Source organism: Subtercola sp. PAMC28395 (genome assembly GCF_018889995.1).
Taxonomy (GTDB): domain Bacteria; phylum Actinomycetota; class Actinomycetes; order Actinomycetales; family Microbacteriaceae; genus Subtercola.
The window spans coordinates 2,059,340-2,117,010 of record NZ_CP076547.1 but is presented as its reverse complement, the minus strand read 5'-3'; the positions used below and the strand labels follow the sequence as shown (position 1 = coordinate 2,117,010).

Annotated in this window: 55 protein-coding genes (2 of these 55 running past the window's edge); 12 read left to right on the top strand and 43 right to left on the bottom strand. The window is 64.8% G+C overall.

All coding sequences use genetic code 11. The annotated features are described in order from the left end of the window. From recA to hrcA, 16 genes are all read right to left on the bottom strand, one after another. Positions 1–111, bottom strand: the beginning of a protein-coding gene (gene recA / locus KPL76_RS09765; protein ID WP_216332814.1) for a recombinase RecA. The gene continues 969 nt to the left of window position 1, outside the view; 111 of the gene's 1,080 nt are visible here — the first part of the coding sequence; its start codon is at positions 109–111; its stop codon lies beyond the left edge, outside the window. A 372-nt stretch (positions 112–483) separates the two neighbouring features. After that, entirely contained in the window at positions 484–708 is a 225-nt protein-coding gene (locus KPL76_RS09760; protein ID WP_216332812.1) for a DUF3046 domain-containing protein, read from the bottom strand. 3 nt (positions 709–711) lie between these two features. Continuing rightward, positions 712–1,020 carry a helix-turn-helix domain-containing protein gene (locus KPL76_RS09755; protein ID WP_205109481.1) on the bottom strand — a complete coding sequence of 103 codons (309 nt, stop codon included), beginning with the start codon at positions 1,018–1,020 and terminating at the stop codon, positions 712–714. Between the two features lie 175 nt (positions 1,021–1,195). Further along, positions 1,196–1,690, bottom strand: a complete 495-nt coding sequence (locus KPL76_RS09750) for a CinA family protein (protein ID WP_216332809.1) — start codon at positions 1,688–1,690, stop codon at positions 1,196–1,198. Further along, positions 1,687–2,280, bottom strand: a complete 594-nt coding sequence (gene pgsA, locus KPL76_RS09745; protein ID WP_216332806.1) for a CDP-diacylglycerol--glycerol-3-phosphate 3-phosphatidyltransferase — start codon at positions 2,278–2,280, stop codon at positions 1,687–1,689. The genes KPL76_RS09750 and pgsA overlap by 4 nt, the downstream gene beginning before the upstream one ends. Before the next feature lie 4 nt (positions 2,281–2,284). After that, on the bottom strand, positions 2,285–5,167 hold the full coding sequence (locus KPL76_RS09740; RefSeq protein WP_216332802.1) for a DNA translocase FtsK: 2,883 nt from the start codon (positions 5,165–5,167) through the stop codon (positions 2,285–2,287). A gap of 83 nt (positions 5,168–5,250) precedes the next feature. Beyond that, a complete protein-coding gene (locus tag KPL76_RS09735; protein ID WP_216332800.1) occupies positions 5,251–6,927 on the bottom strand; it encodes a ribonuclease J in 1,677 nt (558 codons plus the stop codon). A gap of 71 nt (positions 6,928–6,998) precedes the next feature. Continuing rightward, positions 6,999–8,006 (bottom strand): 4-hydroxy-tetrahydrodipicolinate synthase, encoded by a 1,008-nt coding sequence (gene dapA / locus KPL76_RS09730; RefSeq protein ID WP_253201984.1) that lies wholly within the window; start codon positions 8,004–8,006, stop codon positions 6,999–7,001. Between the two features lie 20 nt (positions 8,007–8,026). Next, complete coding sequence (gene era / locus KPL76_RS09725; protein ID WP_216332798.1) at positions 8,027–8,941, bottom strand: GTPase Era; 915 nt, start codon at positions 8,939–8,941, stop codon at positions 8,027–8,029. Next, a complete protein-coding gene (locus tag KPL76_RS09720; RefSeq protein WP_216332795.1) occupies positions 8,938–10,293 on the bottom strand; it encodes a hemolysin family protein in 1,356 nt (451 codons plus the stop codon). The genes era and KPL76_RS09720 overlap by 4 nt, the downstream gene beginning before the upstream one ends. Continuing rightward, a complete protein-coding gene (ybeY, locus tag KPL76_RS09715) occupies positions 10,290–10,757 on the bottom strand; it encodes an rRNA maturation RNase YbeY (RefSeq protein WP_216332793.1) in 468 nt (155 codons plus the stop codon). The genes KPL76_RS09720 and ybeY overlap by 4 nt, the downstream gene beginning before the upstream one ends. After that, complete coding sequence (locus tag KPL76_RS09710) at positions 10,754–11,872, bottom strand: PhoH family protein (protein WP_371733889.1); 1,119 nt, start codon at positions 11,870–11,872, stop codon at positions 10,754–10,756. Before KPL76_RS09710 ends, ybeY begins: the two co-directional genes overlap by 4 nt. Continuing rightward, the gene (locus KPL76_RS09705; RefSeq protein WP_216332778.1) at positions 11,859–12,218 is read right to left on the bottom strand and encodes an HIT domain-containing protein; all 360 of its coding nucleotides are present in this window, start codon (positions 12,216–12,218) and stop codon (positions 11,859–11,861) included. Before KPL76_RS09705 ends, KPL76_RS09710 begins: the two co-directional genes overlap by 14 nt. Before the next feature lie 73 nt (positions 12,219–12,291). Then, a complete protein-coding gene (locus KPL76_RS09700) occupies positions 12,292–13,038 on the bottom strand; it encodes a 16S rRNA (uracil(1498)-N(3))-methyltransferase (protein ID WP_216332776.1) in 747 nt (248 codons plus the stop codon). A 160-nt stretch (positions 13,039–13,198) separates the two neighbouring features. Next, positions 13,199–14,314 (bottom strand): molecular chaperone DnaJ, encoded by a 1,116-nt coding sequence (dnaJ, locus tag KPL76_RS09695; protein ID WP_216332774.1) that lies wholly within the window; start codon positions 14,312–14,314, stop codon positions 13,199–13,201. Positions 14,315–14,421: 107 nt separating this feature from the next. Beyond that, the gene (gene hrcA / locus KPL76_RS09690) at positions 14,422–15,444 is read right to left on the bottom strand and encodes a heat-inducible transcriptional repressor HrcA (protein ID WP_216332773.1); all 1,023 of its coding nucleotides are present in this window, start codon (positions 15,442–15,444) and stop codon (positions 14,422–14,424) included. A 241-nt stretch (positions 15,445–15,685) separates the two neighbouring features. On the opposite strand from hrcA, the gene KPL76_RS09685 reads away from it, so the two are divergent. After that, positions 15,686–16,117, top strand: coding sequence for a DUF4870 domain-containing protein (locus tag KPL76_RS09685; RefSeq protein WP_216332771.1), 432 nt, complete (start codon positions 15,686–15,688; stop codon positions 16,115–16,117). A gap of 97 nt (positions 16,118–16,214) precedes the next feature. Then, positions 16,215–16,658 (top strand): DUF4870 domain-containing protein, encoded by a 444-nt coding sequence (locus KPL76_RS09680; RefSeq protein ID WP_371733888.1) that lies wholly within the window; start codon positions 16,215–16,217, stop codon positions 16,656–16,658. A 78-nt stretch (positions 16,659–16,736) separates the two neighbouring features. Here KPL76_RS09680 and KPL76_RS09675 read toward each other — a convergent pair whose 3' ends face one another. After that, on the bottom strand, positions 16,737–18,029 hold the full coding sequence (locus tag KPL76_RS09675) for a coproporphyrinogen-III oxidase family protein (protein ID WP_216332763.1): 1,293 nt from the start codon (positions 18,027–18,029) through the stop codon (positions 16,737–16,739). 33 nt (positions 18,030–18,062) lie between these two features. Next, positions 18,063–18,728, bottom strand: a complete 666-nt coding sequence (locus KPL76_RS09670; protein ID WP_253201983.1) for a DUF1990 family protein — start codon at positions 18,726–18,728, stop codon at positions 18,063–18,065. An 88-nt stretch (positions 18,729–18,816) separates the two neighbouring features. Between KPL76_RS09670 and KPL76_RS09665 the strand changes: the two genes are divergently transcribed. After that, positions 18,817–19,629 (top strand): DUF4214 domain-containing protein, encoded by an 813-nt coding sequence (locus tag KPL76_RS09665; RefSeq protein WP_216332759.1) that lies wholly within the window; start codon positions 18,817–18,819, stop codon positions 19,627–19,629. Positions 19,630–19,730: 101 nt separating this feature from the next. Here KPL76_RS09665 and KPL76_RS09660 read toward each other — a convergent pair whose 3' ends face one another. The 3 genes from KPL76_RS09660 to KPL76_RS09650 form a co-directional block, all read right to left on the bottom strand. Then, the gene (locus KPL76_RS09660; RefSeq protein WP_216332757.1) at positions 19,731–20,396 is read right to left on the bottom strand and encodes an SIMPL domain-containing protein; all 666 of its coding nucleotides are present in this window, start codon (positions 20,394–20,396) and stop codon (positions 19,731–19,733) included. A gap of 21 nt (positions 20,397–20,417) precedes the next feature. Further along, positions 20,418–22,268, bottom strand: coding sequence for a translation elongation factor 4 (gene lepA, locus KPL76_RS09655; protein WP_216332755.1), 1,851 nt, complete (start codon positions 22,266–22,268; stop codon positions 20,418–20,420). A gap of 195 nt (positions 22,269–22,463) precedes the next feature. Beyond that, entirely contained in the window at positions 22,464–23,621 is a 1,158-nt protein-coding gene (locus KPL76_RS09650; RefSeq protein WP_216332753.1) for a pyridoxal phosphate-dependent aminotransferase, read from the bottom strand. Positions 23,622–23,785: 164 nt separating this feature from the next. Between KPL76_RS09650 and rpsT the strand changes: the two genes are divergently transcribed. Continuing rightward, positions 23,786–24,046 carry a 30S ribosomal protein S20 gene (rpsT, locus tag KPL76_RS09645; RefSeq protein WP_216332750.1) on the top strand — a complete coding sequence of 87 codons (261 nt, stop codon included), beginning with the start codon at positions 23,786–23,788 and terminating at the stop codon, positions 24,044–24,046. A 198-nt stretch (positions 24,047–24,244) separates the two neighbouring features. Here the strand turns inward: rpsT and holA are convergent, their stop codons facing one another. From holA to KPL76_RS09615, 6 genes are all read right to left on the bottom strand, one after another. Further along, positions 24,245–25,315, bottom strand: a complete 1,071-nt coding sequence (gene holA, locus KPL76_RS09640; RefSeq protein WP_253201982.1) for a DNA polymerase III subunit delta — start codon at positions 25,313–25,315, stop codon at positions 24,245–24,247. 9 nt (positions 25,316–25,324) lie between these two features. Further along, on the bottom strand, positions 25,325–26,110 hold the full coding sequence (locus tag KPL76_RS09635) for a ComEC/Rec2 family competence protein (RefSeq protein ID WP_216332749.1): 786 nt from the start codon (positions 26,108–26,110) through the stop codon (positions 25,325–25,327). A 137-nt stretch (positions 26,111–26,247) separates the two neighbouring features. After that, positions 26,248–27,807: a ComEC/Rec2 family competence protein gene (locus tag KPL76_RS09630; protein WP_216332746.1), complete on the bottom strand. Its 1,560-nt coding sequence runs from the start codon at positions 27,805–27,807 to the stop codon at positions 26,248–26,250. Between the two features lie 3 nt (positions 27,808–27,810). Then, positions 27,811–28,602, bottom strand: coding sequence for a helix-hairpin-helix domain-containing protein (locus KPL76_RS09625; protein ID WP_216332744.1), 792 nt, complete (start codon positions 28,600–28,602; stop codon positions 27,811–27,813). Positions 28,603–28,809: 207 nt separating this feature from the next. Continuing rightward, positions 28,810–31,365: a leucine--tRNA ligase gene (leuS, locus tag KPL76_RS09620; protein WP_253202233.1), complete on the bottom strand. Its 2,556-nt coding sequence runs from the start codon at positions 31,363–31,365 to the stop codon at positions 28,810–28,812. Positions 31,366–31,487: 122 nt separating this feature from the next. Next, on the bottom strand, positions 31,488–32,933 hold the full coding sequence (locus KPL76_RS09615) for an anthranilate synthase component I family protein (protein ID WP_216332742.1): 1,446 nt from the start codon (positions 32,931–32,933) through the stop codon (positions 31,488–31,490). Positions 32,934–33,025: 92 nt separating this feature from the next. Here KPL76_RS09615 and KPL76_RS09610 point away from each other — a divergent pair, with 92 nt between their 5' ends. Then, positions 33,026–33,889 (top strand): aminotransferase class IV, encoded by an 864-nt coding sequence (locus tag KPL76_RS09610; RefSeq protein ID WP_216332741.1) that lies wholly within the window; start codon positions 33,026–33,028, stop codon positions 33,887–33,889. Between the two features lie 73 nt (positions 33,890–33,962). Here the strand turns inward: KPL76_RS09610 and KPL76_RS09605 are convergent, their stop codons facing one another. The 6 genes from KPL76_RS09605 to KPL76_RS09580 all read right to left on the bottom strand — a co-directional run bounded on the left by KPL76_RS09605 (position 33,963) and on the right by KPL76_RS09580 (position 42,309). Continuing rightward, on the bottom strand, positions 33,963–35,390 hold the full coding sequence (locus KPL76_RS09605) for a diguanylate cyclase domain-containing protein (RefSeq protein WP_216332739.1): 1,428 nt from the start codon (positions 35,388–35,390) through the stop codon (positions 33,963–33,965). Between the two features lie 10 nt (positions 35,391–35,400). Further along, positions 35,401–36,222, bottom strand: a complete 822-nt coding sequence (locus KPL76_RS09600) for an alpha/beta fold hydrolase (RefSeq protein WP_253201981.1) — start codon at positions 36,220–36,222, stop codon at positions 35,401–35,403. Between the two features lie 103 nt (positions 36,223–36,325). Continuing rightward, a complete protein-coding gene (gene cydC / locus KPL76_RS09595) occupies positions 36,326–38,032 on the bottom strand; it encodes a thiol reductant ABC exporter subunit CydC (protein WP_253201980.1) in 1,707 nt (568 codons plus the stop codon). Then, on the bottom strand, positions 38,022–39,809 hold the full coding sequence (gene cydD, locus KPL76_RS09590; RefSeq protein WP_216332731.1) for a thiol reductant ABC exporter subunit CydD: 1,788 nt from the start codon (positions 39,807–39,809) through the stop codon (positions 38,022–38,024). Before cydD ends, cydC begins: the two co-directional genes overlap by 11 nt. Continuing rightward, the gene (gene cydB, locus KPL76_RS09585) at positions 39,806–40,882 is read right to left on the bottom strand and encodes a cytochrome d ubiquinol oxidase subunit II (RefSeq protein WP_216332729.1); all 1,077 of its coding nucleotides are present in this window, start codon (positions 40,880–40,882) and stop codon (positions 39,806–39,808) included. The genes cydD and cydB overlap by 4 nt, the downstream gene beginning before the upstream one ends. 14 nt (positions 40,883–40,896) lie before the next feature. Further along, positions 40,897–42,309: a cytochrome ubiquinol oxidase subunit I gene (locus KPL76_RS09580; RefSeq protein WP_216332727.1), complete on the bottom strand. Its 1,413-nt coding sequence runs from the start codon at positions 42,307–42,309 to the stop codon at positions 40,897–40,899. 146 nt (positions 42,310–42,455) lie between these two features. Between KPL76_RS09580 and KPL76_RS09575 the strand changes: the two genes are divergently transcribed. After that, complete coding sequence (locus KPL76_RS09575) at positions 42,456–42,854, top strand: BlaI/MecI/CopY family transcriptional regulator (RefSeq protein ID WP_216332725.1); 399 nt, start codon at positions 42,456–42,458, stop codon at positions 42,852–42,854. Between the two features lie 72 nt (positions 42,855–42,926). Continuing rightward, complete coding sequence (locus KPL76_RS09570) at positions 42,927–43,877, top strand: M56 family metallopeptidase (RefSeq protein WP_216332723.1); 951 nt, start codon at positions 42,927–42,929, stop codon at positions 43,875–43,877. Positions 43,878–43,978: 101 nt separating this feature from the next. Here the strand turns inward: KPL76_RS09570 and KPL76_RS09565 are convergent, their stop codons facing one another. The 5 genes from KPL76_RS09565 to KPL76_RS09545 all read right to left on the bottom strand — a co-directional run bounded on the left by KPL76_RS09565 (position 43,979) and on the right by KPL76_RS09545 (position 48,077). After that, the gene (locus tag KPL76_RS09565; RefSeq protein ID WP_216332721.1) at positions 43,979–44,911 is read right to left on the bottom strand and encodes an ABC transporter substrate-binding protein; all 933 of its coding nucleotides are present in this window, start codon (positions 44,909–44,911) and stop codon (positions 43,979–43,981) included. Positions 44,912–44,913: 2 nt separating this feature from the next. Beyond that, positions 44,914–45,651 (bottom strand): ABC transporter permease, encoded by a 738-nt coding sequence (locus KPL76_RS09560; RefSeq protein ID WP_216332720.1) that lies wholly within the window; start codon positions 45,649–45,651, stop codon positions 44,914–44,916. A 4-nt stretch (positions 45,652–45,655) separates the two neighbouring features. Next, the gene (locus KPL76_RS09555; protein ID WP_216332718.1) at positions 45,656–46,354 is read right to left on the bottom strand and encodes an ABC transporter permease; all 699 of its coding nucleotides are present in this window, start codon (positions 46,352–46,354) and stop codon (positions 45,656–45,658) included. Between the two features lie 94 nt (positions 46,355–46,448). Continuing rightward, positions 46,449–47,261 carry an ABC transporter ATP-binding protein gene (locus tag KPL76_RS09550; RefSeq protein ID WP_216332716.1) on the bottom strand — a complete coding sequence of 271 codons (813 nt, stop codon included), beginning with the start codon at positions 47,259–47,261 and terminating at the stop codon, positions 46,449–46,451. 168 nt (positions 47,262–47,429) lie between these two features. After that, entirely contained in the window at positions 47,430–48,077 is a 648-nt protein-coding gene (locus KPL76_RS09545) for a TetR/AcrR family transcriptional regulator (protein WP_253201979.1), read from the bottom strand. 260 nt (positions 48,078–48,337) lie between these two features. Here KPL76_RS09545 and KPL76_RS09540 point away from each other — a divergent pair, with 260 nt between their 5' ends. Continuing rightward, a complete protein-coding gene (locus tag KPL76_RS09540) occupies positions 48,338–49,399 on the top strand; it encodes an App1 family protein (protein ID WP_253202232.1) in 1,062 nt (353 codons plus the stop codon). Between the two features lie 23 nt (positions 49,400–49,422). Beyond that, entirely contained in the window at positions 49,423–50,538 is a 1,116-nt protein-coding gene (locus KPL76_RS09535) for a winged helix DNA-binding domain-containing protein (protein WP_216332714.1), read from the top strand. 96 nt (positions 50,539–50,634) lie between these two features. On the opposite strand, the gene KPL76_RS09530 is transcribed toward KPL76_RS09535, so the two are convergent. After that, the gene (locus KPL76_RS09530; protein WP_216332712.1) at positions 50,635–51,189 is read right to left on the bottom strand and encodes a YceI family protein; all 555 of its coding nucleotides are present in this window, start codon (positions 51,187–51,189) and stop codon (positions 50,635–50,637) included. 139 nt (positions 51,190–51,328) lie between these two features. Between KPL76_RS09530 and KPL76_RS09525 the strand changes: the two genes are divergently transcribed. Further along, positions 51,329–51,982, top strand: coding sequence for a DsbA family protein (locus KPL76_RS09525; RefSeq protein ID WP_216332703.1), 654 nt, complete (start codon positions 51,329–51,331; stop codon positions 51,980–51,982). Between the two features lie 59 nt (positions 51,983–52,041). Continuing rightward, on the top strand, positions 52,042–53,292 hold the full coding sequence (locus KPL76_RS09520) for a hypothetical protein (protein ID WP_216332701.1): 1,251 nt from the start codon (positions 52,042–52,044) through the stop codon (positions 53,290–53,292). Between the two features lie 46 nt (positions 53,293–53,338). Here KPL76_RS09520 and KPL76_RS09515 read toward each other — a convergent pair whose 3' ends face one another. Continuing rightward, positions 53,339–54,022: a polysaccharide deacetylase family protein gene (locus KPL76_RS09515; protein WP_216332699.1), complete on the bottom strand. Its 684-nt coding sequence runs from the start codon at positions 54,020–54,022 to the stop codon at positions 53,339–53,341. 233 nt (positions 54,023–54,255) lie between these two features. Here KPL76_RS09515 and KPL76_RS09510 point away from each other — a divergent pair, with 233 nt between their 5' ends. Beyond that, positions 54,256–55,146: a UbiA family prenyltransferase gene (locus tag KPL76_RS09510; RefSeq protein WP_216332697.1), complete on the top strand. Its 891-nt coding sequence runs from the start codon at positions 54,256–54,258 to the stop codon at positions 55,144–55,146. A 5-nt stretch (positions 55,147–55,151) separates the two neighbouring features. Here the strand turns inward: KPL76_RS09510 and KPL76_RS09505 are convergent, their stop codons facing one another. The 3 genes in view from KPL76_RS09505 to modA are tightly spaced (at most 1 nt apart) and all read right to left on the bottom strand, a layout consistent with a single transcriptional unit that may run on beyond the window. Beyond that, entirely contained in the window at positions 55,152–56,222 is a 1,071-nt protein-coding gene (locus tag KPL76_RS09505; protein ID WP_216332695.1) for a sulfate/molybdate ABC transporter ATP-binding protein, read from the bottom strand. Next, complete coding sequence (locus tag KPL76_RS09500) at positions 56,219–57,070, bottom strand: ABC transporter permease (protein WP_216336300.1); 852 nt, start codon at positions 57,068–57,070, stop codon at positions 56,219–56,221. Before KPL76_RS09500 ends, KPL76_RS09505 begins: the two co-directional genes overlap by 4 nt. Before the next feature lies 1 nt (position 57,071). Beyond that, on the bottom strand, positions 57,072–57,671 hold the 3' portion of the coding sequence (gene modA / locus KPL76_RS09495) for a molybdate ABC transporter substrate-binding protein (protein WP_371733956.1). Its footprint extends 240 nt past the window's final position; 600 of the gene's 840 nt are visible here — the last part of the coding sequence; its start codon lies beyond the right edge, outside the window; it ends in the stop codon at positions 57,072–57,074.

The window sequence follows — 57,671 nt, the reverse complement described above, 5'->3', positions numbered from 1 at the left end:
GGGGGCACGTTCGTCGCTGCCGAGCCGCATCACCGACCCCTTGCCGAACTGGCGGTCGATCTGGGCGAGTGCTGTTTCGAGAGCTTTCTCACGAGAGGCATCTGAGGGCATTGCTGTCTCCTTCAATCAGTTGCTCGCCTGACCCAGCATTCGTCTGGATCTGCGCCGCGGTCGGTGTGCCTGTAGGCTGTCGCGCTCGGCCCTCGCACCCCTTCGACGGGGCTTGATGCTGCTGACGACAAGGCGTTTTCGCTGGTCTTTCGTACCTTCACCACGCTAGGCAGTGCCACCGACATCGCTGCCGCAGACAGGCCATTCTGTGGAGAACGCTTGAAGAAACCGTGCTGTGTAGGAGACTAGCAAGATCCGAACATATCTTCGAGAAAGAACGGCGGCGTGTTGGATTCATCGAACATGCAGACGAACGAATGCTCCCCCACCTGCGGCGTCGCGCACACTCGGGTGCGTGACATTCAGGCAGGTCTATGTGCGGGGTTGTGGCAGGCCCGCACCATGCCAGCGGGATTTCGGCACATCGGCTGCGCGGCAGAGGGCAAGCCAGACCTCACGGGCATCGGCACCCCTGGAGATGGCTTCGTCTACGGTACGCCCATCGAACTCACTCAGTGCAAGATCGTTCGTGACGACCCTTCCGAAGCCCGGTCCGAACTCATCGAGTACGGCCTGACGGAATTCACTCAGTCTCACCGCTTAGCGAGCAACCAGTCCGGCATCGAATCCTGCAACGAATTCATCGGGAACCGTGTCGGGGATGGTATCGATGCCCTCGATGACGGCCAGGCGGTCGCCGACCTCACGCATGATGACGGAGATGGGCGTATCGAGCGCCTCCGCCACGGAAGCCAGAATCTCGCTGGAGGCTTCTTTCTGGCCGCGCTCGACCTCGCTGAGGTAACCGAGGGCGACACTGGCTTTACTTGCCACCTGGCGAAGGGTGCGACCCTTCTGAAGACGGAAGTCCCGCAGCACGTCGCCGATCTCTTGGCGAACTAAAATCATTGGAGCCTCCTTGCGTGTGTGTCTTCGGTGAGTTGTTCGTGGTGCACTAACAATACGGTGGCTTCGACAGCCAAGGTACCGTTCCACAAACTCTAAACGAACAACACTGGACTTTCGGTGTTAACGACATCATGTGTAACGAGATCGAAACCTGAGTCATTCCCGCGCAACATGGCTAGAATCGCGCACTCAGGATTCGTACAGCTTCACTGACAGCTCCGGCCCGAATCCTGTCCCGACCCCCTTCGAGGTGGAGAGCCACGCTCCACGTCTTGTCGCCCAGGGAGAGACCGACGAAGACGGTGCCTTCCGGGTGTCCGTCGGCCGGGCCCGGGCCCGCCACTCCGGTTGTCGAGATGCCGATCGAGGCAGCCGAACCATCCACAGCCAACGCGTACCGCACTCCCTCAGCCATCTGCTCGGCGACCTCCGGATGCACGGGGCCCTGTGTTCGCAGGAGGTTCGCGTCGACCCCCAGCACTGATGCCTTGATGGAAGTGTTGTAGGCCACCACTCCCCCAAACACGACGTTCGATGCACCAGCGGGCCTGATGAGTTCAGCCACGAGGAGACCCCCGGTGAGGGACTCGGCAACAGCAACCGTCTCGCCGCGTCGAGTGAGTTCCGCGATCAACGCTGCGGTCACGTCGATCCCGTCGCCGTCGGTCACTGCTTCTTGGCCTTGTTGAGCTTGTAGTCCTGCACCAGGTAGTCGAGCCCGGTCACCACCGTCAGCACGAAGGCGATCGACATGAAGACCAGGTTCACCACGTTCACCCAGTCACCGAGGAGCGAAGCGAAGGGGAACAGGGCAAGCGAGATGGCGATCGACTGTGCGAGGGTCTTCAGCTTGCCACCCCGCGATGCCGGTATCACGCGGCTCTTGATGACAGCGAAGCGCCAGAGCGTGATGCCCACCTCACGCACGAGGATGATGATGGTCACCCACCAGGGCAATTCGCCGAGGATCGACAGGCCTACCAGCGCACCCCCGGTGAGCACCTTGTCGGCAATGGGGTCGAGGATCTTGCCGAGATCGGTGACCTGGTTGTTCTTGCGGGCGAGATGACCGTCGACACCGTCGGTCGCGATCGCCAGGACGAAGAGAATCGCCGCGAGGTAGCGAAGCAGTCCATTCGCGCCATTGTCGGCCAGCAGCATCCAGATGAACAGGGGCGCCAGCAGGATGCGTACGACCGTGATCGCGTTCGGCAGGTTCCAGTTGCTGGGCTTGGCGGGAGTCTCAGGTGAAACGGTCATGGTGCTACTCTCTGCCGGTGAGGCCCCACGCGTCTTCGTCGGAAGTCGCCTCTTCTTCAGGATACCCGCCACCGGGTGCGGCGAGTGGGTCGGCGTACGTCATTCCGGAGGGTGCAGAGGAGGCCGACAACGAGCCCGACGCCGACATGCCGCGAGAGTCGATCGGAGCAGAAGGGGCAGCCGCCTCATCCGACCCGCGCAGCATCGCGAGAACCTCGGGCAACTGCTCGGCCGTGACAAGGACATCGCGTGCTTTCGAGCCCTCTGACGGGCCCACGATCTCGCGCGATTCGAGCAGGTCCATGAGGCGCCCGGCCTTGGCGAAACCGACCTTCAGCTTGCGCTGGAGCATCGACGTCGAGCCGAACTGGGTGTTTACGATGAGCTCGGCGGCCTGAAGGAGCACTTCGAGGTCGTCACCGATGTCGGAGTCGATCTGCTTCGACACCGCTGCAACCGTCACATCGTTGCGGTACTCGGGCCGCGCCTGGCGCGTGACATGCTGCACGACCTTCTCGATCTCGCTCTCGCTGACCCAGGCGCCCTGCACACGGATCGATTTCGAGGCGCCCATCGGCAGGAACAGCGCGTCGCCCTGCCCGATGAGCTTGTCTGCACCCGGCTGGTCGAGGATGACCCGCGAGTCCGTCACGCTGGTGACGGCGAAGGCGAGACGCGAGGGTACGTTGGCCTTGATCAGGCCGGTAACGACGTCGACGCTCGGGCGCTGGGTGGCGAGCACGAGGTGAATTCCGGATGCCCGGGCCAGCTGCGTGATGCGAACGATCGAGTCCTCGACATCACGCGGCGCCACCATCATGAGGTCGGCGAGCTCGTCGACCACCACGAGCAGGTACGGGTACGGCTTGAGCACGCGGTGACTGCCTGCAGGCAGCACGATCTCGTTGTTGACCACGGCGCGGTTGAAGTCGTCGATGTGCCGGAAACCGAAGCTCTCGAGGTCGTCGTAGCGCATGTCCATCTCTTTGACGACCCAGGCGAGCGCTTCAGCGGCCTTCTTCGGATTCGTGATGATGGGCGTAATGAGGTGCGGAACTCCCTGGTAGGCCGTGAGCTCCACGCGCTTGGGGTCGATCAGCACCATGCGGACTTCGGCGGGCGTCGCCCGCATCAGGATGCTCGTGACCATCGAGTTCACAAAGCTCGACTTGCCCGACCCTGTCGAACCGGCGACCAGGAGATGGGGCATCTTCGCGAGGTTCGCGATGATGAACTTGCCTTCGACGTCCTTGCCCACACCGATCGTCATCGGGTGCACGTCGTTCGTCGCCTTGGCCGAGCGCAGCACGTCGCCGAGAACGACGATCTCGCGGTCGGTGTTCGGAATCTCGACCCCGATGGCACTCCGGCCCGGAATGGGCGAGAGGATGCGCACCTCGTTGCTCGCGACGGCATATGAGAGGTTCTTGCTGAGCGCGGTGACACGCTCGACCTTCACGCCTGGGCCGAGTTCGATCTCGTACCGCGTGACGGTGGGTCCCCGTGAGAAGCCGGTGACCTTCGCATCGACCTGGAACTGCTGGAGAACGTTGGTGATCGCGGCGACGATGTCATCGTTTGCCTGCGACCGGGCCTTGGAGGGCTCGCCGAGCGCCAGGCTGGTGGCCGGGGGCAACGAATAGTTGAGCTGCTCGAGCTCCTTCACCTCTGCCAGCGGTACGAAGACGTCGCCCACCTCGCCTTCGACGCCCGCTGCGCCCGGCTCCGTGCCGAACAGCACTCCGGTGAACGACGCCGTGTCGGTGGCCGCATCGTCACGGATACCCGTGGCCGACTTCGAGCCCGGCAGGATCTCCCCCGTGAAGCGCTTGACGGCCTGTTCCGCCGCCTCCATGTCGCCCAGGAGCGAGGCCCCGAAGCTGGCCGTGCTGTCGATGACCTCGGTTGCTGGGGTGCGGTCTTCGATGAACGTTCGGTCGACGACGGTTGGGTTGACCGTCGTGGTCGGGATGATCGGGCTGTCGAACGCCGGATCTTCTTCGCGCTGCGTCTTGTTGCGGCGCCACCATGGCAGCGCTTCATCGACGTCTTCGAAGTCGAGTTGCAGGTCACCGGTCTGTGAAGTGCCCGACGCGTCTGATTTCGACGGCTTCGCGGAAGTCGTTCCACTGGCTTCGGGCGCCTCGCCGAACGCTGCACCGAACAGGTACGAGTAGAGCTCCTTCGAGCGCACACCGACCTTGTTCGGCGGTGTCTTCGTGATGATGAAGAGAGAGAGAAGAAGCAGCAGTGACACGATTATCGTCGCACCGACCGAGGTCGTCACGAGTATCAGCGGTGCCGCGAGCACCCAGCCGAGCACTCCTCCCGCGTCTGCGAGCTTCTCGATTCCGTCACCGGGTGAGGGTTGCGCACTGAAGATGTGGCAGAGAGCCGACACGGTGAGCAACAGGATGCCGAGGCCGATGCCGATTCGGCCGTTGTCGTTGACCGAATTGGGGTGGCGGAACAACCAGATCGACAGCAGCAACATCACTACGGGCAGCGCATAGGCCACCCGCCCGAACAGACCGCCGAAGGTGTAGGCGTCGAGCAGGTTCGCGACCGGGTTGGCAACGAGGAACCACTCGATGATCGCCCCGGCGACGGCCAGCAGGAACAGCAGGAACGGGAACCCGTCCCTGCGCTCGTCTCTGGCCAGCTTCTCGTGCCCGAACGCGCGTGCAGCGCCCCCGGTGAGGTGCGCGAGACCGAGGTACATTCTGGCGAACGGGCCGGGGCCCTGCTCATCCACCGGGAACTTCAACGTCTTCTGCACGGTGGTCGGTGCCGTCTTCGCGGGCGTCTTGCGCGAGCCCGTCGCAGCTGAATCGCGCGTGCCAGAAGCACCGCGGGCGCGGGAGTTCGACCTGGTACTCGTAGCCATGCGTCCACGCTACTGTCTGCCCCACCCGGAACGTCGTTAGCCGCTCCGAGCGCGTCGAAAAGTCACCTACCGGCGCGCACCGTCTATGCCTCGATGACGACCGGCACGATCATCGGGCGACGACGGAAGGAGGTGTTCACCCAGCGGCCGACGGTGCGGCGCACGACCTGTTGCAGGGCGTGCGTGTCACGGGTGCCGTTGCCCACGGCTTCGGCCAATGCAGCGGCGATCTTCGGCTTGACCTTGTCGAAGACGACGTCGCCTTCGGCGAATCCCTTGGCGTGGATCTCCGGACCGACGATGATGCGGCCCGTATTCGCCTCGATGACGACGATGATGGAGATGAAGCCCTCTTCGCCCAGGATGCGGCGGTCTTTGAGGTCGTCATCGGTGATCTCACCGACGCTGTTGCCGTCGACATAGACGAAACCGAGGTCGTACTGGCCGACGATGGTGGCGACGCCGTCTTTGAGGTCGACGACGGTGCCGTCATCCGCCAGGATCGTGTTGCTCTCTGGCACACCCGTCTCGATGGCGAGCTGCGCGTTCGCCACCAGGTGCCGGTACTCGCCGTGCACTGGCATGACGTTCTTCGGCTTCAGGATGTTGTAACAGTAGAGCAACTCGCCCGCGGCAGCGTGACCCGAGACGTGCACCTTGGCGTTGCCCTTGTGCACGACGGTCGCACCGAGCTTGGTGAGTCCGTTGATGACTCGGTACACGGCATTCTCGTTGCCGGGGATGAGCGACGACGCCAGGATGACCGTGTCTCCGGGCCCGACTTCGATCTGGTGCTCGAGGTTGGCCATCCGCGACAGGACGGCCATAGGCTCACCCTGCGAACCGGTCGACATGTAGACGATCTTGTCGTCGGGGATGTCGCCCGCCTTCTTGAAGTCGACAAGGACGCCCTCGGGAACCTTGAGGTAGCCGAGTTCGGCTGCGATGCCCATGTTGCGGACCATGGAGCGGCCGAGAAGCGCCACGCGGCGCCCGTTCGCGTGCGCGGCATCGAGCACTTGCTGCACGCGGTGCACGTGAGACGAGAAGCTGGCGACGATGACCCGGCGGGGAGCCTTGGCGATCACGTTCTCGAGCACCGGCCCGATGGTGCGCTCAGACGGCGTGAACCCAGGAACGTCGGCGTTGGTTGAGTCCACCAGGAACAGGTCGACGCCGGCCTCACCGAGACGCGCGAAGGCCCGCAGGTCGGTGATGCGGTCGTCGAGCGGGAGCTGGTCCATCTTGAAGTCACCGGTGTGGAGCACGACACCGGCAACGGTCTTGATGGCGACGGCCAGGGCATCCGGAATCGAGTGGTTCACCGCGACGAACTCGAGTTCGAACGGGCCCATCTGCTCGGTCTGGCCTTCTTTCACCTGGTAGGTGTACGGCTTGATCCGGTGCTCTTTGAGCTTCGCCTCGACGAGCGCGAGGGTGAGACCGGAGCCGATGAGGGGGATGTCGTTCTTGTGGCGGAGCAGGTACGGAACGGCGCCGATGTGGTCTTCGTGGCCGTGGGTGAGAACGATGCCGACGACATCGTTCAACCGGTCGCGCACGAGTGAGAAGTCCGGCAGGATCAGGTCGACACCGGGCTGGGTCTCTTCAGGGAAGAGCACGCCGCAGTCGACGATCAACAGCTTGCCGTTGATCTCGAAGACGGTCATGTTGCGGCCGATCTCGCCGAGACCGCCGATCGGGGTGATTCTGAGGGTGTCCGGCTTCAGGGCCAGGGGTTCGTATACGGCGTTGGGCATATGCCCTCCTAGAGGGTATTCGGCCTCCACACGGCATTCGCGTGAGGGCACTGGGGTGAAAAAGCCGCGTTCTAGCGGGTCGTACCAGGTATCTTGGGCAGCGCTCCACCAGCGGCGGCGTTGCGGTCGGGTCGGAAATTGGTGAATGAGAGCCCGGGAATGGTGCGGACGAGATCGATTTCGTCTTCGATCTTCGCGGCCTCCCATTCTTCGGGGCCGACGAGAGGGAGTCGCACGCGGGGGCTCGAGATGCGCCCGAGGCCGTGCAGGATGTATTTGACAGCGACGGTGCCGGGCACGTGGGTCATGGTGGCGCGAACCAGGGGCTCCAGCGCCTTGTGCATCGCCGTTGCAGTGGCGAGGTCGCCTGCGTTCACGGCGTCGATCATGATGCGGTAAGGCCGGGCAGCGATATTGTTGGTCACGCCGATGAGGCCGGTCGCGCCGATCGCCAGGTGCGGCAGCACGTTCGAATCGTCGCCCGAGAAGTACAGCAGGTCGGTCCGGTTGAGCACGCGGCTGACCTCGCTGAAATCACCCTTGGCGTCTTTGATGGCGAGGATGTTCGGGTGCTTCGCTGCCCGAAGAATCGTGTCGTAGCTGATCGGGATACCCGTGCGACCGGGGATGTCGTAGAGGATGACCGGCAGGTCGGTCGCGTCGGCGATCATGCGGAAGTGCGTGAGAACGCCGGCCTGTGTGGGCTTGTTGTAGTACGGCGTGACAACGAGGTTACCGTCGGCACCGGCTTTCTCACTCTGTTTGGCCAGCTGCATGGCATGCGCGGTCTCGTTCGAGCCGCCGCCGGTGATGATCTTCGCGCGGCCGTCGGCGACCGACTTGCCCACTTCGACCAGGCGAACCTTCTCGGCGTCGGTGAGGGTCGACGTCTCTCCGGTGGTGCCCGTGACGACGATGCCGTCGGCGCCGTCGACGATGACGCTGTCGATGAGCTTCTCGACGCTCGCCCAGTCGACCTCGCCGTCAGCAGTGAACGGGGTCACCAGGGCGACCAACACCTGCCCGAAGGGATTCTCGGCCGGGGCGGGGGTGGAGGGGATTTCAGTCGAAGGAGCCACGTTGACAGAGTACCGGTGAATCAGAATCCAAGCCTGCCCAACTGTTTCGCATCGCGCTGCCAGTCCTTGGCGACCTTCACACGGATGCTCAGGAAGACCTGCTTGCCGACGAGAGGCTCGATCGCCGCCCTTGCCCGGGCGCCGACCTCGCCCAGCCGGCTCCCGGACTTGCCGATGATGATGCCCTTCTGGCTATCGCGCTCCACGAACAGGTTGGCGTAGATCTCGACCAGGTCGCGGTCGTCACGCTCGATCATGTCGTCGATGGTGACGGCGATCGAGTGCGGAAGCTCGTCTTGCACGCCCTCGAGCGCTGCTTCCCTGATGAGCTCAGAAATACGGGCTTCAAGCCCTTCGTCGGTCTTCTGGTCGTCGGGGTAGAGCTTGCCCGAGCGAGGCAGGAGCTTGACGAGTTCTGCCGTCAGAATGTCGAGTTGCAGGTTGCTGGTCGACGAGATCGGGATGATCGCCTCCCAGTTGCGCAGCTCCGAGATCGCGAGCAGTTGCTCGGCGACGGCAGGGCGCGATGCCGCATCGATCTTGGTCACGATGGCAACCTTCTTCGCACCGGGAAAAGCGTCGAGTTGCTCGTTGATGAACCGGTCGCCGGGGCCGAGCTTCTCGTCTGCGGGCACGCAGAAACCGATCACGTCGACATCGCCGAGCGTCGACTGCACGACAGAGTTCAGTCGCTCACCGAGCAGGGTGCGGGGGCGGTGCATGCCCGGCGTGTCGACCAGGATGAGCTGGCCATCCGGTCGGTGCACGATGCCGCGGATCGCACGCCGTGTGGTCTGGGGCTTTGAGCTGGTGATGGCGACCTTCTCGCCGACCAGGGCATTCGTCAGGGTCGACTTGCCGACATTGGGTCGCCCGACGAACGAGACGAATCCCGCCCTGAAGTCGGGGTCGGTGACGGATTCTGAGCCGATCATTCGGACTCCTTCTCGGGCTTCTTCTTCGTGGTCTTCTGGGACGATCTGGATGATGCGCTCACCTCATCGGAGAGCGGAAAGATCTCGGGGGCATCGCGCTCGACCACGACGGTACTGATTCGCCGACGCCGGCCGTCAGTGCGTTCCGCGGTGAGGACCAGACCGGCGATTCGAGCAACCGAGCCCTGGATGGGCAGGCGGCCGAGCGCCTTTCCGAGCAGGCCACCCACGGAATCGACGTCGTCGTCGTCGAGCTCGATGCCGAACAGTTCGCCGAGTTCGTCGACAGGCAGTCGCGCGCTGACCCGGTAGACGCCGAACGAGAGTTCTTCGATGTCGACCGTTTCACGATCGTATTCGTCGGAGATGTCGCCGACGAGTTCTTCGATCAAGTCTTCCATGGTCACCAGCCCCGCGATACCGCCGTATTCGTCGACGACCATCGCGAGGTGGTTGGATTCGAGCTGCATCTGGCGGAGCGTGTCATCGACGTTCTTCGACTCCGGCACGAACAGGGCGGGCCGGGCGAGCTCTGACACGGTGACCACGTCGACGGCGCGGGGTTTCTCATGGCTGAGCCGCGCCGCGTCGCGCAGGTAGAGGATGCCCGTGATCTCGTCCACGCTGCCGGCGACCACGGGCATCCGTGATACGCCGCGGCTCAGAAACAGGCCCATGCTCTGCCCGACGGTCGCATCGACGTCGACCGTGACCATATCGGTACGCGGAACCATGACCTCGCGCACGACAGTGTCGTTGAATTCGAGGATGGAGTGAATGAGCTCCCGGTCGTCTTCTTCGAGCACATCGAGCTCTGTGGCCTCGTCGACCATGCTCAGGAGCTGTTCTTCTGACGAGAACGTGGCTGATCGTGGCCGGCCGGGGGTCACGCGGTTGCCGATGGCGACCAAGGCACTTGCGATGGGTCCGAGCAGAACGCGCAGAAGGTGGACGAGCACAGCCGTGAGTCGCAGCACGACCCGCGCGTGCACTCGACCGACGCTTCGAGGGCTCGAACCGACCAGCACGAAGGAGACGGCGGTCATGATGAGGATCGAGAGCGTCAGTGCCAGCCAGATCTGGTCGAGGCTGTAGGCGAGAACGATCGTGACGAGAACGGCGGCCGATGTCTCGACCACCACGCGCACGAAGTTGACCACGTTGATGTGCGCGCCGGTCTCTTCGGCAATCGCGCGCAGCGAGCGTTTCGCCCGCGCCCGCTCGGCCAGCTCGAGGATGTCAGCCCGCGACAGCGACGCCATCGCGGAGTCTGCAGCCGCGAACAACCCACCCAGCACGACGAGTACGAATGCGACCGCAACGAACGGGCCGACGAAAGGGAGGGTCGTCATACTCTGCGGCGGCGCTCCTTCATGGCGAAGCCGACCAGGATGTCACCCTGGATGCCGAACATCTCTTTCTCCTCTGCCGGCTCGGCATGGTCGAAGCCGAGGAGGTGCAGAATGCCGTGGGTCAGCAGAAGCAGCAGCTCTTCGAGCGTCGAGTGGCCTGCCGTCTGTGCCTGCCCTTCGGCGACCTGGGGGCACAGCACGACGTCGCCCAGCAGGCCGGGAGGCGTCGGGGCCTCCTCGGTACCCGGTCGCAACTCGTCCATCGGAAAGCTCAGCACATCGGTCGGGCCCGGTTCGTCCATCCACTGCACATGGAGCTGTTCCATTGCCGCCTCGTCGACCAGCACGATCGCGAGTTCGGCATCGGGATGCACGTGCATCTGTTCGAGCGCATAGCTGGCCAGGCGCAGCAGCGCCTCATCGTCGACCGGAATCGACGATTCGTTGTTCACTTCAATGCTCATGGGCGGTCTCTCTGTGTGCTCTGGCTCTGCGCGCTCGGCGTCAGTGTGTGCGGCTGTCGGGATTCGGTCGACGAAGACGCCGTGGCTCCAGCGCGACGCTCAGCGGCACGGTTTCGGCCTGCGAGCTGAATCTGGTCGAAACGGGTGTAGGCGTCGACGATCTGACCCACGAGGGTGTGCCTCACGACATCGTCACTCGTCAGGGTAGCGAAGTGGATGTCGTCGATACCGTCGAGCACACCCCGAACCACCTGCAGGCCACTCGTACCCAACGGAAGGTCGATCTGAGTGATATCGCCCGTGATGACCATGCGCGAGCCGAATCCGAGACGCGTCAGGAACATCTTCATCTGTTCGGGTGTCGTGTTCTGCGCTTCGTCGAGCACGATGAACGAGTCGTTGAGGGTGCGGCCGCGCATGTAGGCCAGCGGGGCCACCTCGATGGCACCGGTGGCCATGAGTTTGGGCACGATCTCGGGATCGAGCATTTCGTTGAGTGCATCGAAGAGGGGCCTCAGGTATGGATCGATCTTGTCGGTGAGGGAACCGGGCAGATAACCCAGGCGTTCACCCGCCTCGACGGCCGGCCGCGTCAGGATGATGCGGTTGACCTCCTTGCGCTGGAGTGCCTGCACAGCCTTGGCCATCGCGAGGTACGTCTTGCCCGTTCCCGCGGGCCCGATGCCGAAGACGATCGTGTTCTCGTCGATCGCGTCGACGTAGTTCTTCTGCCCGAGCGTCTTCGCACGCACCGATTTTCCGCGGGTAGTGACGATCGGCTGGCCGAGCGTGTCAGAGGGGCTCGATGCCCGGTCGGAGTCGAGCATGCGCGCCGAAGCAGTCACCTCGATCTCGGTGAGTTCGTCGTTACCTGCCCTGACCATCTGAACCAATTCTTCGACGAGGCGTTCTGCAGCTTCGACGTCGCCAGCGGGGCCGGTCAAAGTGATCTCATTGCCCCGGCTGTGCAGGCTGACGCTCGGAAACTGCTTCTCGACCAGTGTCACGAGACGATCTTGAGGGCCGAGCAGCCTGACCATGGCCAGCCCGTCGACGTGCACCACGGCCTCAGCGGTGCGTCTATTGGTGCCCGGGCCGTTTTCAGAACCCGGCAAGGGAGCCTTCTTCGAGAGAACCGGCGAGCAGGTGGGCATGAACGTGGAACACCGTCTGCCCAGCGCCCGCGCCGGTGTTGAAGACCAGTCGGAAGTCCCCTTCGGCGTGTTCTGCGGCGAGTTGGGCTGCGAGCGCGACCAGCTCAGCGAGAAGCCCGGGATCACCCGCCGCCAGCTCGACGACGTTCGCGTATTCTTCGGTCTTCGGCACGATCAGGATGTGCACCGGTGCCTTGGGGGCGATGTCGGCGATCGCGATCAGTGTGTCTGTCTCGGCATAGATCGTCGCGGGGATCTCGCGAGCCACAATGCGGCTGAAGATGGACGGCTCGGCAGGAACTGGCATGACTCCATCTTAAGCCGGGCACCTGACAGGCAGCCCGCCCACTGCGGGGAACGCCAGCGACGAGCTGCGTGTGCTACCAGCGACCCAGCCTGGCGTTGAGTACCGCCAGCGCGGCCGGGCCGGCCGTTGACGTGCGCAGAATCGTGTTTCCGAGTCGAACGGGTATCGCACCGGCCCGGGTCAGGACGTCGAGCTCCCCCGCGCTGATGCCGCCCTCCGGCCCCACGACGAGAACGAGGTCGGCCGCAGCATCCTCACCGTCGAGCGAAAAGTCGGTCAGCGCGAGGCTCGCCGTCGGCTCGAGAAGCAGCATGCGGCTGGTGGCGGCCAGCTTCACGAGGTCGCGCGTCGAGTGCAGCTCAGCGACATCGGGGACCCAGGCGCGAATCGACTGCTTTGCTGCCTCGCGAACGATGCTCCGCCATCGTTCGACCCCTTTGGCCACTTTGGCACCCGCCCAGCGCGACACTGACCGGTCAGCACTCCACGGCACGACACCGGCGACGCCGAGTTCTGTCGCGGCCTGGATGGCGAGCTCATCGCGGTCGCCCTTCGCCAGGGCCTGCACCAGCCAGAGCGAGGGGCCGGGCATCCGTTCTTCTGTGACCTCGGTGACAGCGATCGTGAGCTCGGCCCCGGAAGCCCCGACCACCGGCCCTCTCACGATCAGGCCACCACCATCGCCGATGGAGGTGTGCTGACCGACACGCAGCCGGTTCACTGTGACCGCGTGCTTCGCTTCATCACCGTGCAGCGCGACCACATCGCCGACCTCGTGTGGCACAGCGGCAAGATCGTCGCGAAGAAAGAGAGAGCTCACGTGCAGAATCCTATCCGCGCGCGTGGCGCTGGGAGTCGGCCGGGGCGAGCCCACGTCGAACTGACGCGACACGCGCCCACAGCTGACGAGCCGGAAGGCGTGTAGCGTCATCTCGCGGGCCGGATGCCCCAACCGCAAGCCACATCGAAGGGGCCACGCGTCAGTTCATGAACCTGTCGCGGAGCTTCGAGAACAGGCCCTGCTGGAACTGCCCGAGCGTCGGCGACGGGTACTTGTGAGCCGCAGCAAGCTGCTTGACCAGGTCTTTCTGCTTGTGGTCGAGCTTGGTCGGCGTGACGACCTGGATGCCGATCTTCAGGTCACCGCGACCTCCACCACGCAGCTTGGTCACTCCCCGTGATTTGACCGTGACGACCTCAGAACTCTGGATGCCCGCCCGCAGTTCGATCTCGACGTCGCCGTCGAGCGCCTTGACCACGGTGTTCGTGCCGAGCACCGCATCCCACATCTGTACCTCGAGAGTGCAGAGCAGGTCGTCGCCGTTGCGGCTGAAGACATCGTGGTGGCGCACCTTCACCTCGAGGTAGAGGTCGCCCTGAGGGCCACCGGCCGGCCCGACTTCACCCTGCGAAGGCATCTGGAGGCGAAGACCGGTGTCGACGCCCGCAGGAATGTCGACGGGGATGACCCGGCGCGAGCGCACGCGGCCCTGGCCCTGGCACGTGACGCAGGGGTTCGGGATGATCGTTCCGTACCCACGGCACGTGCCGCAGGGCGAACTCGTCATGACGTTGCCGAGCAGCGAACGGACCGTGCGCGAGATCTGGCCGGTGCCGTGGCAGATGTCGCACGTAACTTCATGCGTGCCTGGCTGGGCACAGGTACCGTTGCAGGTCTCACACAACACGGCGGTGTCGACCTCGAGGTCACGATGCGTACCGAAGATGACCTCTCCGAGGTCGACCTCCACGCGGAGCAGGGCATCCTGCCCCCGTTCGGCACGGGACCGGGGGCCTCTGCTCTGGCCCTGCTGGCCACCGAAGAACGTCTCGAAGATGTCACCGAAGCCGCCGAAACCCTGGGCGCCGCCTGCACCCCCGCCGAAGCCGGCCTGCGGCCCGCGGTCGTAGGACTGTCGCTGCCCGGGGTCGCTGAGAACGTCGTAGGCGTGCGTGACGGACTTGAACCGTTCTTCTGCGTCGGGGCTCGAGTTCACATCGGGGTGGAGTTCGCGGGCCAACCGTCGGTAGGCCTTCTTGATCTCGTCGGTCGTCGCGGTTCGCTCGACACCGAGAACGTCGTAGTGGTCAGCCACGAAGGGCTTCTCCTTTGTTTGATACGGAATATGTTGTGATGAATGGGAGACAAGATTCGCTCGCGCGGTGCCGGGGGCTCCTCTCGAAGCTCGGCACTATGCGTCGCTCACGCCTCACCGAGGCTCTTCGAGAGATATCGCGCCACGGCTCGCACCGCAGCGATGTTCGTGGAGTAGTCCATGCGTGTCGGCCCCAGGACTCCGAGTCGTGCCACCGCACCACCCGCAGAGCTGTAGCCGCTGGCAAGCACTGAGGTCTCTGCCAGGCCGAAGGAGGCGTTCTCCCTGCCGATGCTCACCGACATTCCGAACTGGTCAGCCTGCATCTCACTGAACAGACGCAGTAGCACCACCTGCTCCTCCACGGCCTCGAGTACCGGGAGCACACTCCCGGCGAAGTCGCCTTCGGTCCGGACCAGGTTGGCCGCACCGGCGATGAGCAGCTTCTCCTGGCGGTTTGCAGCCACCTGCTCGGCGAGAACCGTCGTGATCATCGCCACCGCAGAAGCCCTGCCGGGTGCGAACTGCGCCGGGAAGATCGCCAACGCACCGGCGGCCTCGTCAAGACCCAGCCCCGCGATTGCGGAATTCACCCGGGCCCGGACGTCTGCCAGGAAAGTCTCATCGGTGTCGAGGGGAACCTCGACGATTCGCTGTTCGACATGACCGGTGTCGGTGATGACGACAGACAGCAGCCGGGTGGGAGCAAGAGCCACGAGTTCGACGTGCCTGACCCGCGCCTGCGACAGCGAAGGGTACTGCACCATCGCCACCTGCTGCGTGAGCTGGGAGAGCAACCGTACAGTGCGGGCCAGTACGTCGTCGAGGTCGACGGATGAACCGAGAAAGGTCTCGATCGCCTGCCGTTGCGCGCCGGAGAGCGGCTTCAGGTCTGCGAGATGATCGACGAAGAGCCGATAGCCCTTGTCTGTGGGTATGCGACCCGACGAGGTGTGCGGAGCCACGATCAGCTCCTCCTCTTCGAGGAGGGCCATGTCGTTGCGGATCGTGGCTGCGGAAACACCGAAGGAGTGGCGGTCGACGATCGACTTGGAGCCGACGGGCTCTCTGGATGCCACGTAATCGTGCACGATGACGCGGAGAACTTCGAGGCTGCGCTCAGAAACCATGAACGATGCCGCCTTCCTCGAACTCGTGTTTAGCACTCCGATGATCAGAGTGCCAATTATATATCGCCCGAAGATTACGACACGCTGAGTAAAGATCATTGCCCCGCGTAGGCACCTCGCAGTATCTTGTGCTTGAACGTGTTCGGCGCGCCCCAATGGGTGAGAGGGGATCGACTCACGCTCACTGTGACAGAGAAGCAGATCGCTTTTTTCCACATTCGTCTGAAAGGCGCACACGAAAATGTCTGATCCCAACGCAACCCCGCCGTATGACCCCAACTCGGGTCAGCCCGTCCCGCCGCCGCCTGCGCAGGGCTACGCTGCGGCACCCGCCGCTCCGTTGTCGCAATCAGACGACAAACTGTGGGCGTCGCTCGCTCACTTCGGCAACATCATCCTGCTGATTCCTGCCCTGGTCATCTACCTGGTCTTCAAAGATCGCGGCCCCCTGGTCAACCAGGAGAGCAAGGAAGCCCTCAACTGGACCATCAATGTGACCGGAGCAGTGGTCGTGCTGAACATCCTGGGCATCATCCCGTTCATCGGGCTTCTCTTCGGCCTGCTGGTTTTCGCCGTGCTCATCGTGAACCTCATCTTCGCGATCATCGGCGGAGTCCGGGTCAACGGTGGTGGCACGTACCGCTACCCGCTGAACTATCGCTGGATCAAGTAACGCGAGGACTCCCCCACTGCCGGCGTTCACTCGACGGCCGAGCGCCCCTCCCATTGGGCTCTATCGCGGGGGGCGCTCCGTCGTTTAAGCTGCAGGGGTGACGTACCAGCCTCCCGCTTCCGAGCCGCCCGTGTCGCCCGCTCCGCTGCAGTATGCGCCGCCGCAGCCGATGAATCCCAGCGACCAGCGCCTCTGGGCGACGCTCATCCACCTCGGCGGAATCGTGTTCGGCGCACTTCCGTCGCTCATCGGTTTTCTGGTGCTCAAAGACCGCGGGCTGTTCGTTCGGGATCACACCCGAACGGCGCTGAACTTCCAGGTCACGATGATCATCCTGCAGGTGGCAGCGGCCATCATCACCATGATCGGCTCGTTCCTACTGATCGTACTCATCGGCATCCCGATTCTGGTCATCGGCCTGGTCGCCGCTCTCGGCGGTGCCGTGCTCGTCATCGTCTTCAGCATCATGGCTGCGATCGCGGCCAACCGGGGCGAACTCTACGTCTACCCGGCGTGGTGCACGATCACATTCGTGCACTGATCTCATTCGTGCACTGATCTCATTCGTGCACTGATCTCATTCGGCACCGCCGAGGCCAATGACTCACGTTCTGCCCGATCAGGCTGTGAGCCGGCGAACCACAGCGTCTGCCAGCAGGCGACCGCGCACGGTCAGCTCGATCGTGCCCGCAAACGCCGACTTCGGCACGATCAGCTCGTCGGCGATGAGGCCGGCCACTTCGCGTCGTGCTGCGTCACCGAGCGAGGAGATCCGGAGGCCGTGGCGGATGCGCGCCTGCAGCAGAACCCGCTCCAACTCGCGTGCTTGGGCGTCGGGCGTCTCCCGGCCTGCCGCCGGTGACAGCCCGGCGAGCATCCGATCGGCGTAGGCCGCCGGGTGTTTGACGTTCCACCACCTCGTGCCGCCGACATGGCTGTGGGCACCCGGGCCGATACCCCACCAGTCGTGACCCTGCCAATAGGCGAGATTGTGGCGTGACCGGTGCGACTCGTACTCGGAATCGAGCACGACGTCGCTGGGGGTGACGGGGGCAGCGCCGGCTCGCGGCCCGCGACCCGATCCGCGCGCCCAGTTGCTCACCTCGTACCACTCGTAACCGTGCGAGCGGAGCCGGGCATCCAGCAGCTCGTACATGTCGGCTTCGAGATCGTCGTCGGGTTCGGGGTACTCCCCCGAGCGGATCTGCCGCGCGAGCTTGGTGCCCTGCTCGACGATCAGGGCGTAGGCCGAGAGGTGGTCTGGTTCGAGCTGCAGCGCGGCGTCGAGCGAGGTCTGCCAGTCGTCGAGGCTCTCGCCCGGGGTCCCGTAGATGAGGTCGAGGCTCACCTGCAGGCCGGCGTCCCGCGCCCACCGCACCACCTGGGGAACCCGTTCGGGCGTGTGCGTGCGGTCGAGCGTTCGGAGCACGTGCGGAACCGCAGACTGCATTCCGAAGCTCACCCGTGTGAACCCGGCTTCAGCCAGCTCGTTCAGGTAGCGGGCATCCACTGAATCGGGGTTGGCTTCGGTCGTGACCTCAGCCCCGGGCTCCAAGCCCCAGGTGGTGCGCACGGCGTCGAGCATGTCGATGAGCTGATGGCTGGGCAGCAGGGTCGGAGTACCGCCGCCGAAGAACACCGTCGAGACTGGGCGACGCTTCACGCCCGACTCGGTCAGAATCCGGTCGGCGAGGGCAACCTCGAGCACGGCCTGCCCGGCGTAGTCGACCTGCTTGGCGCCGCGCAGTTCGCTCGAGGTGTACGTGTTGAAGTCGCAGTACCCGCAGCGGACCCGGCAGAAGGGCACGTGCAGATACACGCCGAATGGATGCCCGTTGGCGCGTTCGGCGGCCGACTCCGGCAGCAGTCCGTCCGGCGGAGCGGGGTCGCCGAGCGGAAGCGCGCTACCCACGTGCCGCCTCCCTGCGTTTGTCGATGCGTCCGATCACGCGCGGGCGGGCAACAACGCGCGCAGGTATTCTTTTGTCGCCTTGCGCTGCTGCCACCGGAGCAGAGGCGAACCCAGCCGGTAGAACCAGGAACTCGGCTTGGAGAAGCCACGGATGACCACCCACACCGAGTCGTCGTCGTGGTGATCGACCATGAAACTCTCTTCACCCATGGCGGGGTGGCCGGGGAGCGTACCGTAGGCGAAGCCGACCCGGTGGGTGTCGCTCGTCACCGAGACCACCCGCACCGGTGCGACGAATCGCACCCCGAAGACGTGGACGACCAGTTCGGCCGAAACACCGGGAGCAACGTGCGGTGTGCCGTCTTCGGTGTAGGTCTGGTCTTCGTCGAGTCCCCGGGGGGCTATGGGCATTCCCGCCGCATCGTAAGTGAGCCCGGCGTAGTCGGTGTCGCTCGCCGGAGGCAGCTCGATGTTCTCGATCTGCATGCCACTGCCGCGCTGGATTCCCCAGGTCAACACCGCCTCGGCGGCCGACTCGAACCGCTCGTCGCCAGACCCGAGGCGCGCACGTGACTCGAACGGTCTGAAACCTTTCGGCGGGTAGTACATCAGGTCGTCGGCCTGGCTCGCGCCGATCGCCGCATAGCTCAGCGATTGCCCGTTGTGCGTCGACCTGGTTCGTCGTTCTGTCTCTGCCACGTGATCCATTATCGCTGTTCGTGCGAGAGGTTCGCTCGTGCGCTAATCTGAACGGCACAATGGGTCCACATCGGGGGAAGCTGGGATCATGACGACGAAGACTGTCCGTGTTGCGTTGACTGCGCTGGTCTCGACTGCGCTCGTGCTGAGCACGCTTGTCGGCTCTGCCGGTGCGATGGCGGCCCAGCCCGTACGCGCATCGGGCGATCCGGCAGTAGCTTCCACGATCCAGCTCGCCCCCCGCGATGCTTTTGTCACCTCTCTCTACGCTGACTTTCTCGGCAGACAGCCCTCGCCTGATGAGGTCGGATTCTGGAGCACACGATTGGCTGCGGGCGCGCCTCGCCGCACCATTGCTGATTCATTTGCTAACAGCGATGAGTATCGTCTGATCCGCATCACCGCCACCTACCGCACTGTGCTCGGCCGGGACCCAGATCCCACCGGCGAATCGTGGTGGCTCGATGCGTTACGCCGTGGGGTCGTTACCACCGACGACATGAGTAAAGCCTTCTACAACTCGGACGAGTTCTACGCTCGCGCTGCCGCTCGGTACAACGCTCCCCCGAACGACGGCGCCTTCGTCGATGCCCTCTACGCGAGCATCCTGGGTCGCGAAGCGATGGGCCTCGAAGGCTTCAATTGGCTCAACGCAGCATGGGCATACACGTTGGGCAGATTTTCGGCGAAACCCTTCCTGATCGACGCCATCTACGACTCGACGGAGGCCGCGCGTGATCGGGTACAACCGATGTACCAGCAGTTCCTGGGTCGAATCGCCGACGAGGGCGGACTCGAGTGGTGGGCATCACTCGACCTCCGAATTGGGGACTCAGCCGTGCGCGGAGGGTTCTCGGGAAGTGACGAGTACTATTCCCGCGCCGTCTCCCGCTACCCCTGAGTACGGGAATCCTCGCCTATTGGCTGCCCGACCTACCGCCGAGGATGCCGCCCGCTTCAATTGATCCAGCATGAGACCCGCGCTGCTTTTCTTCAGAGAACTCAGGATGCCGCGAAGCGGGCGTGCACGCGGGATTCGACCGTGATGTCTTCGGGCTTCAGATCCAGGCCGCCCTCCTGAGCAGAAGCAGCCATCGCGCGCACCATGGGGGCAGCACCTGTCGGCGAGAACAGCCGGGAATCGTCGCCGAGCATACCGGGGTCAGCCAGCGCCAGCGGCACCACGGTGGAAAGGCCGAGGCTCTGGGCGTAGGCCGTCGCGCGAACAACCGCATCGTTCACGGCGCGCTGTTGCGCCTCAGCTGTGATGCGGGACTTTGTGAGCTCGGTGAGCGCCCAGTGGATGCCCGTCACCGTCACCCCGTCGAGCGTCGCGACGTTCTCGACCCAGACTGCCAGCGCAGAAAGGTCAGAGAACTTCACCTCCAGCCCGACGCTCGCGTGGTGCACGAGTGGAAGCTGCGCACCCGCGTTGTTCCACGGGCGCTCACTCCACACGCGCATCCGGTCGGCCGACCACCACGTAACTGTGTTGCCTGCCACCAACTGTTGCGCCTGCTGCGTGAGCGCGCCGTGCAGCTGGGCCGTACGAGACACGACCGACGCCCGTTCAGGGCCCTGGAAGCCAGCGGCAAGCATCACTGTTCCGCGTTCAGCCGGGTGATGGTAGTCGAAGTGCCCCTCGACGGTGATGATAGTTTCAGCCATACGCAGCACCCTACCCGGCCGCTATTTTTCTTTCTTGGTTTCGGTGTCACCTGAGAGGGCAGCGATGAAAGCCTCCTGCGGAACCTCGACACGGCCCACCATCTTCATGCGCTTCTTGCCCTCCTTCTGCTTCTCAAGCAGTTTGCGCTTGCGGGAGATGTCGCCGCCGTAGCACTTTGCGAGAACGTCTTTGCGAATGGCGCTGATCGACTCGCGGGCGATGATCCGCGCGCCGATGGCCGCCTGGATCGGGACTTCGAACTGCTGGCGGGGAATCAACTTCTTCAGCCGCTCGGTCATCAGCAGCCCGTACGCATAGGCCTTGTCTTTGTGCACGATGGCGCTGAACGCATCGACCGCCTCGCCCTGCAAGAGGATGTCGACCTTCACGAGGTCTGCCTCCTGCTCGCCGATGGGCTCGTAGTCGAGGCTCGCATACCCCTGGGTGCGGCTCTTGAGGTGATCGAAGAAATCGAAGACGATCTCGCCGAGGGGCATGTTGTAGTGCAGCTCGACTCTGTCGGTGCCGACATATTCCATGCCGTTCAGGGTTCCGCGACGGCCCTGGCAGAGTTCCATGATCGTGCCGACATAGTCCTTCGGCGCGAGGATGCTCGCCTTGACCATCGGCTCGCTGACGCTCTTGATCTTGCCGCCAGGGAACTCGCTCGGGTTCGTCACAGTGACGGTCTTCTTGTCGTCGGTCGTGACCTCATAGATAACGCTCGGCGCCGTGGCGATGAGGTCGAGGCCGAACTCGCGTTCCAGCCGCTCGGTGATGATCTCGAGGTGCAGGAGGCCCAGGAAACCGCAGCGGAAGCCGAATCCGAGGGCAACGGAGGTCTCGGGCTCGTAGACGAGCGCAGCATCCGAGAGCTTCAGTTTGTCGAGCGCTTCGCGGAGATTCGGGTAGTCCGAGCCGTCGATCGGGTAGAGGCCCGAGAACACCATCGGCTTGGGCTCGCTGTAGCCCTTGAGCGCGACGGTCGCCGGGCGGCTGAATGTGGTGACGGTGTCGCCGACCTTGCTGAGCCGGACATCCTTCACGCCCGTGATGAGGTAACCGACCTCGCCGACGGCCAGCCCCTTGCTCGGGGTGGGCTCTGGAGAGCTGACGCCGATCTCGAGCACCTCGTGGGTCGATTTGGTGCTCATCATCATGATCTTCTCACGCGGCGTGAGCTTGCCGTCGATCATGCGCACGTAGGTCACGACGCCGCGGTACGAGTCGTACACCGAGTCGAAGATCATCGCGCGCGCCGGTGCCTGTGGGTCACCCTGGGGGGCCGGAATCGTCGCGACCACGAGGTCGAGCAACTCTTCGACGCCCATTCCGGTCTTGCCGCTCACGCGCAACACGTCTTCGGCCTTGCCGCCGATGAGGCCGGCGATCTCTTCGGCGTACTTGTCGGGGTCGGCGGCCGGCAGGTCGATCTTGTTGAGCACCGGGATGATCTTCAGGTCGTTGTCGAGCGCGAGGTAGAGGTTCGCAAGTGTCTGGGCCTCGATGCCCTGCGCCGCGTCGACCAGCAGGATGGCACCCTCACAGGCGGCGAGCGAGCGGCTGACCTCATAGGTGAAGTCGACGTGGCCGGGGGTGTCGATCATGTTGAGGGCGTAGGTCTGGCCGTCAAGCGCCCACGGCATGCGAACAGCCTGGCTCTTGATGGTGATGCCGCGCTCACGTTCGATGTCCATGCGGTCGAGGTACTGCGCGCGCATGTCGCGGTCTGATACGACGCCGGTGATCTGCAGCATGCGGTCGGCGAGGGTCGACTTGCCGTGGTCGATGTGCGCGATGATGCAGAAGTTGCGGATGAACGCGGGGTCGGTCGACGCCGGCTGGAGTTCCTGTACTGCTCTGGGGCTCACGCGTTCCTCTGGGTTTCGTGCGAAGTGTTTCGCGCTGGCGGCGGGTTGTGCACGCGCGCGCTCAGAGAAGTTTACGAGACTCTGGTTGCTCGAGCGGCTGGCTCGTGAATTCGCTGTTGAGATTCGTCGGAGATATTGGCAAGCGTCGACAAGAGAGACGGCGACACTCTGCGTTCCGCCGAAAGTGGAGTCGGCTCAGACCGTAGCCGGTGCGGGCGGGCGGGGCAGACGACGGATGCCCGTCTCGATGTCTGCGAGATCTGCAGCCACGCACAGGCGGATCCAGCCCTCACCGTGCCGGCCGAACGCGCTGCCCGGCGCCACCGCCACGCGCTGTTCGAGCAGGAAGCGCTCCGCCCACTCGGCAACATCGCCGCCCGTCGCATACGAGACGTCCACCCAGAGGTAGAACGCCCCAGACGGCTCGAGGTACTCGATGCCGAGCTCGCGCAGGAGTTCAGTGGCGGCCTGGAGGTTCTCGCGGTAGTGAGTTGCCGCCGTGAGAACGTGATCCTGCGGCCCGGTGATCGCTGCCACCGCTGCGAGCTGGGTGGGGAGGTTGATGCAGCTGATGATCGCCTCCTGCGCCGTGCGGAGGATCTGCGACATGCCGGGCGGGGTCACCAGGTAGCCGATCCGTGCTCCCGTGAGCGCGTACGTCTTCGACAGGGAGAACACCGAGAACACCCGGTCTTCGTCGTCGAGGGCAGCGATGGAGGTGTGCAGCGAACCATAGGTGAACCGCTCATAAACCTCGTCACTCAGCACCCAGAGGTCGTGCCTGCGGGCAAATGCGAGGAGCTTCTCGATGGTCTCCCGCGGAAGGATCGCTCCCAATGGATTCGATGGGGAGTTCACGATGATCATGCGGGTGTTGGCCGTGACGAGACGCTCGAGTTCGTCGAAGTCCGGCAGGAAGTCATGAGAGCTGCGCAGCGTGTAAGGAACGGGCACGGCGGAGATCATCCGTGCGTTCATCGGGAAGGTCGAGTAGCCGGGGTCGGGCAGCAGCACCTCATCTCCCGGGCCGAGCGCCAGGGTCATGGCGAGGTAGAGGGCGTGCATGCCGCCGTTGGTCACCCACACCTGCTCGGCGTCGACCACGATCCCGTTCTCGGCGGCGAGCTTGGCGACGATCGCAGCGCGAAGCTCCGGAATGCCACCGTTGGGCGTGTAGTAGGTCTCGTCTGCTTGCCACGCGCGGGCGGCGGCTTCGAGGATGTGCGGCGCGACAGCGACATCGGGCTCTCCCACGGCGAGAAAGACCACATCGTCGAGCGATTGGGCCAGCTCGAATATGCGGCGGATACCCGAAGGGGGCACTGAATCCATGTGCGCGGCGAGATGGGGCATAGGGTTAACGGTAATCGCATCCGAATGCGCGGGTTGCCGCGGTCTGGATTGAAGTAGAGGCCAGCAACTGGTAGTGTTGCCTGTTGGCTTCCGCACTCGCTTTGTGAACGCGAGCTGCGATACAGATACCCCCCAGACCAGCACCAGATACAGAGGATAATTCCGTGGCAAATATCAAGTCCCAGATCAAGCGCATCGGCACCAACGACAAGGCGCACGAGCGCAACAAGGCCGTGAAAAGCGAGCTGAAGACCGCCATCCGCGCCGTCAAGACCAGCGTTGCCGCGGGCGACAAGGAGAAGGCCACGGCCGCTCTGAGCCTCGCAGGCAAGAAGCTCGACAAGGCTGCCAGCAAGGGCGTCATTCACAAGAACCAGGCTGCGAACCGCAAGTCGTCGATCTCCACGAGCGTCGCCGCCCTCTGAATTTATTGATTTGCGCGCGCTCCTCGCGCAAATCTACGAAAAAAGCCCCGCAACCGCGGGGCTTTTTTGCGTGACCCCGCCGGCACAACGACAGGCAGAGCGAGCACAGCTCACGGTGCGTGGAAACGTCCCGAACCGCGGCACTTTCGGGACAATTCAGCTCACCGAGCCGCGTCTCTGACTCGGTGTACGCGCAGCTCAGCGCTCGCCCCGGGAGGCGATCGTGGCGATCATGCGCTCGAGGGAGTAGACCGGGTCACGGCCGCCGCCCTTGATGTTCTCGTCGGTCTCAGCGAGGATCTGGATGCTGCGGCCGAGGCCCTCGCCCGTCCACCCCTGAAGGTCCCGACGGGCGCGGTCGACCTGCCAGGGTGCCATGCCAAGCTGCCCGGCGAGCTGGCCTGAACCGCCCCTCGTGCCGAGTACCTTCGCCATCGTGCGAAGCTTCATCGCGAAAGCGGCAACCATCGGCACCGGGTCTGCGCCGGTAGCAAGAGCGTGCCGAAGCAGCGCCAGCGACTCGCCGTACCGGCCAGCGATCGCACTGTCTGCAACGGCGAAAGCATTGGTTTCGACTCGGCCGGAGTAGTACCGCTCGACGGTCGCTTCGGTGATCTCGTCTGACGTGTCGGCGATCAGCTGGCCACAGGCACTGGAGAGTTCGGCGAGGTCGTCGGTGAAGGCCGAAACGAGGGCCCGAAGAGCGCCGGGGCTGACCCGCCGACCCGCCGCACGGAATTCTGCGACGGCGAAGTCATAGCGCTCGGTGTCTTTCTTGAGTTCAGCGCAGACGACCTCGATGACATCGCCGCCGCTGGCGCGCACGGCATCGAGAAGGCGCTTGCCGCGCACTCCCCCGCCGTGGCGAAGCACGACACACGTGTCATCGGCTGGATAGGCCAGGTAGTCGATCGCTTCGAGCAGAAACCCGTCTGTGCACTTCTCGACTGACGACACCCTGATCAGGCGCGGTTCGCCGAACAGCGAGGGGCTCGCCATGGTGAGCAGCTCGCCCGGCGCGTAACCAGAGGCGTCGATGTCGCTCACCTCGAGGCTCGGGTCTTCGAGCTTCAGCAGCTCGCGAAGGCGCCGGATGGCACGGTCGGCGAGAAAGGACTCCGGGCCCGAGACCAGCACCACAGCGGCAGGGCGGATGTTCTCCCAGCTCAGTTGTGGAATGACAGGGGCAGGCGACTTGGCCGAAGCCTTGGCCGGTGAGCGAGAAGCGCCCCGCGCGCCGGCGGACCCACCGGATCGTGCTCCTGCCACCACCACACCTCATCTCTTCTTCTCAACCCTAGCCTGACCGTCTGACCACACCACGATGCCGTCGGGTGAGGGCGCGACCACGATCATGCCGAGAAGATCGGTGCGGAAGACGCTGGTCTGGCTGCGACCGAGAATACCCAGCAGCCGGTCGGTCGGATGCCCGTACCGATTGTTCGCACCGACCGAAATCAACCCCACCGCTGCCCGGATGGCCTGGTAGAAGTCTTCACTCTGGTCGGCACTTCCGTGGTGCGCGACCTTCACGACGTCTTCGTGGCTCAGAAGGTTGGCCGCCGAAACCAGTCGCTGGGAGTCTTCGCCCAGGTCACCCAGGAAGAGCGAGCGGAGGGAACCCGTGAACTCGATCGTCACACTCGCATCGTTACCGCGGAGCTGTGTGTCTACGGGTGGCCAGAGGATGTTCCACGACAGGCCGGCCAGCTCGCCGACGTCGCCGCGGTGAGCGTGGCGAACCTCAGCGCCTGCTTGTGTGAGGGCGTCTGCCATCGCAGCATCGCGGCCGTCTTCGGCCGGACCGAGCAGTACCACCGAGACCATTCCGAGAACGGCTGACAGCCCGCCCACATGATCGAGGTCGTAGTGAGTGAGCACGAGCAGGTCGATCCGGGAGATCGAGAGGCGATCCAGACAGGAGCGGAGCAGCTCAGGGTCGGGCCCGACATCCACCAGCGCAAACCGATCGGCGTCGTGCACGGCGACGGCATCGCCCTGACCGATGTCGCAGGCGGCGATCTGCCAGTTGCCCGGCCACGCCGAGCCGGCAGAGAGAGTCACGCCAAGGCCTGAGCCCGCGTAGATCGCGCCGGAGACGAGTACAAGGAGTGCGCAAGCCACTCGGAGGGCACGAACCCGGCGCCTCGGACTCCAACGCCGTTCACCGTATTGGCTTCGTCGCGAAAGACGGTTGTGGATCATGGGTTCTCCGCCGCTCCTAGCGTCGGATCACGCACGAACACCGCCACGAACGCTGCCGCCGTGAAAATGATCACCAGCGCTGACCCCGAGGCCCCGCCCTGCCAGGGAAGGGTCGCTCCGGGAAGATCAGCGAAGAAGGTGGCGACACCGGCGATCCACGAAGCCGGCACCCACGTCAGCCACGCCCCGGCACTGGCCAGTGACGGCACCACTGCGCCCGCAACGCAGGAGATCAGCCCGATCACCGTCGCTACGGGCGCGGCCGGCTCCGCGAGCAGATTCGCGACAACGCTGTACGTCGAAATGCTGGGTGAAAGCAGAACGAGCACAGGCTGGCACGCGAGCTGTGCGGCGAGAGGCACCGCAATCACCAGGGAGATGCCAGAGGGAAACCACCGCGAAAGGAGCCTGTGCAGCGGCCTCGTCAGCAGAAGCAGTCCGCCCGTGGCCAGAACAGAGAGCGCGAGGCCGTAGCTTCGTGAGAGCCAGGGATCGGCCACGAGCATGACCACGCACGCAAGCGCCAGGGCTGGCAGGGCACGGGGTGTTCTGCCCGAGGCCAGCGCGAGCAGAACGATCGTTGCCATCACGGCCGCGCGGAGCACGCTGGGTGAGGGAGTGACGAGAACCACGAAGGCAGCCATCACAATGAGACAGAGTGTGATGCGCGAGCGGCGCGACAGCCGGAACGCCCCGCCCAGCAGCATGATTGCGGCGACGACGATGGCGCAGTTCGCTCCGGAGACGGCCGTCAGGTGACTGAGCCCGCTCGTGATCATGCTCGAGTTGAGTTCGTCGCTCACCAGGCTCACGTCGCCGATGGCCAGACCCGGGACGAGTTGGGCTCCGGCCCCAGGCAGCACAGAGGCACTCCGGCGAAAGGAGTCACGGAGCCGGTTCGCCCAGTCGAGGTACCAGGGCGGCTGGGCGAGCACCGTCGCCACACCCTCAGCGAAGAAAAGGGCGGCCACACTCTCGCCGGGGTCGGTGGCCTGCAGTTTTCCCATCAGCCCGAGTTGGGCGCCGATGGAGACCGGAGCGGCAGACTCCGACCTCAGAAAGACCAGCACCGGCATGCGTAGCTCGATATGCTGCATCGTCGTCTTCAAGAGAGTGGCCGTCGCCGAGAACCGAATGGAGTGCTCGACGCCGCTGAAGCCCTGACTCTCTGTCTGCACCGGTGCGGAGTCGACCGTGACGATGACAGAAACGCTGTGGCCGACCAGCCGGGAAGCGTCACCCGGAAATCGCGCTGGCAGATGCGCGAAAACAGAGACACAGACCAATGCCACGGAGGCCGCGATCACTGCCACAGTCGCTCCCAGTGTGCGAACCCATCCGCGATTGATGTGCATTGCGCAGACCACCACCACGACCACGGCACACGTGAAGGCTGCCGCTGCCGCGACAGGAAGCACCTCCGCGGCCACTGCTGAGGGAAGCCCGACAGCAAGAGCTGCAACAAGCCAGCACGCTGCAGCGGGCAGCACAAGGCGAAGATCGACGCGAGCAAGCGCGCCTCCCTCGTCAACTCCAGGACCTGCCGTGGCAGCCACAATTCAGACCGTGACCAGGGGTTGAAGCTCGGCGAAGGTCTTGTCGCCGATGCCGGATACATTCTTCAGGTCTTCCACCTGCGTGAAGGGGCCGTTCTCCGATCGCCAGGAGATGATTCGCTGGGCCAACGCGGGGCCCACGTGTGGCAGGGTCTCGAGCACGCCCTGGTCGGCAGTGTTGAGATTCACCGGCTGCAAAGGGAGTGCTTTTCCTCCCAGTGGTGAAGCTGAACCTCCGCCACCGGCCTGCGCCGCAGCTCCGGCCGCGACCGAGCCGAGTGCAGGAGACGCGCCCCGTTCAGGAATGACGATCTGTTCGCCATCTTTGACGACCCGTGCGAGGTTCTGCTGACCCTGATCGGCCTCCGGTGTGAAACCACCTGCTGCACCGACCGCATCGACGACGCGATCGCCGACAGGCAATTCGTAGAGACCCGGTGCGGTCACCGCACCGAGCACATGGACGAGAATGACCGCGCCGGTCACCCCGCTCGCAGGCACTGCACCCTTACTGGCTGGTGCTGAACTGCCAGGGCCTCCGACGCCCGCAGCGCTCCCTGCGGGAAGCGCCGTCGGAGGAACCGTGGTGTCACGCGCACTATGCCCTCCCTGTGGAGCCGACGACGATTCCGGCCCGGGGCCGTCGGATACCGGAGATGACGCGGCCGCGGGATGAGTCGTGCCGGACGACGAGAGTGAAATCGTGCCAGTTCGACCACGCGGACTGAACATCGAGATGAGCACGGCACACACCAGTGCCCCGAGAACGAGCACCACGGCAGCCGAGACACCCACTCTCAGACGAGACCGAGGAAGAGTTGAGGGTTTCACTGCAGCGCGGGTATCTGTGGAGCGGGGCTCTGCTGTGCGGACTACTGATTCGCGCGTGGTTGCATTCGTCGCGCTATGCGGCTCAGGGAGGGGAGGAAGAGGGGTCATACCTCGACGGTACGAACGATGAAGGGCCGAGCATCCGCCCGGCCCTTCATCTGTGGAGAACTTCTAGCTGGCCTGCCGTGTGGCAATGTTGACGACCCGAGGGGCGCGAACAATCACGTTCACAATCTCGCGGTCTCCGAGGAACCGCGCGACGGCAGCCGAACCACGCGCCAGCTTCTCGAGGTCGGACGAGGAGATCTTCGGTGACACCTCGAGCCGGTCGCGCACCTTGCCGTCAACCTGCACGACGGCGGTGACAGACTCCTCGGTTAGCAGGGCAGGGTCTGCACCTCGCCAGTTGTAGCTCGAGATGGATGCCGGGTACCCCAGGCGCTGCCACATGTCTTCTGCGGTGTAGGGCGCGAACAGCGAAAGCCCGAGGGCGATCGTCTCGACGGCCTCGCGCACAGCTGCGTCGCCGCCGCCGGGCCCGCTGTCGATGGCCTTGCGGGCAGCGTTGACGAGCTCCATGATGCGGGCGACGACCACGTTGAACTTGAAGGCCTCGACCAGGCCGGGGGCCTCCGCGAGGAAGCGGTGGGTCACACGACGGAGTGCGATGTCTCCATCGCGCCAGTTGACCTCGGGCACGCTTGTCACGTCGCCAGAAAGCCGCCAGGCACGAGCGAGGAACTTCGACGACGCCGCAGGCGACACGTCGGCCCAGTCGATGTCGTCTTCGGGCGGCCCGGCAAACGCCATCGTCAGGCGGATCGCGTCGACACCGTGCTCGTCGAGCTGGTCTGAGAGTCGAACCAGGTTGCCCTTCGACTTCGACATCGCCGAGCCGTCCATCAGAACCATGCCCTGGTTCAGAAGCGCGCTGAACGGCTCGGTGAACGAGACGTAGCCGAGGTCGAACAGCACCTTGGTGATGAACCGCGCATACAGCAGATGCAGAATCGCGTGAGTGACACCACCGACGTACTGGTCGACGGGCGCCCACTTGTCGACCTCGCGCGGGTCGAAGGCCTTCGTGTCGTCGTTCGGAGACAGGAACCGCAGAAAGTACCACGAACTGTCGACGAAGGTGTCCATCGTGTCGGCGTCGCGCAGCGCCGGCGAACCGTCGCGCGGGTCTGCCACATTCACCCACTCGGTCGCAGCGCCCAGAGGCGACGTGCCCTTCGGCTGCAGATTCAGCCCTTCGGTGGGCGGCAGCAGCACCGGCAGCTGGTCTTCGGGCACCGGTATCTCGGCGCCGTCAGAACCGTGGATGATCGGGATCGGCGTGCCCCAATACCGCTGGCGTGAGATCAGCCAATCCCGCAGGCGGTAGTTCTTCGCAGCGCGCCCCGTTCCGGCGGCCTCGAGCTGCTCGGTCACGCGCGCGATGGCCTTGTTCTTGCTGAGCCCGTCGAGTGGCCCGGAGTTGATGAGCCGGCCGTCGCCGGTCAGCGCCTTACCCGTTGAGAACGGGTCGAGCGGTGGCAGGTCATCCGGCAGCTCGCCGTCGACCAGAACAGGGATCGCCCCGGTGACCGGCTGGTTGGTGTCGAGCACCACACGAACGGGCAGGCCGAACGCACGGGCGAAGTCGAGGTCGCGCTGGTCGTGCGCGGGAACGGCCATGACGGCACCGGTTCCGTAGTCGGCGAGAACATAGTCTGCCGCCCAGATGGGCAGTCGCTCGCCGCTGACCGGGTTGATCGCGTAGCGCTCGAGGAAGACGCCGGTCTTCGGCCGGTCGGTGGCCTGGCGCTCGAGTTCTGTGCTCTTCTGCACCTCGGTCAGGTACGCGGTGAATGCAGCTCGCGCCGCTCCGGACACCGAAGAGTCGGCGACGAGCTCGGCGGCCAGTTCGCTCTCGGGCGCGATCACCATGAACGTTGCCCCGTACAGGGTGTCTGGGCGGGTGGTGAAGACTGTGACAGGTGCCTCGCGGCCCTCGATGGCGAAGTCGACCTCTGCCCCGATGGAGCGGCCGATCCAGTTGCGCTGCATGCTGATGACCTTCGACGGCCACGTGCCCTCGAGTTGCTTGAGGTCGTCGAGGAGGCGGTCGGCGTAGTCGGTGATCTTGAAGTACCACTGGGTCAGCTTCTTCTTGACCACAACAGCGCCGCTGCGCTCTGAGGTGCCGTCGGGCAGCACCTGCTCGTTGGCCAGCACGGTCTGGTCCACCGGGTCCCAGTTGACCCAGCTCGACTTGCGGTACGCCAGGCCCTTCTTGTACAGCTCGAGAAACAGCCACTGGTTCCACTTGTAGTACTCGGGGTCACTGGTGTGGAGCACCCGCGACCAGTCGAAGGAGGCGGCGTAGCGCCTCATGCTCGACTTCTGCTGGTCGATGTTGTCGTAGGTCCACACCCGCGGGTCGATCTGGCGTTTGATGGCGGCATTCTCTGCGGGCAGGCCGAACGAGTCCCAGCCGATCGGGTGCAGCACATTGAAGCCCTGGTGACGCCAGTAGCGCGAGATGACGTCGCCGAGTGCATACGCCTCGGCGTGGCCCATGTGCAGGTCGCCAGACGGGTAGGGGAACATGTCGAGCACGTACTTGCGCGGGCGCTTGTCGTTCTCGAGGTCAGTGCGGAACGGCTCCATCTCATCCCACACCGGAAGCCATTTGTTCTGAATCGCTTCGAAATCGTAACGCGCGGTCTCGTCGTCGCCGATGCTGGTGCTTGGCGCGTTCGCGTCTCGTTCGATGGTCACGTAGATCTCACTTCGTAAAGGTATTGGCCGCCCGGGTGTCGGCCTGCGGAGGGCATGCAGCCAAACTCCACCCACCAACAGTACTAAACCTTGCGCGGCGAACGCCCAGAAGTCGCCCCGAGCGCATCGAGCAGAGGGGCCGCTTTCACCACGATCTCGTCGAGCTCCTCCTCAGGCACTGACAATGCTGTGATGCCGCCTCCCGTTCCGATGGTGGCATTCGCCCCCTCGATCACAATGCTCCGGATGCTCATGGCCAGGTCGACGCGGCCGTCGAGCCCGAAATATCCGAACGCCCCTGCGTAGATTCCCCGAGGCCCCTGCTCGAGATGGTGAAGAATGCTCATAGCACTCGACTTCGGCGTTCCCGTCATCGACCCGGCAGGAAAACACGCCTCGACGGCGTCGATGCCCGTCTTTCCCTCTGCCAGGTCTGCCGTCACGGTGCTGACCAGCTGATGAACGCTGCTGTAGGTCTCGACATCGAACAGGGTCGGCACACGCACGCTGCCGGCTCGGGCGACCTTGGCCAGGTCATTACGCATCAGGTCGACGATCATCACATTCTCGGCACGCTCCTTCTCGCTTCCGAGCAGCTCGTCGCGCAATTCGCGATCGCGGGCGGGCGTCGAACCACGGGGCCGAGTGCCCTTGATCGGCTTCGTCGTGACTCTGCCGCGCGGCGTCACGACCAGGAACTGCTCCGGCGACGAACTGAGCAGTGCGGTGTCGCCGAAGCGGAGATACCCTCCGTGGTGCGAGGGGTTGAAGGCCCTGAGTCGTTCGTACAGCCCGATTGGGTCGTCGGCATCGCTATGGCCGAGCGTGACGCTGATCTGGTTCGTGAGGCACAGTTGGTAGGCCTCGCCGTCGGCGATCCGAGCCTGGCACTCAGAGATGAGGTGAAGGTACTCCGTGTGGCTATGGCGCCAACGGGCATCCACCGGGCTGCGCAGCGACTGCCCGGCGGCGGGATCTCCCCCGACGGAGGGCGATTGACCGCGGCCGATCGGGGCCTCCCGTGCCGTCGAGGACCGCAGTCCGAGGAGTGTCTGCGTGGTCGCATCGAACCATTCGCCAACAGCTGTGGCCGTTTCATCGTCACCAAGAGCGAGCAACGTCACCGAACGTAGAGCGTGGTCGAATGCCACGGCCCGGTCGATGAACATGAACTGCGAGCCTTCGATCTCATAGGCGAGCCACCCCACCCAACCGAGCCGAAAAGCAGGGAGTTCTTCGGCGCCGCCACCGGCCACCAGTGGGGCGTTCTCCCCGACAGATGCCCGTGAGGTGGTCCCTGGTGGGGCCATCTCGTCCACAGCCGCCCGCAGAACGTCGAAGACTCGAGCCCCGCCTGCTGGATTGCGCTCGTGATCAGGGTCAGGCGCCCCGATGTAGCTCGTACCGACTTCGGAGTCTGCGCCGCCGTCGAGCCAGAACGAGGTCGGCGCGTTCCGGTACAGGGCGGCGAAAGCCACAGAAGGCTCGATCCACCCTTCGACCGTACGACTGACAACCCGGCGTGACATCGTTCCAGCGTAGGCCGTCGCCACCAGCCCTGCGGCGGACTCGGTGCGTACCGAGTCGTGATGACCATTCCGAGCGGTAGCGTGGAGGTCAAATGTCACCAACAGATTCCAGCGGGGCGAGCACGCCTGGTGAGCAACAGGAGCGGCGGTTTCTGTTTCGGGACGCCGCGTTCAGCCCGATTGCGACCGTGGCAGGCGACGGTGAGCACCTCCTGGTCGCCGACTCCTGGCTGGTCGCCAACGGAAGTGTTCGTGCAATCGACCTGCATCGGGAACGGTTCGCCACGTCGGCGCTCGAGCAGGGCTTCTCGAACAGGGTCGTTCTCGACGTGTTCTGGCGTGCCGCTGTGGAGGCGATACCGCCCATTCATCGCTGGTTCCCACGGGTGGAGCTCAGCACCGTCGAGGCGTCTTCCCCTCGCGCGAAACCCGGATTCCAGCTCTCGCTGCTGATGAGGCTCGCTCCCCCTGCAACACGAACTGCAGTGCTACGAACTCACGACGGCGATGACCCGCGCAGCATCCCGGGCATCAAGGGGCCCGATCTGCACAGCCTCGCAGCGCTTCGGAACCGGGCACGAACAGACGGGGTGGATGATCTGGTCATCCTCGATTCCGCCGACACCGTCATCGACGGCACAACGACGGCGATTCTCTGGTGGCGCGGCGACGAACTGCATGTGCCACCCGCCACCGCCGCCCGCGTGGACAGCGTCACCGCGCGGTCGATCGTGGTGCTGGCCCGTGCAACAGGGGTGCGCGTCGTCGAGGAGGCTGCAACCCCAGCCAGCCTCGCCGGAGCCGAAGTGTGGGCGGTCAACGCTCTGTACGGCATCCGCACGGTGACCCACTGGCACGGTGCCTCAGAACAGACCCGGGTGACCGAGCTCACCGTGAACCCCGCCAGGGCCGAGCTGTGGCAACGCAGGCTAGATTCGCTGGCTCGCCCGCTCTGACCCGCATCGCGCCCATGGCCGGGCGCTGGCCGACAGATCCTTGGTCACGGCAGAACCGCCAGGCCGCGGACCTTCAGACCACAACAAGAGTGTGGCGGTCTTTGCCGGCGCGTTTGGACTCGTACATCGCCTCGTCGGCCAGGCGGATGAGGGCATCGGCAGTCGCTGCGCCGTGGCCGTCGTCACCACCCCGATAGAGGCTGATGCCGATACTCGCCGACAGCGGCAAACCGTGTGCAGCACCTCCCAGGGGCAACCGCACGGCCTCACCCACTCGCGAAGCCACTCCCACAATGGAGTCCGCGTCGACGTCATCGCACACGATGAGGAACTCGTCACCGCCCAGACGCACCACCGTGTCGCCGAGGCGAACCGCATCCGTCAGTCGCGACGAGACCTCGCGGAGAACGAGATCTCCGCCGCGGTGCCCGAGGGCGTCATTGATCGCCTTGAAGCCGTCGAGGTCGACGAAGAGCAGCCCGATCGCGAGCTGGCGGGAGTCGAGGGGTTCAAGCACGCGCGCGAGCATCCCCTGGAGATACAGCCTGTTCGGCAAGCCGGTGAGGGCATCGTGGAGGGACTGGAACTGCATGAGTTGCTGCAGGGCGATCCGCTGCCGCACCACGACGGCCTGGTCGATGAGCGAACCGAGTACGTCGACCATCTTGGGTTCGATCGTGCGTGACCGACCGAAACCACAGAACAGAACGCCCACCACCTCAGACGCATCGACGATGGGCAAGGCAATGAAAGCCTCTATCCTGGCCAGCCGAAGCATTTCGGCGCGAGCCCCGAAACGCTCGCGGATCTCCGACACCGACGAGCAGCTCAGGGCTGTGCCGAGGCGCACGGTCTCCGCTTCGGGCGAATCATCTGCCAGTGACAGCGTTTCGCTCGACGAACGATCGCCGAAGGCACGCACCAGCTCGCCGGGTCGGCCGCCCACTTCTCCCGGCTCACCGATGAAGTACACGCTCACCTGGGAGGCATCAGTGGCAGACCGTGCTGCTTCTGCCAGCACGGAACCGAGTTGTTTCTCGCTTGCCGCAGCCGCGAACTGGGTTGCAGCCCGCTGGAGAATGCGAATCCTGGCCTCTGAGGACTCCGCTGTTCTCCGTGCACCCAGCAGTTCGCGCTCGTAGTTTCGCCGGCCAGTGGCATCGAAGATCGCAAATCTGATCAGCGGTTCATCGGCTGCAGTGTCGACGACCGCATTGACGAACACCGACAGGATCGAGCGGTCAGGCAACAACAGGTCCAGCGCGACCTCCTGCACCCTGCCCTCGGATCGCAGCTCGGGCATGAGGCGGGTCTCGAAGAAGAGCTTGCTGCCGTTGGCCAGCCGTTTCATCAGGTAGTTGCCCAGCACGTCGTCCCTCGACGTCGCAGCCATCTGCAGGAACGTGTCGTTGACCGCCGTCACGGTGCCGCTGGAATCGGTCGAGACCAGACCGCAGGGTGCACGAAGAAAGAGCTCGCGCCAGGCATCGGTGTTGCTCATCGTCAGGCTCTCACGGAGTGGTGCCGTGCAGGTAGCCCCGGATGGTCGCGTGAAGAGCCGCAGGGTTCGACAGGTGCAGGTAGTGACCGCCCTCATCGAGAACAACGAGGGTACTGCCGGAGATCTTCTCTCTCAGGTACTCGCCGACGACGACAGGAGCGACGAAGTCATCGGCCGAATTCACGATCAGCGTCGGAACCGACAGAGCACCGACGTCGTGCCGGTGGTCAGAGAGAAACGTGACCCTGGCGAAGTGCTCGGCCACGACGGGGTCGGTGTTCGCAAAGCTCTCATTCAACTCGGCCGCCAGCTCGGGCCGTTCCGCGTTGCCCATGAAGACCGGGGCCATGGCTGCGGCCCAGCCGAGGTGGTTGGCATCGAGGGAGTCGAGCAGCGCATCGACATCATCTGCCTCGAACCCGCCCACATAGCCCGTGTCATTGATGTACCGGGGTGACGGCCCCACGAGAACGAGTGTTCCGAACCGTTCAGGCTCGGCGATCGCCGCGATGACGCCGATCATGGCCCCGACAGAGTGCCCGACGTAGACCACATCGTGCAGATCGAGCGCACGGATGATCTCCAGAAGGTCATCGGCGTACCCGTGGAGCGAGTCGTACTTGCTTCGCTCGTAGGCAGCCCGGTCTGATTCACCAGAACCCACGTGGTCGAACAGGGCGACTCGATGGTCGGCTGCGAACATCGGTGCCACGAGCCGCCACATGCGCTGGCTCGTGCCGTACCCGTGGGCGAAGATCATCGGCCGCGCCGATTCGTCTCCCGACAGGGTCACGTGGTTACGGGTGAGCACTCCGCTGGGTTCGGCCGTCATTGTGGCGCAATCGCTGGCGTCATGCGATCAAGCCTAATATTCTTTCGGCCGCTGCCCTGTCGACCGTCACCCCCACTTCGCGGGCTGACGGAGTGGTTGCGGGTCAGGCCGAGTCGGGCATCCACAGCCGTGTGCTCACCAGCGCGGGCGCGACGTCGGCGTGCGAGATGAGCACGACCGATCGAGCTGACCCAGATGCCCGGAGCAGGTCGGTGATCAGCGCATCGGCCAGATCAGCGTCGACGTTCGCCGTCGGCTCGTCGAAAACGACGACCGGAAAGTCTGCGAGCAGTACCCGTGCCAATGCCAGGCGCTGCCCTTGCCCGCCCGACACCAGCGCGCCCTGCTCGCCGAGCGGTGTCCCGAGTCCGCCGCGTTCTTCGACCCACTTCGAGAGCCCCACCCTGTCGAGCACGCGCAGCAACTCATCGTCGCTCGCATCGTCGCGGGCGAAAAGCAGATTCTGCCGCAGCGAGGTGTCGAAGAGGTGCGGATGCTGCTCGCAGAGCCCCACGAGGGAACGCAGCTGTTCGGGCTCCAGCCGCCGGGCATCCACACCGTCGATCGTGAAAGCGCCGGCCTCGAAGTCGAGGAAACGCACCAGCACATGCGCCAGGCACGTCTTTCCGGAGCCGCTACGCCCGGTGACGAGCACGCGGTCGCCGGGCCGGATGACGAGGGAGACTCCTGCGAACGCCTCAGCCGTCTGCCCGGGCCATCGGGCCGACAATCCGGTGAGACCGATCACCGGTGCAATGCGGTGCGACTCCATCGATCGAACCGGTGCGACGCCGGCGGAGAACCCGACCGGGATCTCGACGGGAACGACGGTGGGCACTGCGGTCGCCACGCGCGAAGCGCTGACCGAGACCTGTCGCCATGCACCGACGGCCAGCGGAAGCACCCCGAACACCTCGAAGACGGCAATCGGAACCAGGGCGAGCATGGCCAGGGTGGGTGCATCGATGGACGTCTGGGTCGTTCCACCTCCGAAGGCCGGAACGCCGTACGTCAGCGCGAGGAAGGTCGCCGCACCGCTGAGGAGCGACAGGGCGGCGGCCGTCGCCGCGGAACCCCGGGCTCTCGAGACGGCAGCGGAAGTGAGCCGGCCCTCGGCGGCCCGGAGCGAGGCGAGCCGGTCATCCACCGCCGAGAAGGCTGTGAGCACGTCGAGTGCGCCCACGAAGTCGAGAGTCTGGTCGGCGAAATCTGCACGTAACGGTGAGAGGTCGCGGTCGGCCCGCGCAGCACTCCGGGAGTTTGCCGCGGTCGCGAGAACGAAGGCGAGCAGCAGAGTCACGGCGAGGGCCATACCGGCGGCAGGCAACAGGACCCACACGCCCACAACGGCAGCGAGACAGACGAACGCCGCGGTCAGCAGCGGCTGGAGAACACGGAGGGGGAGGTTCTGGAGCTCGTCGACGTCGCCCACGAGCCGCGAGAGCAGGTCGCCGCGCCTGGTGTGCTTCAGCCCATCGGGTGCAAGCGGCACCAGGCGTTCGTAGATGCCCACGCGCAGATCTGCCAGCCCTCTGAATGCGGCATCGTGACTGGCGAGGCGTTCAAGGTAGCGAAAGGTGGCTCGGCCGAGCGCCGCCGCCCTGACACCCACGATTGCGGCCGACAGGAAGAGAATCGGCGGATGCTCGGCGGCGCGGGTGATGAGCCACGCCGATGCGGCGAGGAGGGTGACTGCGGCAGCTGCGCTCAGCAGGCCGAAGGCGAGGCCAGGAGCGAAGGCGCGCCAGCGGGGCTGTGCGAGGCGGAGTACCTCGGAGGTGCGCATCGCAGCGCTGGTGTCAGTGCGCATGTCCGTGCCCATTCCCCTTGCTCGCCGCCGAGGCGAGTGCAGCGACCGGAGCGATCGCGGGTGTGTAGCCGCGCCGATCGACTGTGACGAGCGCATCAGCGGCTTCACGAAAGGCGGCTCGGTGCGAGACGCAGATGACGATCATCCCGTAGCCGGCCAGTTCGCGGAGCCCGTGGAGCAGCTCGGCCTCTGTTTCGGCGTCGAGCGCCGAGCTGGGCTCGTCGAGCACCAGAACAGAGCAGTCACGGTCGAGAGCGCGGTAGATCGCCCTGGCCACGGAGACACGCTGGGCCTGTCCGCCCGAGAGCCCGGCACCGTTGACGCCGAGTGCCGTGAGCGGGCTGAGCTCGCTGGCTGCCGCAAGGTCGAGCGCACGAGCAATCAGGGCTTCATCTGGTTCCTGAGCGCCGAGCGAGACATTCTCGGCGATGGTGCCGGCCATCAACTGCGACCGCTGGCCGGACCACGCGACATCGTCCAGCTCGAGCGGCCGACCACTCCGGCTCGTGTCGCAGCCCGTGCCGTGACCCGTATCTGGCGGGGGCTCTGAGGTACCGAGCAGCAGGATGCTGCCTCGACGCTGCACGAAACCGAGCATTGCGGCGACGATCGTCGACTTGCCCGCCCCGCTCGGGCCGGTGATGACCGTCAGCTCGCCCTGCCAAAAGGTTGCGGAAAAGTCCTGCACAACAGAGACCGCGCCATACGAGTGGCTGAGGCTGCGGATTTCGAGACGGCCGGGGGCAGCACCGCGGGGGCCCTTCTCTTGAGTGACCGGGAGGGCGGTTCCCGTGGGCTTCACCGGAGCCTTCACGCCGAGCAGGACGGGCGTATCGAGGATCTCGAAGACCTCGTCCGTCGCCGCGATCCCGTCGGCTGCAGCATGGAACTGCGCACCCACCTGGCGCAGCGGCAGGAATGCCTCTGGCGCGAGCATGAGCACGAAGAGCCCCACGCCGAGACCGAGACTGCCGTCGACCAGCCGCAGCCCGACCGAGACGGCCACCAGCGCCACCGACAGGCTTGCCGCCAGCTCGAGCACAAAACCGCTCATGAACGAGAGTCGAAGCACCGCCATGGTCGAGGTGCGGTAGTCGTCGGTGAGACTTCTGATGCGCGCGGCCTGGCGTTTCTCCCTCCCGAAGACCTTGAGGGTCGACAGCCCCTCGACCACGTCGAGAAAGCCACTCGAAAGCCGGCCGAGCTTCAGCCACTGCGCTTTCTGCGCCGATTCGGTCGCCCGGCCGATCAGGATCATGAAGACCGGAACCACAGGGAGCGTCAGCACCACGGTGAGCCCGCTGACCCAGTCCCCGGCGAACAGCACGGCGACCACCACGGGTGTTGCCACGACGGTCAGGATGAGCTGGGGAAGGTACTTCGAGAAATACGTGTCGAGGGCATCCAGCCCCACCGTCACAACCGTCGACACGGTGGCCGAGTTGCGCGACGAGAGCCAGGCAGACCCGAGCTGGGGCAGCTTCTCGAGCGCCGATCGCCGCAACTCACCCTTGACGACGGCAGCAGCACGGGCCGAGGTGTACCCCATCAGCCACACAGTGCCCGAACGCAGGGCGACCACGGCTGCGAGCGCGGCAAGCGAGCCGGCCAGCTGAGAAACGGATGCGCCGCCGACCGCGGCCACGACCGTGGAGCTCACCAGCCAGGCGAATGCGACCGTGCACGCCGTCTGAAGCAGACCGAGCAGGCCTGCGACGGCGAAGAAGCCTCGCGCTGACCTCGCATGAGCGAGAAGACGCCTGTCGACGGGTTTCACGTCAGGCTCGGGGCCGGGTTGCCCGCTGCCCCGCGGCCACTGCCGCCAGCTGCTGCATCACCATCACCCTCATCGTGCTCCCCCGTGATGGATGCCCGGCTGAGCCGCTTGCGGAACACCCAGTAGGTGAACCCCTGATACAGCAGGATGAGCGGCACGAACACCACAGCCACGCAGCTCATGATCGTGAGTGTGTAGGCCGACGAGGACGCATTCGACACGGTCAGGCTGTTCGCCGCGTCGTTCGTCGCTGGCAGAACGTCGGGGAAGAGCGAAGCGAACAGGCTGAGCACGGCGACAGCGATGGTGGTCGCCATGAGCGCGAACGACCAGCGCTCTGCCGCACGCAGGTTCGCGAGGAACGCCCCGATGAGCGTGATCGCCGCAACCACCGAGAGGATGCCCGACAGCACCGTGCCGAACGACACCGTCGTCCACACCAGGAAGACAGCCGCGACGACGATCGTCAGAAGCCCCGCCCGCGAGGCAAGCGCACGGGCGCGCGCCCTGATGGGCCCGTCGGTCTTCAGCGAGATGAAGACAACGCCGTGCGTGAAGAACAGCAGCAGGGTCGTGAGTCCGCCGAGCACGGCGTATGGGCTGAAGAGGTCGACCACGCTGCCGGTGAAGTTGAAACCCGCGTCCAGAGGCAGGCCCCGCACCACATTGGCGAAGACCAGCCCCCAGAGGAATGCGGGAACGGCCGAGCCGATCACGATCATCCGGTCGAATCGTCTCTTCCACGCCAGCTCCGGCCTCTGGTGACGGTATTCGAACGACACCCCGCGCAAGATGAGCGCCAGCAGGATCGCGAGAAAGACCAGGTAGAAGCCGCTGAACAGGGTCGCGTACCACTCGGGGAAGGCGGCGAACATGGTGGCACCGGCCACGATGACCCAGGTCTCGTTGAGATCCCAGATCGGACCGATGGTGTTGATCACCAGCCTGCGATCGGTGTCATCACGCCCGAGAAAGGGCAGTGCCATGCCCACACCGAAGTCGAAACCGTCGAGCACGAAGTAGCCGATGAAGAAGAACCCGACGAGAAGGAACCAGAGAACTGCGAGATCCATGAGTGCGACTGCTCCTAGTAGATCGTGGCTTCGTGGCGGACTTCGCCGGTGACGGCGTCGGTGGCGGCTGGTGCGTCAGGGCCCTTCTGCACGGCCTTCTTGATCAGGCGGAACTCGACGATCGCGAGTGTGCCGTATATGAGGGTGAAGGCGACCAGGGAAATGAGCACCTCGAGGCCGCTCGTGTTCGGCGAGACCGCGTCCTGCGTCTTGAGGAGGCTGAAGACGATCCAGGGCTGGCGCCCCATCTCGGTGAAGACCCAGCCGACGATCATCGCGGCAAGGGGAACCGGCATCGACCAGATCGCGACCTTCCAGATCCAGCGCTTCTTCGGGCTGCGGCCCTTGCGTGTGACCCAGAGGCCCACCACCGCAGTCGCCACCGAGATCGCACCGAACAGGATCATGTACCTGAACGCCCAGTAGGTCACCCAGATGACCGGGGTGTAGTCGCCAGGGCCGTAGAGGGTCGTGTACTGGGCCTGCAGATCGTTGATGCCCTCGACCGTGCCGTCGAAGGTGTGCGTCGACAGGAACGACAGCAGGTACGGAATGCGGATCGAGAAGAGTTCGCTGACGCCGTCGGGCGTACCGAGGGTGAACAGCGAGAACGAGGCATTCGCTCCGGTCGAGGTGTTGTAGAGCGCCTCGGCGGCCGCCATCTTCATCGGTTGCGTCTGCACCATGGCCAGGCCCAGCTGGTCGCCCGAGAGGAACGTCAGACCGCCGGCGATGACCATCATCCACAGCCCGAACTTCAGGGCAGGACGCATCGTGTCGAGGTGCTGGTTCCGCGAGAGATGCCACGCCGCGGCACTCACGATCAGGGCCGCCGTCACCATGAAGCAGGCGAAGATCGTGTGGGGGAACGCTGCGAGGGCGACCTTGTTCGTCAGTAACGCCCAGATGTCTGTCAATTCGGCCCGGCCCTTGGCCGCGTTGATCTCGTAGCCCACCGGGTTCTGCATGAAGGCATTCGCCGCGATGATGAAGTACGCCGAGAGGATGCTCGCCGCCGCTGTGACCCAGATGGTGGCCAGGTGCAGCTTTCGTGGCAGGCGGTCCCAGCCGAAGATCCACAGCCCGATGAACGTCGCCTCGAGGAAGAACGCCAGTAGACCCTCGAGCGCGAGCGGAGCACCGAAGACGTCGCCGACGAAGCGCGAGTAGTCCGACCAGTTCATTCCGAACTGGAACTCCTGCACGATTCCGGTGACGACGCCCATCGCGAAGTTGATGAGGAAGATCGTGCCGAAGAACTTCGTCAGCTGGAGGTACTTCACCTTGTCGGTGCGTACCCACGCGGTCTGGAAGATCGCGGCCGTGAGTGCCAGACCGATCGTGAGCGGCACGAAGAGAAAATGGTAGATCGTGGTGAGGCCGAACTGCCAGCGCGAGAGCAGAAGGGGGTCGAGCAGGTCGTTCACTGTGCTCCTCGAAGAGTGGCCGAGCAGGGAGATTCACCGGTGGCATCAAGGCTGTTTCCAGCCTGATGCGATAGTTCTACATTGTGTAGAAGAACAGATTTCTACAGAGTGTAGAACAATTTTCTGAAAGGCAGTAACCTGTACTCATGCCAACCCTCGGTGAACTCGAACGATCCATCATGGAGCGCCTCTGGGCAAGCGACGCCCCGGTGGCTGCGGCCGAGCTGCGCGACGAGCTCGCACACAAGACAAGTGCCGGCAACGACCTTGCGCTGACCACCATGCTCACGGTTCTCTCCCGGCTCGAGCGCAAGGGGTTCGTCGACCGCAACCGCAAGGTTCGCCCTCACCTCTACTACGCGGTGACCACCAGGGCCGACCACACCGCCGATCTTCTTCACCAGGTCCTCGGGGCCGAACCTGACCGGGCCGCAGCGCTGGCGCACTTCGTCGGGCAGGTCACTCCGCAGGAGGCCGAGACGCTGAGACTGCTGCTGAGCGAACGCGCAGCCCAGAGCGAAGTACAGGCGACACTCGAGGCCTGACGCGCATTCTCCAGCGACGATGAATGACACAGGCGAGGCCGCCACACAGCTGAGTCCGGTTACGCTGGGCGCGTGCTAGTCGCGTCGATCATTCTCGCCATCGTGGCAATACTGCTGGCGTGGCCTGTGCCCGTCATGCTGGCCGATGCCCACTGGCCGAGGCGCTCACCGGGCGTTGCACTCCTGATCTGGCAGACAATCGCTGTCGCGGGTGGACTGTCGATGATCGGGTCCCTGCTGACATTCGGGTTGATTCCCTTCAGTTCCAGCCTCATCCGGGGACTGGTGTCGCTCCCGCCGCTGATTCTCTCCGGACCGCTTCCGCCGGGTACCGGGATCATCCACATCTTCGCCCTCAGCAGCGCCCTGCTTCTGACCGCGCACCTCCTCCTGAACCTGCTGGTCACTGCCGTACGCTCCGAACGACAGCGCCGACGACACCGCTCGCTCGTCGAGCTCCTCAGCACCCCGCTTCAGGGCCGACCCGGCACTCACATCATCGACTCGCCCGCGCCCGTCGCGTACTGCCTGCCCGGTGCCCGAACGGTCACCGTGCTGTCAGAGGGCCTGGTCTCACTGCTCGACGCCGAGCAGCTCGAAGCCGTCATCGCCCACGAACGCGCGCACTTGCGCCAGCAGCACCACCTCGTGCTCCTCGCGTTCCAGTCCTGGCGAAGCGCCCTGCCCTGGTTCCCCATTGCCACCCGTGCCCAGGCCGCCGTCTCGTTGCTCGTCGAACTTCTCGCCGACGACGAGAGCCGTCGAACCACTGACGACCTCACTCTCGCGCTTGCGATCTCGCTCGTCGGATCGGCTGAGACGAACACCATCGTGGCGCAGCCCCTGGCCGAGGCTGTTGCCGGCACCGGGAGCGAACACCTCGTCGGCCTGAGCGCCGTGTCGGTGAGGGTCGATCGGCTCGTGCACCCTGAGCCGCAGCTCCCCCTGGCCATGCGGGGCGTGATCGTCGTCGTGACCCTCCTGCTGCTGGCAATTCCCGCGGCCCTGCTTCTCGCGTCGTAGCTGAGCAACAACGACAGAGAGCCGGTCGGGTTGCTCCAGATGAGGAGGAACCCGACCGGCTCACGTGCGGTCAGCTCAGTGCACCCTGCGGGTGCGGCCTATCAGAACAGCTTCGCGTTGGCGAGCCACGCCTTGGCGATGTCAGCAGACGACTTCTGGTCGACCGTCGACTGGCCGTTCATGGCCACGAGGTCGGCTGTCGTCAGCGCAGCGCTCACCTTGTTGATGATTTCGGTCACCTGCGGGGTCGCGGTCTCCTTGTTGATCAACGGCACGACGTTCGAAGCGAGGAACAGGTGCTTCGGGTCGCTCAGCGTCACCAGGTTGTTCGAACCGATGCTCGGGTCTGCGCTGTAGATGTTGGCCACCTGGATCGTGTTGTCCAGGAGCGCCTTCAGGGTCAGTGGGCCTGCGGAGTCGTCAATCGGGGTGAAGCCCACCGTGACGCCGTAGGTGCTCAGTAGCCCGGGAGGGCCGTAGGGGCGGGTGGCCAGCTCTGCGTTGCCACCGAGAGTCACACCCGAGACCTTGGAGAGGTCGCCGATGCTCGAGACACCGTTCGCGTCAGCGAAGGCCTTCGTGACGTTGTACGAATCCTGGTCGGCAGCCTGCGACTGGTCGAGAACAGTGAGATTCGCCGGAAGCGCGGTCTTCAGCGCGGCGTAGACGTCGTCAGCGCTGGTGGCCGTTGCCGTCTTGTCGAAGAACTGGAGCAGGTTGCCCGTGTATTCGGGGAACAGCGTCACTTCACCACTCTGCAGTGCGGGAAGGTACGCGTCGCGCTGGCCGATGTTGAACTTGCGGGTCACCGTCAGGCCATTGGCCTCAAGTGCCTGAGAGTAGATCTCCGCAATGATCTCGTTCGAGTAGTACGACTGTGAGCCGACGACAATCGCTCCGGCGGATTCGCTTGCCGACGATGTCGAGCCCAGAGGGCTGCTGCTCCCCGACGCACACCCTGCCAGCGCGACGGCCGCGCTGACCGCGATAACGCCGAGTGCGGCGATACGGCCTTTCTTCAATGCTGTGAACATTCTTATTTCCCTTCTCGGATGGAATTACCCACCACCGCGCGGGGTCTGGTTGACCTCGCACGGACATCTGTGACACGTCCCGCGGTGACACCGCGTGGTATGACCAACCTCTGCAACAACGCGAATATGCCCTCGAGCACCAATGCAAGCGCGGTCACGACGATCGACGCCCCGAGGAGCTCGGCGTAGTTGCGCGTTTTGAGGCCCTCATTGATGAACACACCGAGGGCACCTCCCGTGGCGAAGTACGCCAGCGTGGCCGTGGCGACCACCTGCAGGATGCCCGACCTGAGTCCCCCGATGAGCAGAGGAAGACCCAGCGGCAGCTCCACCTTCGTGAGTATCTGCCATTCGGTCATACCCATGGCGCGCGCCGCGTCGACTGTTCGTTTGTCGACAGCTTCGACGCCCGCGTAGGCCCCGGCGAGCACGGGTGGAATTGCCAGGATCACGAACGTCAGGAGCGGTGCTTTGAACCCGATTCCGATCCCGAGTGCGAAGATGATGAGCAGTCCGAGGCTCGGGAGGGCACGCAGGCCGCCCGACAGCGAGACGGCCACGTCCCGCCCGCGACCTGTGTGCCCGATGAGAAGGCCGATCGGTACGGCGATGACCGCGCCGATGGCCACCGCCCCGAAGGTGTAGGCCAGCTGTTCAGCGATGCGCTGGGGTATGCCGCCGGGCCCAGCAGAATTCGCGGGGTCGAAGATCCAGGCGATTCCCTGAAGGAAGAGATCCATCGCTTCAGACACCGCCCGCTGTCACTGCGCCAACGACAGCCCGTTCGCGCGCTTTCGCGCTGGCTCTCGGGTCAGCCCGGTTCCAAGGCATGAGGATGCGCCCGGCCAGCACCAGAATGATGTCGAACACCACGGCGATCACCAACGTCGCCACGATGCCGCTGGCAACTTCGGCGACGATGTTGCGCTGGAGGCCGTTGAGGAAGAGGTAGCCGAGGCTCGAGACGCCGATGACCGAACCGATGCTGACCAGGCTCACGGTGCTCACCGAGACGACTCGGAGTCCCGCGAGAAGAACGGGCCCCGCCAGCGGGAACTCGACGTGCCAGAAACGGCCCCAGGTCGAGTAACCCATAGCCGTAGCTGCCTGCGTCACGCCTGGGTCGACGGCCGCCAGTGCATCTGCCACTGAACGCACCATGAGCGCAACGGCATAGATCGTCAGTCCGACGACGACATTGACCGGGTCGAGGATGCCGGTTCCGAGAAGGGCAGGAAGGGCGATGAACAGCGGGAGCGAGGGGATCGTGTAGAGAAGCCCACTCACGGTGAGCAGAATCCCCCGTGAGGCGTGATAGCGATTGGCGAGCCAGCCGAGGGGAATCGAGATGATGAGGCCCAGGATGATCGGCGGGACCGCCAGGGCGATGTGGTCGAGCGTCAGACTCCAGATGAGCCCGAAGTTGTTGGTCACCCAGTTCACGAAAGCCCCCGCCTGAACGCGGCCCAGCTCTGCACGAGTCCTTCGGCCCGGCGCCGGCTCAATCGGTCGGAGGTGACTCTCGTTGCCCGGAGTTTCATGACTGGAGTACTCCGGTCGGTCGTCCGTCTGCATCGACGACCACATTGCGGCCGTTCACGACCTCGACACGCAGGGCGCGCCGGCCACGGTCGGCGCCGATGAAGGTGGCGACGAAATCGCTGGCAGGGTTCGACAGGATCTCAGCCGGCGTGCCGGCCTGCGCTATCCGCCCGCCCTTCTCGAGCAGCACAACCTGGTCGCCGAGCAGGAACGCCTCGTCGATGTCATGGGTGACGAAGACGATCGTCTTCGCAAGCTCCCGCTGGATACGGATGAGCTCCTGCTGCAGTTCGGCCCGCACGATGGGGTCGACCGCACCAAAGGGTTCGTCCATCAGCAGAATGTTGGGGTCTGCAGCAAGCCCACGGGCAACGCCGACACGCTGCTGCTGGCCACCAGAGAGCTGGCTCGGGTAGCGGTCTGCCAGGGACCGGTCGAGCCCGACCGTGTCGAGCAGGGTGAGTGCGTGCTGCCGGGCATCCGACTTCTTCACCCCGTTGAGCACCGGCACCGTCGCCACATTGTCGACCACCTTGCGGTGCGGCAGGAGCCCGGAGTTCTGCATCACGTAGCCGATGCTGCGCCGGAGTTTCACTGGGTCGAGCGCGTAGATACTTTCGCCGTCGATCTCGATTTCACCGGAGGTCTTGTCGACCATGCGATTGACCATTCGCAGGAGCGTCGTCTTGCCCGAACCCGAAGAACCGACTAGCACGGTGGTCTGCCGGGCCGGGATGACCAGGCTGAAATCGTCGACTGCGACCGTACCGTCGGCGAACTGCTTGGTGACCGTTCGGAACTCGATCATGCCGGTACCCATTCGTCGTTTGCGGTGTCGGCCAAGCAAAACACTATTTTCAACGCTTGGCAAAGGCAGGCGCAGGGCCTTGACGAATTGTTGCCGAAGGGGCCTGCCAGCCCGGCAGGACGCAGCGAAGCCGCACCGAGCTGTGAGGCTCTACCTGCCCGGAACGGTCTACGTGCTCGGAACCGCCGACAGGTACCCGTGCACGATCGACCGCGCTTCGGCGATGATCCGCGCGTCACCGTTCTTCTCGCCGATGAATGCACGGGTGACGAGTGCATCGCTCATGTTGACCGACATCTCGAGTCGAAGCGTGAGCTCGGCCGAACCTGTCACACCGAAGTCCTGCGTGATGATCTCAGCGAACGCGCCCGCGATACGTTCGGAACGGATGCCCTGGCTCTCGATGTCGGGATAGGAGACGAGATCGCCCAGGCGGATCGAGGTGAAACCGACCTCTGTGCGGTGCATCTCGACATTGGTGTCGAACGCGACCATCATCAGGTCGATCCACGTTTCTGGCTTCTCACGAAGGATGTTCTCGCGCGTCTGGCGCAGGAAACGGTCCATGCTGCGCAGGCTGAGTGCCGAGAGCACAGCGATGCGGTCAGGGAAGTACCGGTAGACGGTTCCGATCGATGCACCGGCCCGCTCGGCGACCATGGCCGTCGTCATACGCTCGACGCCCACCTCATCGACGACTTCTGCGGCAGCGTCTACGAGGGCGGAGATACGCGTGGAACTGCGGACCTGGACCGGCTCGTTCCGAACGTTCACCATTTCGAGCAGGGTTTCGTCTATGAGCTTGCTGAGCGACACGTTTCTGCCAATCCCCTTCGTTGTTACAAGTAACTCTCATGTTACTTACACTTCGCCTGAGTCGCGCTCAGGTTTATTGTGTCTGGGAATTTTAAGTTGCGTTTGCCAGCAAATTGAGAGCCAATTGCTGCCGATTGGCGAAGCGTTCTCCCCCGGAAGGGCATCGGTCACCTCGACGCGGCAACCGCACAGTCTGGCAGACTGAGGAAGTGCCAGACGAGTCGAACCCCTCCGTACCCCCTGCAGCAGGCGCTGCCGGCGTGCACGCGAACGCCTTCTCGGCCGGCAAGGTCACGCCGGAGTTGATCCTGCACCGGGCCGCACGCGTCGAAGACGCCATCCACGAGTTCCGGGAGAACCGCGCTCGCAAGAGGGGTTACCACACCACCGTGATCCCCTACACCGGTTACGGGTCGACAACCTGGATACGGGTGCTCAGCCGGGTTCTGCTGACGCGTGACAGGAAGCCGCGGCGAAAGCTGCCCCTGATCGGCCGCCGAGACGAAATGGTGCGGGGATGGCGGAGCTTCACTGCCGTACCTATCAACGATGTCGAAGTGACGGTGACGATCGACGGCGTTGTGCATCAGGTCTCGGCAGATCGCGGGGGCGTCGTCGACGCGAAGATCCAGGCGAATCTCGCACCCGGTTGGCACTCGATCACCCTGCAGGCCGAAGACTCCCAGGCTGTTGAAGCCCCGATCTTCATCATCGACCCCGCATCGAAGTTCGGCGTTGTCAGCGACATCGACGACACCGTGATGGTCACCGCCCTCCCGCGGCCACTTCTTGCGGCGTGGAACACCTTCGTGCTTGACGAACACGCCCGCATGCCCACTCCCGGCATGGCTGTGCTCCTCGACAGGCTCTCTGCAGCCCACCCCGGTTCAGCGACGATCTACCTCTCCACCGGGGCCTGGAACGTCGCGCCCACCCTCACCCGTTTCCTCTCCCGAAACCTCTATCCGTCCGGCCCGCTGCTCCTCACCGACTGGGGGCCGACCCACGACCGTCTCTTTCGCAGCGGCCGGGAGCACAAGCGCGACAACCTGCACCGGCTCGCCGAGGAGTTCCCCGCGACCAAGTGGCTCCTCGTGGGCGACGACGGCCAGCACGACGAGGAGATCTACGGCGAGTTCGCCCAGCAGCACCCCGAGAGTGTCGCGGCCATCGCGATCAGGCAGCTCTCCCCCAGCGAAGCGGTTCTGGCGGGCGGTCGATCGAAAGCAGAATCGCTCTCAGAACGATCCAGGGCCCATTGGATGTTCGCCCCAGACGGATCCGGACTGGCCGCACAGCTCACCCGGCTGGGCGTGCTCTGACCCGAGAGAAACCGAAGAGAGCCATGCCGACTGCAACCCGAACCCAGCTGACACGCCTCCGGCTCCTGAGCCAGCGCATCGAGCGCCCGGATTCGCCCACACCCGGTCTCGACACGGCTGAAGCCTCACCGGTCGACGTGGTGCGCTGGATGACGGCCATGCAGGCGCAGGACCTCCCCGGTGTCAAGTGGTCAGTCGGCCTCCGCGCAGAAGGCAGCACGCTCACGACGGTCGATGACGCGCTGAACAGCGGCGCCGTAGTGAGATCCTGGCCGTTCAGGGGCACCCTGCACCTGGTCGCAGGCGAAGACCTGGGGTGGAAGCTCGACCTCACAGCCGCGCGAATGGTCGCCGGTGCCCGCACCCGCCATCGCCAGCTCGGCCTCGACGACACCGTCTTCGAAGCAGCCCGTGCGGTAGCCGTCGAGAGCCTGGCTGGGGGTGTGGCGCTCACGAGGGACCAGCTCTTCGCGAGGTTCGCTGAGGCCGGTATCGCCACAGACACCAATCGCGGCTCCAACCTGCTCTGGTACCTCGCCCACACAAAGACCATCTGCTTCGGCCCGATGCGCGGTTCAGCGCAGGCCCTCGTACTGCTCGACGAGTGGGTGACAGCACCACGAAGCCTCGATCGTGACGAGAGCCTCGGCGAACTGGCCACCCGCTACTTTCGCAGCCACGGCCCGGCGACGCTGAAGGACTTTCTCTGGTGGTCGAAACTGCTGGTTCCTGAGGCGAAACGTGGGCTCGAGATCGCCGCCGACAGGCTCGAGACGGTCGATTACGACGGCCAGACCTACTGGTTGGCAGAGGGGTTGCAGGGTGCCTCCGCGAGCAGGGGGAGCCGATCATCCGTTGACCTGCTGCCCGGCTTCGACGAGTACCTTCTCGGCTACACCGACCGCCGCGCCGCGCTTGATGAGCAGTACAGCCAGCGCATAGTGCCCGGCAACAACGGCATCTTCCTGCCGACGGTCGTCTCCGGCGGCATTGTCGTCGGCACGTGGTCCCGCACGGCGACAAGCACGCAGGTTGCCGTGACGCCCGAGCCGTTCGCGGAGTTCTCCTCCGCTCAGACGGGCGGAATCCGCAAGCGCGCCTCACGATATGCAGATTTTCTCGGCCGCGAGCTTCGCTGATCGCACCCCACACCAGTAGAGCGCAGGCGGCTTGCACCATCGACGAACCGCCGCCCAGTTCGAACCTGGACGGCGGTTGTCGATTACAGGATGAAACTACGCCTGGAGCGAAGCCTGCAGGTCGATCGTGATGGTCACGTCGTCACCGACGAGCACTCCACCGGCCTCGAGGGGAGCGTTCCAGCTCACGCCGAAGTCGTTGCGGTTGATGACCGTCTTCGCGGTGAGGCCGAGCTTGTAGTTGCCGTAGAGGTCGTTGCCGAAGCCACCGAACTCAACGGTGAAGGTGACCTCTTTGGTGACACCCTTGATGGTCAGGTCTCCCGTGACCGCGAGGTCGTCCTTGTTCGGCACAACGCTCGTCGAAACGAAGGTGATGGTCGGGAACTCGGGAGCGTTGAAGAAGTCGTTGGTGCGCAGGTGGCCGTCACGGTTTGCGTCGCCGGTGTTGATCGACTCAACTTCTGCGGTCGCCGTCAGCTTGGTGTCGAGGGGGCTCTCTCCGGTGACGAAGGTGGCGTCGAACTTCTCGAACTTGCCCTTGACCTTGCTGATGAGAAGGTGGCGAACGCTGAACGAGACCTCGCTGTGCGAAGGATCGATCGTCCAGGTGCCGGCCTTGTGTCCGGGGATCGTGTAGCTGTCAGTCATGGTTTCTCTTTCCGTCGGTTTCATCCAAGAATAGTTGTCGATACAACCTGCTATCGATTATCTATACAAATGCATTCACTATCCACATTATTCCCGCAGTCTGAAACATTCCGTCACAACGAGATGAGAACATGAAGTCATGACTACACCAACAACGCGTGTCGACTTCTGGTTCGACCCCTCGTGCCCGTGGGCCTGGATGACCAGCAGATGGGTCGACGAGGTGGCGCTTTCTCGCGACCTCGACGTCTCGTGGCACATAATGAGCCTCGCCATCCTCAATGAGAACAACGACGTGTCAGAGAGCTACCGGGCCTTCTTTCCGCGCGCCCTCCGCTACGCACAGCTGGTGGCCGCGGCGAAGGAGCTGCACGGTGACTCGGTTGTGAAGCCGCTCTACGATGCACTCGGATCGCGAATCCACCTCGGGCAGCGCTCCGATGTCGACGCTGTCATTGCAGAGTCCCTCACTGAAACCGGCCTGCCCGCCGAGCTGGCTTCGTACGCGCCATCGGACCCCACGGCAGACCCCTTTCCCTTCGAATCCCAGCTGCGTGAATCGCACGGCTCAGGAATGGCGCTCGTCGGCAATGACGTCGGTACTCCGATCGTCTCCGTCAACGGCGTGGCATTCTTCGGCCCGGTCATCTCGCCGGCACCGAGCGGCGAACAGGCCCTCGCCCTCTGGGACGGCGTCGTCGCTGTCGCCGGCTACGACGGCTTCTTCGAACTCAAGCGCAGCCGCACCCGCGACCCGATTTTCGCTGAGACCCACGCGGCCCACACCACCTGAATCCGGCAACGCGCCGTCGAGGCACAACGAAACGACGGTCCTGCACGTAGCGTAGAGCCATGTCTCGTTCGGCGCGCCTTCTCGCCGGGGCTCTGCTGGCCGTCGCCGCGAGCGTCGCCTCCCCGTTGACCGCGACAGCGCTCTCCGCGCATACGTCGGCCCGGGCATCCATTTCGGCCGAATCTGCGGCATTCATCAACTTCACCGGCCGGCTGAGCCAGCTTGCGGTTCGCACCGACTATCCGAGCTGGGACGACGTCAACGCAGCGAAACAGAATGAGGCGGCGAAACAGGCAGAGGTGACGAATATCACCTCGCTGCTCGGTCAGCTGGAAGATGAGGCCGCCCGGCTCGGTGACGAGGCCGTGCAGAAGGGCAACGAATACCTGAAGGCCGCCGCAGAGCTGCAGGCAGCGACCCAGATCGCCCAGACGGCCGACCAGCGGGCGACGGATGCCCAATCCAGGGCCACGGCGGCCCAGAAGCAGGTCGGGGCAATCGCAGCATCGCTCTACCGTTCGGGGGGAAGCTCGAGTGCCACGCTCCTGCTCGACAGCTCGAACGCGGGCTCACTGCTCTACAGGCTCGGCACCATGAGCAAGCTCACCGAGCAGTCGGCGAAGCTCAGCGACCTCGCCGCCGCTTCGCAGAACCTGGCAGCGACACTCAAAGACCAGGCCACCGTCGCCGAGAACGCCCGAACCGAACTCGCTGCTGCCGCACAGAAGGCGGCCGACGACGCCAAGGCGGCACAAGAGGCGGCCGATGCACAGGTGGTCGACCAGAAAGCCAAGAGCGATGTGCTGTACGCCCAGCTCGCGGCGCTGCAGGATTCCACGGCGCAGATCGTCGAGTCGTACCGGCTCGGGCAGATCGAGGCTGCCAACATCCTGGCCCAGCAGCAGGCCGCAGCCGCCGCAGCGGCCGCCAGTTCGGGTTCGGGCTCGAGTTCTGGCTCCGGCAGCAGCGAGGGACTGCCGCCGGGCTCGGTGGTGGTGGATCCCGCCGCCGCGAAGGCCTACGCCGCCGACCGGGTGGCGTCGATGGGCTGGGGCTCAGACCAGTTCTCCTGCCTGGTGCTGCTGTGGAACCGCGAGTCCGGCTGGCGCGTGAACGCCTACAACGAGAACGGCGGGGCCTATGGGATACCCCAGTCACTACCCGGCAACAAGATGGCCACGGCCGGCGCCGACTGGCGAACGAACGCCCAGACCCAGATCAACTGGGGGCTCTCGTACATCTCCCGCTCCTACGGCACTCCGTGCGGAGCCTGGGCGCACTCGCAGAACACGAACCCGCACTGGTACTGAGTGTCGCCCGGCAGCGACACGCAACGCGGCTGCTCATGGAGCGAATTCAGTGAACGAAGACATCGTTCAGTGTGACGGTCTGCAACCCGCGACTGGTGATCAGGTTCTCGAGTTGGGGGAAGACCTCCGTCACCGGCAGGAAGTTCAGATGCCCGATGACGATGTGCTGCGGCAGGAACCACTGTGTCGCGAAGTCGACCACCTGCTGGTCGGTGATCAATCCGCTGTCTGACAGCGAGCCGTACCACATGACCGGCGTCGTGTAGCCGATCTTCGCTGCGAGATGGTCGGTGTGGTGGTTGCGATAACCGAATGGTGGGCGATAGAAGGGCCGGGCATCCACCCCGAAGGTGTTCATCAGGAAGTCGTGGTTCTTCTGGAGTTCGTCGATGACGCCGTCGTCAGAGAGCGAGGTGAGGTCGGCGTGATCCCAGGTGTGGTTGCCGAGCTGGATCTGGCCGGTCTTCACGAGAGGGCGCAACAGTTCTGCATTCTCCGTCCAGCCGGGATAGGTGCCATTCACGAAGAAGGTCAGCCGGGTGCCCGTCTTCTTCGCGAATTCAACGTACTTGCGAATCACCTCGCTGTTCGAGCCGTCATCGACCGTCCAGGCGAGGAGCTTGCCCTCTCCCGGAAGGTCGGTCATGACACCCTCGGGGATGGCGACTTTGGCCAGTGCCGGTGCACTCTGCGACGGAACGGGTGTCGGAGTGGGGGTGGGTGTCGGCATCGGTGCGGGCGTTGCGGTCGGGGTGGGTGTGCGCGTCACCGGCGCGCGGGGTGTCGCGCCTGCCGCGACTGGGGTAGTTTGAGGCGTCGATGCACACGCCGTCGCAGTCGCCACAACGCCGGTGGCGGCCAAAATGAGAAACAGTCGACGTTGCACGCACCCACAGTATCGGGACGGGAGGAACAGTGACGGAAATCGGTTCACCCCGCCGCACCCCCAAAAGGGGTGACAATGTGGTGCTGGCCCTGATCGCCGCGTGTCACCCCGGCCCGACTGCTGCGGTCACCGCTCTCTCGGTCATTCTCTCCATCACGATCGGCCTCGCGCCTGTTCGCGTTGCCACCGTGGGTGCTGCGATCCTGGCCGGCCAACTCGCAATCGGCTGGTCGAACGACTGGCTGGATGCCCGGCGCGACGTCGATGCCGGCAGAACCGACAAGCCCGTGGCAACCGGGGCCGTCGCCGTCTCGACCGTGCGCACGGCGTTCATCGTGGCCGCACTGGCGGTCATCCCGCTGTCGTTCGCACTGGGTATCGACGCTGCTGCAGCGAGCATTGTTCTGACGGCCTCGGGGCTCTCGTACAACCTGTGGCTGAAGAAGACGCAGTACTCGTGGCTGCCGTACGTGGTGAGTTTCGGGTTACTGCCGATGGTGGTCACGCTCGCAGCGACTCCCCCGGCCGTTGCGGCGTGGTGGGTGGTCGCGACGGGCTCCCTGCTCGGGCTCGCTGCCCATTTTGCGAATGTGCTTCCCGACCTCGAGGACGACCGGGCCGCAGGGGTGAACGGGCTGCCGCACCGACTGGGTCGCGTCGGGTCTGGCCTGGTGGCGTTCGGTTCGCTTCTTCTGGCCTCGGTGATGGTCACGTTCGGCGGCCTGTTGATGCCAGCCGCCGGAGGTGCGCCGGGCGCACCCTCCCGTTACAGCGATGCGACAGTCGCCGCTGCTGCACCCAGCCTTCTCGGCCTCATCGGCTTTGCCATCGGGCTGGTGATCGCGGCGTTCGGAGTATGGCTGGTGCTGACCCGACCACCGAGCAGGCTGCTGTTCCAGCTGATCATCGCCAGCGCGCTGATCGACGTGGTGCTGCTTGACCTGTCGGGTTCACGCCTCATCGCCTGAGGTGGTCAACCGGCGGTCGGGGCACCCGTGTATGCCACCGCGTCGGCCGTCACGAAGCTGAACCACGCCCGCTGCCCGGCAACGAGGTCGAGCTCTGCAGCGAGCCGTGGGTGGAGGTCGGCAGCCACACTCTCGGAGTGCACACGCACGACGTCACCGCGCGGTTCGATGTCTCGAATCTGGCCCATCAGCACGGTTCTGTCGGCGTGCAGCACAGGTTCGGCCAGCGACAGCGTCACCGCCGAGGGCCGGACCGCACGCGTCTCGCCGTCACTTCGCACCACCACGAGACCGACGAGGTCAGCGGCGAAACCGCTCCGGGGCCGTTCGAACACCTCGGCCGTCGAACCCTGTTCGACGATGCGCCCGTCTTCGACGATCACGACCGTATCGGCGAGCAGATAGGCATCGAGGATGTCATGGGTGACGATGATGGCACTGCGGCCCTCGAGAACCCTCCGGAGTGTTCTGCGGAGAGTCGGCGCCACTGCCACATCGAGGGCGGAGAGCGGTTCGTCGAGGAGAAGCAGCGAAGGCTCCGACGCCAGCGCACGAGCGAGGGCGATGCGCTGGGCCTGACCCCCCGAGAGTTCGGTCGGCCTGCGCGCAGCGAGGTCACGGGCATCCACTTCGTCGAGCCAGCGAATCGCCGAGCGGCGGGCCTCGCGGATGCTGAGCCCGAGGCTGCGCGGGCCGAACGCGACATTGTCGAGCACGCTGAGGTGCGGGAAGAGCAGCGCCTCCTGTGCCAGCAGCGAGATACTGCGGGCATGCGGAGCGATCCACACAGAGCGAGGGGCAGCGCCGCCGCCCCGGGTGACGTCGGTGGCGGTGGTGACGCTGGTGGTTGTTGCAGTGACAGAGGCACCTCTGCGCGTGCCTGGCAGGTCGAAGAGCGTCTGGCCGTCGAGTGTGGCACGGCCGCTGTCGGGCGTGAGGAGTCCTGCTGCGATGGCGAGCAGCGTCGACTTGCCGGCGCCGTTCGGCCCGAGGACGGCGACCGTTTCGCCATCGGCCACGGTCAATTCGAGGTCGAAGCCCCGGGCATCCACTCGCGCTCGAATCGTGAAGGTCACGGCGTGGCCTCGAGCCTGAACCGCGCATGAGTGGCGATCTGGTGCGAGAGCAGAACGACGAGCACGGCAACGATCACCAACACCAGCGAGAGAGCAACGGCAGCCTCTGGGTCAGTCTCGCGCTGCAGGTAGATCTCGAGAGGCAAGGTGCGGGTGACACCCTGGAGGCTGCCAGCGAAGGTGAGTGTCGCGCCGAACTCGCCCAGTGCCCTGGCAAACGACAGCACTGCACCCGAAATGACGGCGGGGGCCACCAGGGGCAGAGTCACCCTCCACAGCACGCCAGTGGGGCGAGCACCAAGCGTTGCCGCCACGGCTTCGTAGCGCGTGCCGACCGTGCGCAGCGCGCCCTCGAGGCTGAGCACAAGAAACGGCAGCGCGACGAAGGTCTGGGCGAGAACGACGGCGGTCGATGAGAAGGCGATCTGGATGCCCAGCACGTCGAACGCGCCGCCGAGAAGCCCCCGCCGGCCGAAGGTGTAGAGCAGCGCGATTCCGCCGACCACCGGTGGCAGAACAAGCGGGAGCAACACGAGCGAACGAAGCACCTTCTGCCCGGTGAAGCGGGTTCGGGCCAGGACCAGAGCGAGGGGCACTCCGAACACGATGCACAATATGGTCGCGGCAAGCGAGGTTCGAAGGCTCAGCCACAGGGCGTCGAGCGACGACGGCGACGTCACCAGCGGAATGAACTGGGCCCAGTCGACGCGTGTGACGATCGCGACGAGGGGCAGCAGCACGAACGCGGCACCCACGATCGCCGCCGCAATCACCCAGCGCGGAACGCCACCCGAGCTGCCGGCCCACCCTGCCGGCGAACGTCGGCGGGAACGGGCGGAGGAAAGCACGCTAAGGGACGGCACCGAAACCCGCCGCCTGGAGAACACCCCGGCCCACAGAGCCGGTCACATAGGCGATGAACGCCTCGGAGAGCGTCTGGTTCTTCGTCGTTGCCACGACACCGATCGGGTAGGTATTGACAGCCTGCGACGCTTCGGCGAACGGTACGCCGAGCACAGTGGAACCCGATGCCTTGACATCGGTGACGTAGACCAACCCGGCGTCGGCTTCACCCGAGGCGACCTTGCCGAGCACATCGGTCACCGACGACTCCTCGCTCACAGCAGGGATCGTCACGCTGGTTGCGGTCTCGATGGTCGCTGTGGCTGCGCCGCAGGGCACCTGCGGCGCACAGATGACCGTTCTCACTCTCGCTTTACCGAGGTCGCCGAAGCTGGAGACATGGGCCGGATTGTCGAGCGGCACCGCGATCTCGAGAGTGTTGGTGGCGAAGTTCACCGGTGTTCCCATGATCTCCGAGGCGTCGGTGAGTTTCTTCATGTTCTTCGCGTCGGCAGACGCGAAGACATCTGCTGGTGCACCGGAGGTGATCTGCGTGACGAGATCACTCGAACCGGCGAAGTTCAGCGTGACGGTCGTGCCCGGATT

Bases quoted from the DNA above. Each gene is read 5' to 3' on its own strand.
- KPL76_RS09755 (WP_205109481.1), bottom strand. From the start codon at position 1,020: ATGATTTTAGTTCGCCAAGAGATCGGCGACGTGCTGCGGGACTTCCGT.
- pgsA (WP_216332806.1), bottom strand. From the start codon at position 2,280: ATGACCGTTTCACCTGAGACTCCCGCCAAGCCCAGCAACTGGAACCTG.
- KPL76_RS09740 (WP_216332802.1), bottom strand. From the start codon at position 5,167: ATGGCTACGAGTACCAGGTCGAACTCCCGCGCCCGCGGTGCTTCTGGC.
- KPL76_RS09735 (WP_216332800.1), bottom strand. From the start codon at position 6,927: ATGCCCAACGCCGTATACGAACCCCTGGCCCTGAAGCCGGACACCCTC.
- era (WP_216332798.1), bottom strand. From the start codon at position 8,941: ATGATCGGCTCAGAATCCGTCACCGACCCCGACTTCAGGGCGGGATTC.
- KPL76_RS09720 (WP_216332795.1), bottom strand. From the start codon at position 10,293: ATGACGACCCTCCCTTTCGTCGGCCCGTTCGTTGCGGTCGCATTCGTA.
- ybeY (WP_216332793.1), bottom strand. From the start codon at position 10,757: ATGAGCATTGAAGTGAACAACGAATCGTCGATTCCGGTCGACGATGAG.
- KPL76_RS09705 (WP_216332778.1), bottom strand. From the start codon at position 12,218: ATGCCAGTTCCTGCCGAGCCGTCCATCTTCAGCCGCATTGTGGCTCGC.
- hrcA (WP_216332773.1), bottom strand. From the start codon at position 15,444: ATGGTTTCTGAGCGCAGCCTCGAAGTTCTCCGCGTCATCGTGCACGAT.
- KPL76_RS09685 (WP_216332771.1), top strand. From the start codon at position 15,686: ATGTCTGATCCCAACGCAACCCCGCCGTATGACCCCAACTCGGGTCAG.
- KPL76_RS09665 (WP_216332759.1), top strand. From the start codon at position 18,817: ATGACGACGAAGACTGTCCGTGTTGCGTTGACTGCGCTGGTCTCGACT.
- KPL76_RS09660 (WP_216332757.1), bottom strand. From the start codon at position 20,396: ATGGCTGAAACTATCATCACCGTCGAGGGGCACTTCGACTACCATCAC.
- KPL76_RS09650 (WP_216332753.1), bottom strand. From the start codon at position 23,621: ATGCCCCATCTCGCCGCGCACATGGATTCAGTGCCCCCTTCGGGTATC.
- KPL76_RS09615 (WP_216332742.1), bottom strand. From the start codon at position 32,933: ATGTCACGCCGGGTTGTCAGTCGTACGGTCGAAGGGTGGATCGAGCCT.
- KPL76_RS09610 (WP_216332741.1), top strand. From the start codon at position 33,026: ATGTCACCAACAGATTCCAGCGGGGCGAGCACGCCTGGTGAGCAACAG.
- KPL76_RS09605 (WP_216332739.1), bottom strand. From the start codon at position 35,390: ATGAGCAACACCGATGCCTGGCGCGAGCTCTTTCTTCGTGCACCCTGC.
- KPL76_RS09600 (WP_253201981.1), bottom strand. From the start codon at position 36,222: ATGACGGCCGAACCCAGCGGAGTGCTCACCCGTAACCACGTGACCCTG.
- cydC (WP_253201980.1), bottom strand. From the start codon at position 38,032: ATGCGCACTGACACCAGCGCTGCGATGCGCACCTCCGAGGTACTCCGC.
- cydB (WP_216332729.1), bottom strand. From the start codon at position 40,882: ATGGATCTCGCAGTTCTCTGGTTCCTTCTCGTCGGGTTCTTCTTCATC.
- KPL76_RS09575 (WP_216332725.1), top strand. From the start codon at position 42,456: ATGCCAACCCTCGGTGAACTCGAACGATCCATCATGGAGCGCCTCTGG.
- KPL76_RS09565 (WP_216332721.1), bottom strand. From the start codon at position 44,911: ATGTTCACAGCATTGAAGAAAGGCCGTATCGCCGCACTCGGCGTTATC.
- KPL76_RS09560 (WP_216332720.1), bottom strand. From the start codon at position 45,651: ATGGATCTCTTCCTTCAGGGAATCGCCTGGATCTTCGACCCCGCGAAT.
- KPL76_RS09550 (WP_216332716.1), bottom strand. From the start codon at position 47,261: ATGATCGAGTTCCGAACGGTCACCAAGCAGTTCGCCGACGGTACGGTC.
- KPL76_RS09535 (WP_216332714.1), top strand. From the start codon at position 49,423: ATGCCGACTGCAACCCGAACCCAGCTGACACGCCTCCGGCTCCTGAGC.
- KPL76_RS09530 (WP_216332712.1), bottom strand. From the start codon at position 51,189: ATGACTGACAGCTACACGATCCCCGGACACAAGGCCGGCACCTGGACG.
- KPL76_RS09525 (WP_216332703.1), top strand. From the start codon at position 51,329: ATGACTACACCAACAACGCGTGTCGACTTCTGGTTCGACCCCTCGTGC.
- KPL76_RS09520 (WP_216332701.1), top strand. From the start codon at position 52,042: ATGTCTCGTTCGGCGCGCCTTCTCGCCGGGGCTCTGCTGGCCGTCGCC.
- KPL76_RS09515 (WP_216332699.1), bottom strand. From the start codon at position 54,022: ATGCCGACACCCACCCCCACTCCGACACCCGTTCCGTCGCAGAGTGCA.